Below are 56,877 nucleotides of genomic sequence, written 5' to 3' on the forward strand. Positions count from 1 at the left end.
TGCAGGCCGCTAGGGCGAGTTTCGCGACCGCTTATTTTGATGAGCAACGCAGGAGATAAGCGGAAGCTAGGGTGCATTTCTTTTGGTTACGTTTTCTTTGGGCAAGCAAAGAAAAGTAACTCGCCTAGAGGCGAAATAAAATGCTGAAATAAAGCACAGAACCATCCAAAGAAATACCTATTAAAACCTCACAGCAAGCACATCACTAACCCAACGCGGTCCACCGGTTTTGATAAGCAAAGAAGAGTAACCCGCCTACAGGCGAAAAACATATCCAATCAAAGCGCTTGCTTCCTTGCAGCGATAACAACAAACAAAAGCCCGCCCGTGCGGGTTTTTTTGTATCATCTGACTATGCAATGGACAACACAAGATTTTGAATGGATGACGCAGGCGCTCAGGCAGGCCGGGCGTGGTTTGTATAGCACTGCACCGAACCCGCATGTAGGCTGCGTGATCGTGAAAGACGGCCAGTTAATTGGCGAAGGTGCGCATCTCAAGGCCGGTGAGCCACATGCCGAAGTGCATGCCTTGCGCCAGGCGGGTAGCAATGCCAGGGGCGCTACCGCATACGTGACGCTGGAGCCTTGCAGCCACTATGGGCGCACGCCGCCGTGTGCCCATGCGCTGGTGGAGGCCGGGGTCAGCCGTGTGGTGATCGCCATGCAGGACCCCAATCCACTGGTGGCTGGCAAGGGCATAGCCTATCTGCAGGCGCATGGCATTGAGGTCAGCGCCGGTTTGCTGGAAAGCCAGGCGCAGGCGCTCAACCCCGGCTTTGTGTTGCGTATGATGCAGCAACGGCCTTATGTGCGGCTAAAAGTGGCTGCCAGCCTGGATGGCAGGACAGCGCTGGCCAATGGTGTCAGCCAGTGGATCACTGCAGCGGCAGCACGCCGCGATGTGCATCACTGGCGTGCCCGCAGTTGTGCCATGCTGACCGGGATAGGCACGGTGTTGCAGGACGACCCCTCACTGACAGTGCGCGAGGTGGAAAGCCCCAGGCAACCGTTGCGCGTGATCGTCGATAGCCAGTTGCGTATGCCACTGACGGCAAAAGTGTTGCAGCAAGGCCACGCCCTGGTCGCCTATGCAGCGGTAACCACACAGGCAGCACAAGATAAATTGGCACGATTGCAGGCACTGGGTGTCCAAACAGTGGCGTTGCCGAATGGCGCCGGGCAAGTGGATATGGCTGCCTTGCTGCACACGCTGGCTGAGCAGCAGATCAATGAGGTCATGGTAGAGGCGGGGGCGGTACTCAATGGCGCCTTGCTGCAGACCAGCCAGGTGGATGAATTGCTGCTTTACTATGCGCCCAGGCTGATGGGTAGCGCTGGCCTGGGCATGTTTGCGTTGCCTGAATATACGGCCATGTCGCAATCACTGGCGTTGAACATCGTCGATGTCAGGCATTTTGACCAGGATATACGCATACAGGCCACACTTAACCCTACGATTTAACTTGATGCTTTAACACCATGCTGATCGATACCCATTGCCATCTCGATGCACCTGACTTTGATGCTGATCGCGAAGCGGTCTGGCAGGCCAGTTTGCAGGCAGGGTTGCGCGCGGTGGTGATCCCGGGGGTGACGGCAGAGACGTTTCAACCCATCATGCGCTGGTGTGCAGAGCACCCGCAAGCGGTATTCGCGCTGGGCTGGCACCCCTTGTTTGTAGATCAGGCGCCGCAGACTGCGTTGCAGGACTTGCAGCAGACCATAGAACAGGTGCTGGCAGGGCCGCAGGCACATCAGTTGGTCGCCATCGGTGAGATAGGGCTGGATTTCTATATCACGCGTGACAACGAGGCGCACCAGGTGGCCATGCTGGAAGGCCAGCTACAACTGGCCAAACGCTACCAGTTACCAGTGATCCTGCATGTGCGCAGTTCCATAGACACCATACTCAAGTATCTGCGCAAGCATGATATACACCAGGGGGTCGCCCATGCATTCAATGGCAGTCGCCAGCAAGCCGATGCCATGGCGGCACAGGGGCTGAAAATGGGTTTTGGTGGCGCCATGACCTGGCCGCGTGCCCTGAGGATAAGAAAACTGGCTGCCGAGTTACCGCTGGAACATATCGTTTTGGAGACTGACGCCCCGGATATTCAACCGATCTGGATCGGGCATCAGGGTAGAAATAGCCCGGACCAATTAAAAAGAATAGCTGAAGAAATGGCCTCAATTCGGCGCATTGAAATTTCGCAACTCATTGAAATGACAGGTAAAAATTCTTTGCAAGTTTTTCCTAAATTAGCCCATTTATGCACATGACTTAAAGTGACACATTAAGAATGTGTCGAAAGTGTTTCAATTATAGTGGTGCTAAATAAGTCATTGATTTTAAACGATAAAAAAATAGATTAAAAAATGAACTTTTGGAAAAAACCCTTATAAATTGGTAAGTTACGCTTTTAAGACACAGCAATCCACAAAGTTATCCACAGTTTTTGTGGATGGAAAATTCGGGCTTAGTCATACAAAAAAATGCAAGCGCTTTTACACACATATTTGTAAATAAAAATAAACCATACCGTTTTTTGAATCCATGAAAATCAGCGACCAGCATTACCGTACTATCTGGCGCGATGCGCAGTCCGTGTGCATCATAGACCAGACCCGATTGCCGTTTGCGTTTGCCATAGCACGCCTGCAAACGCATAGTCAGATGTGCCATGCCATCAGCAGCATGCAGGTGCGTGGCGCGCCATTGATAGGCGCCGCTGCTGCCTATGGCATGGTGCTGGGCTGTCAGCAGCAGGCAGATGACCAGACACTGCTAATGGTCGCCGAACAACTGATAGCCACCCGGCCCACGGCCGTCAACCTGGCGTGGGCGGTGCAGCGCATGTTGCAGCAGCTGCGCGCTGTCGCTGTTGCAGGGCGGGCGCAGGCGGCGTGGGCACTGGCCCTCGCCATTGCCGATGAAGATGTGGCGCAGAACCAGGCCATAGGCCAGCATGGCCTGGCGCTGATAGACCCGCTGGCGACGGCTAATCCGCAGCGGGCAGTCAATATCCTCACCCACTGCAATGCCGGCTGGCTGGCCACTGTTGATGGCGGTACCGCGCTGGCCCCGGTTTATGCCGCGCACGATGCCGGGCTCAGGGTGCATGTGTGGGTGGATGAGACGCGACCACGTAACCAGGGCGCGAGTCTCACGGCATGGGAGCTGGCGCAACATGGCGTGCCGCACACTGTCATCACCGATAATGCCGGTGGCCATTTAATGCAGCATGGCCAGGTGGATATGGTGATCGTCGGCGCCGATAGGGTCACTAGTAACGGCGACGTCTGCAACAAGATAGGCACCTACCTGAAAGCGCTGGCGGCCCATGACCAGCAGATCCCTTTCTATGCAGCGGTGCCAACGCCGACCATAGACTGGCAACTGGCGCATGGCACCGGCATAGCCATAGAAATGCGCGATGCAGACGAGGTGGCTTATATGCAGGGGCAGGATGACCAAGGGCAGATCCAGCGGCTGCGGGTGATCCCGCATGAGAGCCCGGCCCTGAATCCGGCTTTTGATGTCACGCCAGCCAGACTGGTCACCGGCTTGATCACCGAGCGCGGCATATTCCAGCCGCAACAATTACACACCCTGGAGGCCAGCCTATGACCACCCCCGCACCGACCACGCAGCTATTGCATGCCGCCCGCGAGCTCACTCGCCTGGGCCTGAATAAAGGCAGCTCGGGTAATGCCGGCATCCGGCTGGCGGATGGTTTTCTGGTGACGCCTTCCGGTGTGCCAGCCGAACAGTTGTCAGAAAACAGCATGGTCTATATGCAGTGGGATGGTACGCCAGAAGCCGGCAAAAAACCTTCCAGCGAGTGGCGCATGCACAGGGATATCTTGCAGGCGCGGCCGGAAGTGAATGCCATTGTGCATTGCCATAGCATGTTTGCGACCACCATTGCCTGCCTGGGCCGTGATGTGCCGCCGTTTCATTACATGATCGCTGCGGTGGGTGGCGACAGTATCCGCTGTGCCCCGTATGCACTGTTTGGCACACAAGCCCTGTCGGATAGCGCGCTGCCAGCCCTGCAGGACCGCAAGGCCTGCCTGCTGGCGCACCATGGCATGCTGGCCCTGGGGCGGGATGTAGCGCAGGCGCTGGCGATCGCCGCGGAAGTGGAAGACCTTTGCCAGCAATACTGGCATTTATTACAGCTGGGTGAACCGCCAGTGCTGAGTGCAGAGCAGATGCAGCAAGTGCAGGCGCAATTCAAAGGCTACGGCCAGTGGCGCCAGTGAGCATGCGGCTGGCGCATGGCTTAAGGTTTGGGGAAAAGCGCCAGCGTGGTCAGACGCAATAATTTGCTAGGGTCGCAGATAAACACATTGCCATGCGGCTGACCGGCTACCGGCGCTGCCAGGATAGCTTCAGGCGGGGCATGGCATTTTAATAACACCCCGCCGGATTCCACCGCGTTCAGCCCTTTGGCATAGCTGCTGGCAGTTTCTTCAGACGGCGTCCAGCAGAAGCCTATGGCATTCTGGTCGAACAGGAACCAGCTCTCGCCTCTATACAGGGTCAAGCCCTGGTCGGCATATCCAGGCAAGGCGGCTTTCAGAACTGCCAGCACCAGTGCGTCGTCTCTGATCTTGGCGCGTATATCCCCGCCATAGGTCAGCCATAGCGCCTGCAGCTTGTCTTTGGCAAACATGGAATCATCATCGACTGCCGCCAGGTAGGCAAATGTCTCGCGCCACAGCGCCGCATCGGTCGTGTTGACATAAATGCCGCTGCAGAATTGTTTGGCGAGTGATCGCGGAGAGTGTTTCAGCATGCGCGAGGCCGGGTGTGAATCGCTAGCAACTTACCTGACCACTTACCTGATCCATAGGCCTTACCTGACCCATAGGCCGTCGACCAGTTTCTCTTGCGGCTGGAACTGCTGCTTGTAAGTCATTTTGTCGCTGTCGGCGATCCAGTAGCCCAGATACAGGTAAGGCAGGGCCAGTTGTTTGGCCCACGCTATCTGCCACAGTATGCTATAGGTGCCATAACTGGCCTTGTCGCTGGTATCGTAAAAGGTATATACGGCAGACAGCCCATCTGCGACCAGGTCTATCACACTCACCATTTTAAGCAACTGTTGTGCATCCCTGAATTCGATCATGATGCTTTCAACATTGGTCTGGCACAAGAACTGCTGGTATTGCGAGGCTTCATCTTCGGGCTCGCCTATATGGTCGGGGCCGTTGCCATGGCGTTGCTTCTGATAGGCGTGATACAAGGCGAAGTGTTCTTCGTGATAGCCGGCTTCAATGATGCTGATCTGCAAGTCTGCATGTTTTTTCAGCGCACGCTGCTGGCTGCGGGTAGGCGTGAATACGTTCACCGGCAAGCGCACCGAAATGCAGGCATTGCACTGCTCGCAATGCGGACGGTAAGCGAATTTGCCACTGCGTCTGAAACCCTGCTGGATCAGTCCGCTGTAGACCTGGGCATCCACCAGGTTCTGCGGCGTGGCGATCAGACTTTGTGCCAGCTTTTTTGGCAGGTAGCCGCACGGGTACGCCGTGGTCACATAAAACTGCAATTTCTGCAGCGAGGCATCGTTAGGCAGCGTCATGGTGAGACCAGTATCATGGGCAAACCAGCATCATGGCGAGACCAGGGTGGAGGCGGGTGTGTGGTGCAGGTCATTCATCGTTTCTATAAAGCGGTCTCTAGTGATTTCATAAGCGCCGAAACTGGCCAGCAAAGGCGTGTGCATCTGGCAATCTATCATACCCACTTGTTGGCTGTTTAGCCATTGCACCATATGCGCAAACGCCACTTTTGAAGCATTGCTGACATGGTGAAACATGCTTTCGCCATAAAACATGCGCCCTATCTTGACGCCATAGCAACCGCCGACCAGAGTATCGTTTTGCCACGCCTCTACGCTATGCGCATAACCGAGCGCATGCAGCGTGCTATAGGCCTGCGCCATTTCTTGGCTGATCCAGGTGCCATCCTGGCCTGGGCGGGCGGTGTTGGCGCATGCCTCTATCACACTGGCGAATGCCGTATCTATGCGGATCTCGAACAGTTGCTGCTGTATGACTTTGCGCAGGGAGCGGCTGATGGTGACTTGCGCCGGAAACAATACCATGCGCGGGTCAGGGCTCCACCACAGGATAGGCTCGCCGGGGCTGAACCATGGGAATATGCCGCGCCTGTAGGCCGCCAGCAAGCGTTGCGCCGTGAGGTCACCGCCGATGGCGATCAGGCCGTTGGGTTCAGTGAGTGCCTGTTGCATAGGCGGGAAGGGCGTTTGCGCGTCCAGGATCAGCACTGGCCCGCCCGGTAACGGGTAATAGCTATCTTGCATAGACGGTATCAAAAAATGCGTTAACAACTGGTACAGCCATTCTACAGCCTTGCGCCCCGGCGTGGCAGGGATATGCAGCGTGCATGCGCGAGTGCTTTTTACCCTGGGCGCGGCAGACCTGTGGCCATCGCAGCCAGCCAGTCGGTTTCTGTCTGTGAAACAGATGGGAGCCAGTCAGGTTTTTTTGAAAAAAATGATTTCAAATCAATCGATTAACGCGTAAAATGCGCAATCCTCAAGCACCCCCGGTCACTCGCGTGGAAACCTACACATCCCTTACTGCCAAACCTGTCAGCAGTTATCGTCCTTATTGGGCCAAACGGTTCGGCACAGCCTCTATGCTGCCTATGAGCCGTGCCGAGATGGATGCGCTGGGCTGGGACAGTTGCGACATCATTCTGGTCAGTGGCGATGCCTATATCGACCACCCCAGTTTTGGCGTGGCCCTGATCGGGCGTCTGCTCGAAGCACAGGGTTTCCGGGTCGGCATCATCGCCCAGCCGGACTGGCAGTCGGCCGCCGCATTCAAGGTTCTGGGTGAGCCCAATCTGTATTTTGGGGTGACGGCCGGCAATATGGATAGTATGGTCAACCGCTATACGGCTGACCGCAAGATCCGCTCTGACGATGCCTATACGCCGAATGCCGCCTCGGACAAGCGTCCAGACCGCGCCGTACTGGTGTATTCACAGCGCTGCAAAGAAGCCTACCCGTCTGCGCCGCTGGTGATAGGCAGTATTGAAGCCAGCCTGCGCCGCATCGCGCATTACGATTACTGGTCGGACAAAGTCCGCCGTTCTATCCTGATCGATTCCAAAGCGGATATATTGCTCTACGGCAATGCCGAGCGCGCCATTATTGAGCTCACACACCGCTTGGCGCGTGGCGAAGATATCAGCGAAGTGCAGGATATCCGCGGCACCGCGTTCATCCGCAAATTTGTGCCTGACGAATTCGTTGAAGTGCCTTCTACACGCCTGGACCGCCCCGGCGTGGTCGACAAGCACGAAGACCCCTATGCCATGAAAATGGGCAAGGCAGACGCCAGTTGTGCCACTGATGACAAGCCAGCAGATGCCGATAGCGCCCCGCCGGTGATCAACCTGCCGCTGCCGCTCAAGGCAGCCAAAGTGCCGCGTGACCGCCAGGTGATCCGTATGCCGTCTTATGAAGAGGTGGTCAGCGACCCGGTGATGTATGCGCATGCTTCACGCGTGCTGCACCTGGAGGCCAACCCCGGCAATGCGCGCTCGCTGGTACAGCGGCATGGCAATCGCGAAGTGTGGCTGAATCCGCCGCCTATCCCGCTCACCACCAAAGAGATGGATTACGTGTATGACCTGCCGTATGCGCGCAAACCGCATCCGTCTTACCAGGGTGCCAATATCCCGGCCTGGGAGATGATACGTTTCTCGGTCAATATCATGCGTGGCTGCTTTGGCGGCTGCACCTTCTGTTCTATCACCGAACACGAGGGCCGCATCATCCAGAGCCGTTCTGAAGAATCCATACTGCGCGAGATCGAAGAGATACGCGATAAAGTCGATGGTTTCACCGGCGTGATCTCGGACCTGGGGGGCCCCACCGCCAATATGTACCGGCTGTCGTGCAAGTCAGAAGAGATAGAGAAGAACTGCCGCAAGCTTTCCTGCGTCTACCCCGGCGTCTGTGAAAACCTGAATACTGACCATAGTGCGCTGATCCAGCTTTACCGCAAGGCGCGTAACCTGCGCGGTGTGAAGAAGATACTGATAGGCTCAGGCTTGCGTTATGACCTGGCGGTGAAATCGCCGGAATACGTGAAAGAACTGGTGCAGCACCACGTTGGTGGCTACCTGAAGATCGCGCCCGAGCACTCTGAAGAAAACGTGCTGAGCAAGATGATGAAGCCAGGCATGGGTGCTTATGACGAATTCAAACGCATGTTTGAGAAATTCAGTGCCGAGGCCGGTAAAAAGCAATACCTGATCCCGTACTTTATTGCCGCCCACCCTGGTTCTACCGACGAGGACGTGCTGAATCTGGCGCTGTGGCTGAAACGTAACGATTTCAGGCTGGACCAGGTGCAGACCTTTACGCCGACGCCGATGGCGATGGCCACTGCCATGTATCACAGCGGCAAAAACCCCTTGCGCAAAGTGACGCCGGATTCAGAAGCGGTGCCGGTGCCCAAGGCAGGCAATGTGCGCAAATTGCATAAAGCCTTTATCCGCTACCATGATCCGCAAAACTGGCCCATGCTGCGCGAGGCGCTCAAGAAAATGGGCAGGGCAGACTTGATAGGCAATGGCAAAAAGCATTTGATCCCGGCCTATCAGCCGGCGGTGCTGACAAAAATCGTGCAGTCCGATGGCAGCCGTTTTGTGCCTAAAGCCATGCCTAAAGGGTTCAACCAGACCAGAAGTTTTGCCAGCCCGAAAAAAGGCACTGGCGGACGCAAGCACTAGTCTTTGCCGCTGGCTGGCCGTGGATGAGCGCTCACGAAAGGTCTACCCTGGCATCGGTCAGGGTGGGCGGGCGGTAATCTGCCTGCGCCCGCCATTTTGCCTGCACTGAAGCATCTACCGTCACGTTCACCGCGGGCACCTTGTCCTGGTTCACCGCATAAGGCCTGTACACCCGGCCATCGCCCTTTTTGAGCAAGCCTTTGAACCAGCCATACAAGCCATAAGCAAAGGCTTTATAAGAATCCGTCGGCTGGCTCAGGTAAGCATCCACCAGCGGCGCATAGGGTTTCAGTTTGAGACCAGCAGCACGCGCTTTATCCAGCATCCAGGCCAGGGCGATGCCAGCCAGCGGGTCTTTGCCATAGCCGCCGCCTACATTGGCATGTGCGCCTATGAACCAGCGTTGCTCCACCATGGTGTTTTCCGGTTTTTTATGGCCGTCTTCGCTGGTCCACATGGCGACGTTGTAGGCTTCGCGGTGTTCATCAAGCGCCATGGCGTGATAGGCATAGGAGACGATCTTGGACAGTTCGGTATCATGCCAGGAATACAGGCTTTTTTCGGAGATCATGGTGCCGGGTATGCCTAGCGCGCCCACGGTGTCCCACACGCCTATAAAATGCACGCCGACTTCGTTACTGTAGCTTTGCCTGAATGCCAGGCATTGCTGGCCGTCTGGTTTGGCCGATTTGTCTCTATACAGCTTCTCGGCGCGTTGTAACAGATCTGGCGTGCTGGTTTTGAGCAGGCCGCATTTCCTGATCAGGCCGACCAGGCTTCTGGCGGTATAAGCGCCACGGCTAAAACCGAATATCCATATCTCGTCACCGGCCTGGTGGCGTTTGACCAGCCAGTCATAGCCCTGCAACAGGTTTTTGCTCAGGCCATAACCAAATATGCCGCCACGCAGTTTGCTGCCGGTAGAAGTGCCTACGCCGGGCTCATAAAAAAACCGCTGCTCAATGTCGCCATCGTCTTCTTCTATCAGGGTCGAAAGCTGAAACACATTGGTGATGTCTTCAGGGTCGTTCCAGGTGCCGTCAAACAGCACGATCAAACGTTGTTTGTTTCTCATACTGCTACTCCCATCAAAAATAGTGTGCTGTGCAGCGCGACGGCGTGCCAGCGGTGTATGCTCACAGCGATTGCGTGATCAAGCCGGGTATCAGTGACTGTATCTGCTCCAGCAGCGCTTTATCCACAGCACCGGCAGGCAGGTTGAGGTTTTGCGCGATATGCTCGCCCAGACGGCGGTAGCTTTCAAACTGTGATTCACTGAAAAACTGGTCTACCGTACTGTGGTGCGGAAAGCTGGGTTCCTGTAACTTGAAATTGATCAGGTCGCTGGGTTCATCGCCGATCAGCGAGCTTTTGACATAGATCAGGTAGCCCATATGTTCGGGGTCGCCATCGCCCAGGTAGTCTATGCTGCCTATGGCAAAGTGGCGTGCGCCGCATTTGAACAGGCCATATTTGCAATCCCTGACTGGCAACAGGTCGCTGATATCCAGTTTGATGGTGATGCCGAAATCCACTTTGCATTTGCGGATGGCATTGCCGAGATCCTCAAACTCATAACAACCATCGGCACCGGCATCCACCGCGACTATCAGTTTGCAGCGACGGCGCACCAGTTCATAAATGCCCAGATTCTCGAAATGGCCGCCATCGGATAAGTACAGATAGCCCGAGGTGGGGCCGGTGGCTGTGATCAGTTCCTTGATCAGGTAAAACAGGTTCCAGAACGGTGACTGGCGCTCAGGCGGGTTGCGCATGCGGTATTTGCAGCCCCATTTGCTCATTAGCCGGTTAAGGTAATTCTCATGCATGGGATTGCCGAACCAGCGGCCCAGGCGCGCGTTGAAGATGGTCATGATAAAACCCATCACCGGGTTGGTGTGGTAGCCCATGTTCGGGCTGGCAGCCGCACCACTGGTCGAGACCAGGCTGCCCAGCTCAGGGCCGCCTTCACCAGTGTAGTGATGTGTGTCATACCAGACTTCGCTGGCCGGTAATTTAAACCCGCAGAAGTAAGGGCTGAACATAAAAGAGGCGGCTTTGCGTTGCTGCCAGGCCAGTTGCGAGCCATCGCTGATATTCAGCGCGGTATTGACGATATGGGTAGGGCGCTGCCCGCGCAAGGCAGACATGGACAGGTCGTCATGGTTATCAAAGCCGGTGAAGCTATTGGGTTTGCGGTCGTTATTGGTCGCACCCAGGTAGCATCTGGTGAGGCGGTTGCGATAAAAGTTGTGCAGCGAAAACACATTGATATCTACCCGCCAGCTGCCGAGTATGACTATGCACAGGGCGCCCAGGAACCAGAAGCCACGCTGCGGGGAAAGATACAGGCTGTAACTCAGGTAGCCGGAAACGATCAGGATCAGGGCGATCACCACATAAGGCAGAAAGTGGGTGAGATTGCCTTTTAAACTATTGGGTGGCTCGGTGCCGGTGACGCGGCTTTTGCCCAAACGCGAGGTCAGAAAAGCCAGTAGCCATGAGCCCAGCCCGGTCATGCTTTTCCCGGTGGAGTCCATATCGCCCAACCAGGCATGAATGTAATAGGGCAGGTACAAAGCCACCGTGAATAAGGCCAGCCAGATCACACAAAAACCAATATTGATGCCACCTATGCGATGCCACCACTCGCGGGTACTGACATTGATCTCGCGGCCCCCTATGCCCATCAGGGCGACCAGGGCGACCGAGATCAGTAATGAAATCACCGGCACGCCCAGCCCTATCCAGTAGTTTGGTATGACATGGCTGCCATGGCCCTGCGTATCATAGGTGATGAAGATCTGCTGCCAGCTTTGCAGTGGTACGGCTGATAACAATACGGCAAACCCTGCCACGCCACATAAAAAGGCGGCGACGGGGTAGAGTGCGTGGGCGGCGCTCAGGCAACTTTGGCGGCTGAGGTAAAGCGAAGCAAGTAAACTGATAGCCGCCAGGCTGCTGCCGAATCTGCCTATGCCGGTCTGCCATGCATTCACAAACAGATCCAGTAGCACGCCGCTATCTAGCGCGAAGGCCGGTAACAAACTACCCTGCATATCCGAATGGCTGAGAAAGATCACACTCATCATGAGGGTGACCAGCAGGCACAGCAGCACTACCTGGTTGAGCAAGGTATTGGCCATCCACTGTGCGATCGCTGACAGGGTATCAGCAGTGAATAAGCCGGTTTTGGGTGTCAGGTAATTACTGTAACTGCGCAGCCAGAGGATGGCTTTTTCGGTAGCCGTGAGCTGGCGCGATTCAGGCACATGCGGTCGTGTGGATAACACCAGTTCAGCTTGCACGGTATTGATATGGTTGCTGTGCCTGATCAGGCTGCTGAGCCAGGCACCTATATAACCGCCGCCGGACACCGTGGACAGGTAATCGAATCTGTTGAGCAGACCTTTTTTGGCAAAGCCCTGCAAAATCCCCAGGTTCAGCGTGGCACTGCGTATGCCACCGCCCGAAAAAGCCAGTCCTATGAGATTGTTACGCCGGATATCGTTGCGCAATGGCAACATGCCCTGAATCTCGGCATCCAGCACATGATCAAATGTATCTGTGGTATGCGGCAGCTGATCACTGGCTTGGGTCATGGCAGTCTCCCCGATTTTTATATGTATAGTATGTCAACGCATGTTAGCGCTGTAACAGCAGAGTGACAACCCTGCGAATATGGGGGCAGATGATTCAGAACCTGCCAGACAAATGCCGCTTCGCGATCAGGGGTGTTGTATGAGAGCATGCTGACTGGCATCAGGCCAGGCTCATTGTGCTGGCCGGGTCATGAATTTAAATCAATATGGAGTCCAATAGGGAGTGATAGATGCGCTTTATCTGCTTGTTCATCAGCCTGTGTCTGCTCTGCAGCAGTCAGTTGCAGGCAGCCGAAAAAAGCCTGTTCTGGCAACTTGAGTCGCCTGCCGGGCAAGTCAGTTATTTATTCGGCACCATGCATACCGATGATAACCGGGTGACCGATTTTTCGCCTGCGGTGCTCAAAGCCCTGAAAAGCGTAGATAGTTTTATGCTGGAAGTGGCTGAAACGCCCAAGGCCGAACTGTTGCGTATGCCGCAGGGTGATTTAAAGCAGGTGCTGTCCGAGACTGAACTGGATCAGGTGGCGGTGCTGGCAGATAAACATGTGATGCCATTGTCTACCGTGTTGCAGATGAAGCCCTGGTTATTGGCAGTGATATTTGATCTGCCCAGACCACAAACGCCGTTTGCGCAGGATTTTTTGCTCAAGGCCAAAGCGGAAGAGCTGGATAAGAATATCCTGGGCCTGGAAACGCCGCAGGCACATTTTGCCGTGATGGATAGCCTGAGCCTGGATGAACAGTTGTTGATGTTGCGCGCAGTACTGAAACGTAGCGAGACGCAAAAGGAAAAGGATTTTGAGCGGCTGATGCGCGCTTATCTGTCAGGCGATGCCGAACGCGTGGCGCATATTGATGATGCACTCACCGGCGGTATACTGCCGCCTGCCCTGTGGCAACGCCTGCGCGTGAAATTACTGGATGAACGCAATGTGGGCATGGCGGCGCGAGGCATTGCCCAGGCGCAGCAGGAAAAAGTGTTTATTGCGGTGGGGGCGGCCCATCTGGCCGGGCCGACCGGCTTGCTGCAGGCATTTAAACAGGCGGGTTTCAAACTCACGGCTATCAGGAAATAGCCAGGCAGTCGACTCAGGCAGGTTGTTTTTTGGGCTCAAGCTCGCGCGCGATGTTGCTGATATGCGCCACAAAATCGGCATCTTCGCCGACCAGTAAGCGGGGCAGGTGCTGGCGAAAATCTTCGCGACCGCACCACTCACGCATATAGTCTTCCCATGACATCCAGCGGCGCAGGGCTTTGCCGCGCATATCCTGGTCGTAAGCCAGCAGGTAAGCGCGTTCAAACAGGGAGATCAGGATCTCGAACAGCACCAGTTTTCGCTCTTCCTGTTCACCGGACATGGCTTTGGATTGTGACAGGGAACGTAGTTGCAGGTCAGGGTTGGCCATCACCAGTTTGAGAAAGTCAGTGTAGTTATCGGCCAGCAGCTGATAGACCTCTTCGTCCTCATTCTCACGTTCTTTACGCTGTTCCAGCATAAAGGTCAGGATAGCCAGCGGCAGGCCGACCACCGTGACTATGTAACTGAGCATTTCCCAGGTTTGAATATCCATATGCGTCACACAGCTAGAAAGTGCGTGTGTTTTAGTTAGGTACGCCTGCGCGTTGCTGTATCACTTCCATGCACTCATCGAACTGCAATGATTTATCAAAGAAGTATTCCACACCCATATCCCGCGCCAGGTTGCGGTAGTAGCCATTACCATGATTGGTGAGCATGACGATATCGGGCACTTTAAACGGGAAATCCTGCTGCTGGGTATGGCGCACCACGTCAAAACCGGTGCCTTTGGCTAATTCTATATCCAGCACCACCATGTCGTATTCGCCGGTGTTGAGGAAATCGATGGCTTCGTCACTGGTGGTGGCGATATTCTCTATCGCCAGCTGTTCACAGTCGTGCAGCATCTCGACGATGACATCGCGGATCAGAGCAGAATCTTCAACTAACAATAATTTATACATGAGCATTAGCCAATCACAACCCCGTAAGCATTGTATGGAATTTCATTCTGTTTGGCTGTAAGTCGCATGCCTACAGGTTCTGACGTGATCACAGTGTGCACAGAACCACAGTGGTCACTAGTTGAGTAGACCATACTTGATCGCATAGTAGGTTAAGTCAGCGTTAGACTTCATGGCCATTTTTTCCAGGATACGGCTGCGATAAGTGCTGACAGTTTTAATGCTGATGAATAACTCGTCGGCGATCGCAGTCGGGGTCTGGCCGGCAGCCAGTTTCACAAATACCTGGAACTCGCGGTCAGATAAAGTCTCATGCAATTGCTTTTCGGAAGGGTGGCTGAGTTCGTTGGTCATCAGTTCAGCCAGTTCGGCTGAAATATAACGTTTGCCCGCCGCCACCGTGCGTATCGCCTGGATGATCTCGTCAGAATCGGCATTTTTGGAGAGGTAACCTTTACAGCCGTTGCGCATCAGGTTCAGCGCATACTGGTCTTCGGCATAACCGCTGAGTACCAGCACCGGCAGGGTAGGGGATACATGCTTGAGTTCATGCAGGGTGTCGACGCCGTTCTTGTCTGGCATGGAGATATCCAGCACCATGGCGTCAAACTCTTTTTCACGCACTAATTGTATTGCCTCTGCCCCTGAGCTGGCTTCGCCAGTCACTTGCAGATCAGATTCCAGTTCAATCAGATTACGTAGACCATCGCGTACGATACTATGGTCATCCACCAGAAGAATTCTTTTCATTATAATTTTCTCGTTATCGGGTTGCAGAGCTTACAGCATCAGCATGGTCTGCTGGTGCAGGTTGGTCCACTTGTGGCTGATCATCTGCCAATTCTGTTCTAAACAGTTTCCAGTCACTACTGATCAATGAAATCGAACTCGCGAACAGCGTTTTCTTCTGCCAGACCTTGCGCACGGCAAAGTAGGCAATGACGCCTATCAGGGCAGGTATCGACATTGCGACCGCCAGGATCAGGGTGCGGTTCGGATGTTCCCATAATAGCGAGAACAACCACATCAATCCCAGTAATCCGGTAAAAATAAACATGGAGAATACCACCAGTATACCGATAATACTGGTGGCTAACCGTTCGGTTTCCCCCTGAAAATCCTGCTTGATCTGTTTTGCACGCTCTTCGGTATAGTCTGCCACTTGATGGCGCAGGTGCAACAGATTATCTGTCATCGATGTTATTTTGCGGTTGAAAAATAACATGGTTGCAAATTTAAGGAGGTTAACCCACATACTTTTCCTTACTTAATCACGACGTTTGTTGCCCAACAGGTATCCTAGCAGCAAACCTACACCTGCGGCTACCAGCACAGTACCTAGCGGGTGGTCATGCACTGTATCAGCAGTGCGGTCTTTCAGGCTGTTATATGTGTCAGTGAACTCTTCCTGCACATGGTCTTTCACACGGCTGGCGCCTGAGCTGATCTTGGAAGCGATAGTAGAAGCGCTTTCCTCGTTGGTCAGACGGTCTATATTGGTTTTCAGGGTGCGGATCAGCTCTTTGGCTTTATCCTGGGTGGTGTCGGCAGTGTCTTGCACCGCTTCCAGCAAGTCATTGGCAGTGGTTTTCACCTGTGCTGCGATATCCTCAATGGCCTGGTCAGACTGTTGTGCCAAACGATCAGTAGTCTGTTCTACATTGTCTTTTGAAAAATTAAACATTATGGACTCCTCTAAATTGTGATTACGAATCAAAGAAAACACCCGGTTAATCTGGCCAGCGTTTCGCTAAAGCTTGAATAACACTACCAGTTAGAAAGCCATGCGTACACAAGGTTTCATTCATCTGCTCGCTGTGTTTTCTACATGGAGCCATGTTACGCATTGGCCGCCGCACCCCCTATCAGCTGGTGACCGATATGCAAGTCAGAATCGTCTGACAAAGCGCATACATGCTAGCGGCTTGTATCTATGCATTGCTGATATAGGCTAACACCGTTATGATGCACTCAATAGTTTATTAACCACTGCAACATAAAAAAACAGGTGTCCGTATTGCTGATTTAACACATCCAGCATCAAATAATTGCCATGCAAAATATTAGAGTTTATCTTATCGCGCTGCTAGATCGGATGGAAAAGGTCGGTGAGACCTTCGGCGGGAACACTGTGGCATTATTAACCGTCAGCCTGGTACTGGCTGCCGCCATGCTGGTGTTCAATGACAGGTTGATCGTCAACACCAGTGAGAAGACCGATGCCTTGACCACGCTGGATAGACTGATCACCGAGACCTGGCAGACGCGCGCCAACCTGGCGATCGCCGAGAGTGCGCAACGCGGCTACCTGCTGACGCGTTCCGACGCCTATTTCCGTCCTTATGATGAAGCCACCGGCCAGATCACCGCGCATATCCACAATATCAACAAGCTGCTGGGCCGCACCAATCTGACCAGACACCCTGCCATCCAAAGTCTGATGACCGAGCTGGTCAATAGCATAGCCAAAAAGTCGGCCGAGATGAGTGTGACCATAGATTTAGCCAAGAAACGCCAGTTTGACAAGGCGCTGGCGGTGGTCAAGCTGGATTCAGGCATGAAGGAGAGCCGCAATATACAGATGTTGTCGCGGCAGTTTGAAAAACAGGTCCTGAACTACCGGGCCGAGCTGGCCGATACGCGCAATAACACCCGGCGTATGATGCGCTGGTTCGTCATGGCATGTCCGCTGATCTTTGTCTCGCTGGTGGTACTGGTGATCAAGCGTTTATTGCGCGAGCTGGCAGAAAAAGCCAAGTTGCACGAGCGGCTCACCAATGAGAACACCGAATACGAGCGCAATATCCAAAGCCTGCGTACCAAGCTGCAGGGCGAGGCCTTACAGGCGCAAACCAATGTCGAGCGCGAGCGCTTCCAGTTATCCAGAGAGCTGCACGACGAACTGGGTTCTTTGCTGACCGCTATTAAAATGGATGTTTCCTGGGCGATCAAGCATCTGAAAGATGAATTGCCGCAAGTCACCGAGAAACTGAAAAAGACCAATCAGTATCTGGACCGCAGTATCAATTTCAAACGCGAGATCGTGCAGAACCTGCATCCTTCCATGATCAAGACCTTCGGCCTGAATGCCTCGCTGCAGAACCTGCTCGATGAAGCCAGCGGCCGCAACCAATGGCAAATGGATGTCATCATGCCCGAGCGTGAACTGCTGATCAACGAGACCCTGAGCCTGATCATCTACCGCGTGGTGCAAGAGAGCCTGAACAATTGCAGCAAATATGCCAAGGCGACCAAGGTAGCCGTGCATTTGCTGCATGATGACCAATATATCAAAGTCGAGATCGTCGATAACGGCGTAGGCTTTGACACCAGCCACCTGAATAATACCTCTACTGGTATTAACGGCCTACGCAACCGCGTCGAATCTATCGGTGGTCATTACGAGATATTCAGCTCGCCGCAACAGGGTGCAAGCACACGCGTGCTATTGCCTTACCTCAAAGAAGGAACTTCTTATTAACGTTTGTTTACATTTGGTCCGTGTAGTCGTATTCTGACACTGATTTCAGTCATTTGACGACTGACCGGCTTTTCCCTCCTCTTTATCATGGCAACACATGACACCACATATGAATGTGGGCAATTGAAAAAGAAGAGTAAAAGGAGACCTCATGTTAATTACAACATTCAAGCAAGCGACTATTTTTGGTGGCTTGTTAGCAGCAACGATCACTTTGAACGCTTTCGCATTTGACCTTAATGAAGTTCAAAACGGCGATAAACCATATCTGGAGCAGTTCAATTCTCTGGACAAGAATGCCAACGAGACCCTGAACTGGTCTGAAGCAAAAGCTGACAAAGGCGTCAAACAAAAAGACTTTAAAACCTTTGATACTGACAATGATGGCAGCCTGACCTATGACGAATATGCCGAGTTAAAAACCAAGACCGGCCAGAAAGTCATTAAAACAGCGATGTCTGATAGCTGGATCACGACTAAAGTGAAAGCGCGCCTGCTGGAAGAAGAGGCCTTGAAATCACTGAAGATCAGCGTAGAAACGCATAAAGGTGAAGTATTGCTGAGCGGTTTTGTCGCAGACTCATCGCTTAAATCAAAAGCTGAAGAACTGGTTTCCAGCGTTGAAGGTGTGAAATCTGTGAAAAACGCTATCGTAGTCAAAGGTTAACGAAACACCCTTTGCAAGCTACGTACCTCTCCCAAAGAAGTAGCTTGCTCTTTTTTTTCGGTGGGCTGTCCAAAGAAACACATGTGTTGACGATTCATCCTCGACGACCTGGACAGTCTGCCATCTAACCAAAGGAAGCATCATGAAAAATACTAAATTTTATATGACAGCTGGTGCACTTGTTTCACTGTTATTGACTGCGAATGTGAACGCATTGCCTGCAGGCGAACCCATGTACAAGTTCTTGCCTAGCGATACCGTGGTTGAAAACGTGAAAACCAATCTGCAAAGCCACGGCATAGACACTGCAAAACTGCAGGTCGATTCAGATGCCAAAGGCGTGGTGCAATTGTCCGGCCTGGTCGCTTCTAAACAGGATGCCGAAGTAGCTACCCAGATCGCCAAACAGTCCGACGGTGTATATGCCGTACTTGGCCAGTGGCGCTATGAGCTGGCACCAGTGCCGGTAGATTCAGATGCTGCCCAGGAAAAAACCTCGGCTGTCAGCGATGACACGGCAGCACCAGCTGAAACACAATGAACAGATCGGGAGGGGCAGCCCTCCCGGGGTTCTTCCAAGCAGGAACTGATGCTTTTGGAACACCATATGTCAACCGGGTTTGTGCTCGACCTGGTTGACCTGTCTGATAAAAAGTAATTGCTCTGTTGCAAAGCCCAGCTGCTTTGCCTGCGCCACTAATCGCGCTTTGACCGCATCTTCCAGCTGTGGCGTACGTGACAATATCCAAAGATACTGGCTTCCGCTACTCACCAGTGCATAGCGGTAATCAGCTTTCCCCATCTCATGCCTGTCCGCTTCTTCCTCCCCGTCTAGTGCCAGAATATTGTATTCGCCATAAAACGGCCTGAAAAACGATACTTTCAGTTTGCCGCTGCGCTTGCCATCTGCCTGTGCGGCATCTATGAATTTAGCGGTGCCGACCGCTTCATGCCAGGCTTTTTCCTGAGTATCAAAACCACGGTTTACCACCTTGATGCTGCCGTCCGCTTGCAGGCTGTAATGCGCGCTGACTTGTTGCAGCCCTTTTTCAAAAGAGTTATCCAGCCTGGCGATCTCATACCATTTGCCCAGATACAGCTCGGGGTTGAAACTGCGGATGATGGCCTGCTCTGCCTGGGGCGGCATGGGTTCTGAACAGCCTGCCAGGTTCAGCATCAGCAGTAAAATAACCGCGCTATTTCTCAAGGCCGACAGCTGTTGAATATTCATAAATTAATTTAATAATAAATATTGGTCTAGCGTTTAAAATAACACCATTTTCAACACAACGGTTTAATTAAGAAATGAATCAATATTTGAATATGTGCGTATTCGCTGGCGTGCTGGCTGTGCTTTCAACACCGGCCTTGGCAGATAACCTGGAAACCGGGCTGGGCGGTGGACTGGGCGCAGCTGCGGGGACCGCAGTCGGTGGTGTACTGGGCGGCAGTACCGGTGAGATCGTCGGTGGCGCAGTCGGTGGCGGTTTAGGCGGTGCGGTCACCACCGGGCGCGCCGGAAAGACCGGTGCGATTATTGGTGGCGCGGCAGGTGGTGCGACCGGCGCGGCTGTAGGCCGCAAAGTCAGCGGCACCACCGCAGGTGCTGTGATAGGCGCTGGGGTAGGCGGTGCCGGTGGTGCGGTGATAGGCAAAGAGATCGATGAGCCTGACCCGTATGTCAAACGCTATAGGGGTAAAAAAGGCAAGAAGCATGGGCACGGCCATGGCCGTGGGCATCACAAGCACGACTAAGCCTATTTGCATGTAGCCTGCATCAAAACAGGGCTAAAGACATTGACGCTGGATAACTGGATGTTAAGCTCTGCTTTTACAACAGCAGGGCGCTGGCATCAGCCAGGCGAGGCCAGTTTCAGGCCTATGATACCGGCGATGATCAGTAGCAGGCTGATGATACGCAATGGCGATACTGGTTCGTTGAACAGCCAGATACCTAAAATCACGGTGCCTACCGCGCCTATGCCTACCCAAATGGCATAGGCGGTGCCTACCGGCAGGGTTTTGACGCTCAGGCCTAGCAACCAGACACTGATCACCATCGCCGCAATGGTCCAGAACGAGGGCCAAAAGCGGCTGAAGCCATCGGTATATTTCAAGCCTATGGCCCAGGCGGTTTCAAACAAACCGGCAATCACCAATATCAGCCAGGTCATAACTTTCCCTTTTTTAAAATGTAGCTCTAAAATGTAGTTCTAAAATGTATCTGATTTAATGCGCTATCGCATTGACAGGCCGCGAGTAGGAATCAGGGTTTGAGCGCCGCCAGGTCGTGCTCTGATAACCAGCGCCATTCACCCGGCTGTAGATCTTCAGGCAGCGCCAGACGGCCGATTTTAATGCGCTTCAGGCACTCTACGCGGTTGCCCATGGCCGCGATCATGCGTTTGACCTGGTGGTATTTACCTTCTGCCAGCGTCATGTGGATCACGTTTTCTGAAACACGGCTGACCTCCAGCGCGGCGATGGTCTGTTCTTCATCTATCAGTTTTACGCCTGCCAGCAGTGTTTGCAGGTCGCTGTCGCTCACCGCATGTTTGCAGGTGACGGCATAGATTTTTGGCACATGGTGTTTGGGGGAGCTGACCTTATGAATAAACTGGCCATCATCTGATAACAGGATAAGCCCGGTAGTGTCTTCGTCCAGCCTGCCTATGCATTGAATATCGCGTTCCACCAGTGGTGGCGGTAACAGCGAGTATATGGTCGGGTGAAACTGGGTTTTATGCGAGCACTCGTAATGTGCCGGTTTATGCATCATCAGGTAGCTGTGTTCGCGATATTCCCAGGCGACACCATCAATAGTGAAGTGCAGGTTCTCAAGCGCGAAAAGTGCGTCGGGGTCGTTGCACAGCTCGCCATTGACGGTGACTTGTTCGTTGATGATGAGGATACGACACATTTTGCGTGTGCCAAAGCCTTGCCGTTGCAATATACGTTCTAGATCGAGTTTTTTAGCCATGGCCGGAATTATACGCGAATCCTGCTGCTGGCTCGCTGTGCCTGGCTTTAGCATTGGCCAGTTTGGCGGTGTATGGCTGTCATGCTGGCCGCTACTCACGTACAATGCCGGCATGGCTTTCAAACACATCACCTCCCGCGATAATCCCGTCTACAAACACTTGCGCAAGCTGGCCGACAATGCACGTGAGCGCAAAAAGAGCGGGCTGACCCTGCTGGAAGGCGTGCACCTGATTGAAGCCTACGTGCAGACACAGGGCGAGCCGCAGCTGATGATCATTCCCGAGGGCAAAAGCAGCCTGGAAGCGACTGACCTCATGCAGCATCTGGTGGACGTAGATACCATCATGCTACCCACGCTGATGTTTGCCGATCTGGCGCCAGTCACCAGCAGTAGCGGCATCATGGCTCTGGTGCCGGTGCCGGAGATCGCTTTGCCGGCGACTGTGGATTTTGCCCTGCTGATAGAGGATATACAGGACCCGGGTAATCTGGGCAGCATGTTGCGCACTGCTGCGGCTGCCGGGGTGCAGGTGGCCTACCTGACCCAGGGCTGTACCGATGCCTGGTCACCCAAGGCGTTGCGTGGTGGTCAGGGCGCGCAGCTGATATTGCCGCTGGTGGAAAATGTAGTTGCGCGGGAAGTGGTGCAACAGTTCGCCGGACTGACGCTGGCATTGACCATGCAGGGCGACAGCCTGTTTGCACAACCATTGCGCGAGCCGGTGCTGTTTGCCGTCGGTAACGAAGGTGCCGGCATTTCGGCTGCACTGCAACATGCAGTACAAAGCTGTGTCAGCATCCCGATGGCGCATCAGGGGGTGTTGGCACTGGAATCACTCAATGCTGCCGCGGCCACCGCGGTCGCCCTGTTTGAGTGCAGGCGCCAGCGTACAGCAGCTTAAATCCGGCCAGTACTGAAAGTGTGTCGGCCTGATGCCAGCCCGGCCTATTTCAGCCAGCCGGCAATGTCAGCCGGCTCAGTGGGTGATTTCGTGGTCATCGTTGCCATCGAATATCGCCAGCGCTTCCTGTTCATCCACCACATACTGCTTGTGACAGAAATCACACTGGATCTGCACGCTGCCTTGTTCTGCGATGATGCTGCGTACTTCAGCCTGGCCCAGCATTTGCAGCATATTGGTCACCGTGGTTTGCGAACAGCTGCAAAAGGCGCGCACCGGGCGGCCTTCAAACAGGCGTAGATCTTCCTCGACAAACAGGCGCTGTAACAGTGTTTCAGTGTCCAGGTCCAGCAACTCTCTGTCGGTGATAGTCGCGGCCAGATGCTGGATACGGTTCCAGCAATCGAGGTCAGACTCTTGCTGCTGCGGTAATTTTTGCACCAGCAGGCCGGCAGCGCGGTCACCCTCAGCCGCCAGCCATAACTTGGTGTCTATCTGCTGCGAGCGCAGCATATAGTTCTCCAGCATGCTGGCAATGCTGTCGCCTTCCAGAGGCACTATGCCCTGGTAGGGTTCGCCATCTTCCGGCATCAGCGTGATCACCAGCTGGCCTTGCTCCAGCCACTGGCTCAGGTGGTCGCCATGCAATTCTTCATGTATTTTAGCCGTGGCACGGATATCCATTTCCGAAGTGCATTCAACCACCAGCAATTGCAATGCGCCTTTGCTTTGCAGTTGCAAAATCAGTTTGCCCTGCATCTTGAGGGTAGAAGTCAGCAGCACACTGGCAGCAGTGAATTCGCCTATCACTTTTTTCAGGGCAGGCGGTAAGGGCTGGTGCTCAAGCGCGGTGTACAGGCTTTGATCCAGGTGTACACAGTTACCGCGTACTGCGGACTGTTCGAAAATAAACTGGTGTAGCTGGTCTTGCGATGGGTGTAGTGTCATGCAGGTATTTTACCATTGATGGCAAAGCTTAGCTGTGCTGCGCTGCTGTGATGTGTGGCAATTGCCAGTGTGACAGGGCCCATTGCCAGATGCCATCCACAGAATATGTATGTATAGCATCCGGCAGCGGCTGCTGCAAAAATGCCAGCGCAGCGATCAAGGTGGCTTTGATATTGTCGCTAGGCAAGGCCTGCGCCAGTGTCTGCTTGCTGAGTTTCTGGCCGTCGCGATTGATGACCACGGGAATATGCGCATATAGCGGTGTGGGGTAGCCCAGCAACTGTTGCAGGTAGATCTGGCGGGTGGTCGAGTTCAATAGATCCGCGCCACGCACGATATGAGTCACCCCTTGCAAGGCATCATCCACCACCACTGCCAGCTGGTAGCTGAATACGCCATCTGCCCGTTTGAGCACAAAGTCACCAATGGCGGATGCCAGTGCATGTTGCTGGTGGCCCTGTATCAGATCGGTAAAGCTGATAGGCGCCGCCTGCGTTTTTAAGCGCCAGGCGGCCGCGGTGTCTGTCGCAACAGCATGTGTACGGCAGGTGCCAGGATAAATAGCGCCTTCTATACCCTGCATGGTGCTGGAATCAGCGATCTCTTTGCGTGAGCAGGTGCAGGCATACACCAGCGCTCGTGCCTGCAGTTGTTCCAGCATCTGCTGGTAAAGCGCACTGCGCTGGCTCTGGTACACCACCTCGCCATCCCAGGCAAAACCATAGGCGGCCAGTGTGCGTATGATATCGTCACTGGCACCTTTGATACTGCGGGTGCTGTCTACATCTTCTATGCGCAACAGCCACTGGCCGCCACGTTGTCTGGCGTCGCAATAGCTGGCGACGGCCGCCACCAGCGAGCCAAAGTGCAAGGGCCCGGTGGGTGAGGGGGCAAAGCGGCCTATCGTCATTTATTGGGTGGCGTAGGGCGGGATATGCCAGGACAGCAGTTGCCCGCCACGCAATTGCAAATGGCAGGCCATGCGTTCCAGGCCCTGGCTGGAGACATCAAAGGTGTAGGTGCGCAGTAATTGCATGCGGCCATTGCCATCCCTGGCAAAGCCCACGCGCGAACAGGCGACTGTTTCATCAAGAAACTGCAACTGCCAGCGCTCGGCGAGTTGCCGCCCCAGCTTGAGCGCGATCTCGCGCTTGGAAACCGAGTCTATCCAGAACCAGGCGCCAGCGACCATCAGTGCCAGTAATGCCCATTCAGCCATTTGCTCTCTCCTGTAAACCGGAGCCGCTTTTCAGTGTATGATGCAAGTGAGTCAGTGCCAAAATCTCATTCCTTATTTTCAATTCAGTACAGTGTGCCATGAGTTCATCACGCGAAACAGACGCAATCCAGGCTTATTATAATTTATTGCATGGCAAGGGTGCGGATGACGCCATTATGGCGGAACGCGATGCCGTACTAAGTGAATTGTGCCCAATGCTGGAAAATCAAGAGTGCAGCAGCGCAGTTTATCGCAAGGCGGTCGATGATTGCCTGGAAGACAAACCGGCACAACGCTGGCCAGAGCTGCTGACCATTATCCGCGAGTTTTATCCTTTCTGGCGTGGCGATGTCAAAGCCATCATGCAATATGCCGACACGGTAGGTTTTGAATTACACCTGATAGGCTGGCAACCGGCAGTGATAGATCTGCAATCAGTCTGGCCCGCATTGCAGGCCGAAAAATTCGCTACTTCTGAACTATGGGCCTTGAACGGTTATGTCAAAGCGCTGAAATCCATGGAGCAGAAACCTGAAATGGATATAGAAGTACGCACACGCATGGCCAAGCTGATGCTGCTGCGTATGCGCGACGCCCCGCTGACCGAGAAGAACGCTTACCGTATCACTGCCGATGCGACATTGCCTTTATTCAACCTCAAACACACCCGGCATATCTTCCTCAATGCCGTGCGTGAGTTTTATTATTTCTGGGCAGCACACCCCGAAGCAGAACTGATGTTCAAACAATTGCAGCCTTCAGAGATCATGTGATCCGCGATATTCTGCAATCTGCACCAAAAAAGTGCAATGCACTTTTATGAGTTCAATTTTGGTGCATTTTGTGGCCTGGTCAAAAACTAATTCCTTTTAAATCAATCATATAATAATGGTCTGATAATTGCTTATCCTCTGCGAATTTTAGAAAAAAGGCGCGCCTGCGGGCAAAGCGCCATTCGTTAAAATATTATTCGGAGAGCGAAAATGGAAGCATTAGTGTCAGCTAATGACGTCTTGTTTGTATTGCTGGGGGCCATCATGGTACTGGCGATGCATGCCGGTTTTGCATTTTTGGAAGTCGGCACCGTGCGTCAAAAAAACCAGGTCAACGCCCTGGTCAAAATCATGGTGGATTTTTGTGTGTCTACCATCGCCTATTTTTTCATTGGTTACAGCATCGCCTACGGCATCAACTTTTTCAGCGGTGCCGATGTGCTGGCCGCTAAAAGTGGCTACGAGCTGGTGAAATTCTTTTTCCTGCTGACTTTTGCCGCGGCTATCCCCGCCATCGTCTCCGGCGGCATTGCCGAGCGCGCCAAGTTCAATCCGCAAATGGCGGCTACTTTCCTTATCGTGGGTTTCGTCTATCCGTTTTTTGAAGGCATCGCCTGGAATAACCATTTCGGTTTTCAGGATTGGTTAAAGGCCAGCTTTGGCGCCGGTTTCCATGACTTTGCCGGTTCCATCGTCGTGCATGCCATGGGTGGCTGGATCGCGCTCGCTGCCGTTATTCTGTTAGGCGCCCGCAGTGGCCGCTACACCAAAGAGGGTCGCTTGCATGCCTACCCGCCTTCCAATATCCCTTTCCTGGCATTGGGTGCCTGGATACTCACGGTCGGCTGGTTCGGTTTTAACGTCATGTCGGCGCAGTCCATACAGAATATTTCCGGCCTGGTAGCCGTCAACTCGCTGATGGCATTGGCCGGTGGCACCCTGGCGGCATTGATCCTGGGCAAGAACGACCCCGGCTTTGTACACAACGGCCCGCTGGCAGGCCTGGTTGCCGTCTGTGCCGGTTCAGATGTGATGCACCCATTAGGCGCACTGGTCACCGGCGGCGTGGCAGGGGTCATCTTTGTCTGGGCCTTCACCATGACGCAGAACCGTCTGAAGATCGATGACGTGCTGGGCGTGTGGCCGCTGCACGGCTTGTGCGGCGCCTGGGGTGGTATCGCCGCAGGCATCTTCGGCAGCGCCAGCCTGGGTGGTATGGGCGGCGTCAGCCTGGTCAGCCAGTTGCTGGGCACACTGGCAGGTATCAGCATCGCCGTGGTCGGCGGTGGTCTGGTCTATGGTTTGCTGAAGGCGCTGGTAGGCATACGCCTGGATGCAGAATCAGAGTTTGATGGCGCCGACCTGAGCATACATAAGATACCATCAGTGTCGGGTGATTAGAGATACCGTCAGTGTCGGGGGATTAGAGATACCGTCAGTGTCGGGGGATTAGCGCTTAAGCCTGTCACCGCCGCCAACAAAAAGCCCTCTATGCAAATTGAGGGCTTTTTGCTTGATTGTGACGCAAGCCGTTGGGTGAGCATGTGCTGCCGTCAAAAGACTCTCCTGACTATCGCCTGCGTCAGGTATCATCAACACATCATAAACGGTGCAGACGGCTGATTGATGGAAACTCCGGCAAAAAAACTGATACAACTGGACCCCCACACCGCACAGCCTATTCATCTGCAGATCTATCACCGTTTTAAAGCCGCCATTGAAAGCAACCTGCTGAAAGATGGCGATCGTATTCCTTCTACCCGTACCCTTGCCAGTGAGCTGGATGTGGCCAGGGGCACGGTGGAAAGTGCCTATGCCATGCTGCTGGGTGAAGGGGTGTTTGAATCCAGGGGGCAGTCTGGTACTTATGTCTGCAGTCAGCTGCGCAAAGCGGCGACCAAGCAACTGCGGACCATGGCTACGCCGGCCCCTGAGCGTGCCAGCCAGCCTGCCAATCTTGAATTGGCGCCATCTATTTCGCATGTCTATCTGCCCGGCTGCCCGGCATTTGATGCTTTCCCGAGGAAAGTCTGGGCGCGCCTGAGCGGGCACAGGATGCGCAGCCTGTCAGCCGAAGAGATGCGCCTCAAGGAACCGCAAGGCTATACGCCGCTCAGGCAATCGATCGCCGCTTATCTGCGGCTGGCGCGCGGGGTGGTGTGTGAGCCAGAGCAGATCTTTATTACCAACGGTTACCAGGGCGCGCTGGATTTCTTAAGCAAAGTCCTGAAATTCCAGGGTGAAAGTATCTGGATGGAAGACCCCGGTTTTTTGCTGGCAGCGATGCTGCTCAAAGACCTGGGCGCGAATATCGTGCATGTGCCTATCGATGAGGAAGGCCTGATCGTCAGTGCCGGTATAGCGCAATGCCCGCAGGCCAAACTGGCAATCGTGACGCCCTCGCATCACAGCCCGCTGGGGCTGACACTGTCGGCCGCGCGGCGCATGCAATTGCTGGAATGGGCCAGCCAGCACGATGCCTGGGTGATTGAGGACGACTACGATGGCGAGTTCCGCTATTCCGGCTATCCGCTGCCTTCGCTGAAAAGCCTGGATCAGTACGACAGGGTGATTTATGCCGGCAGTTTCAGCAAAACCATTTTTCCTTCCCTGAAGATCGGTTATATCGTGGTGCCGCCCGGTCTGGTCGATGCCTGCCAGGAGAAAGCGTTTATCTACCAGCGCGGGTTCTCAATCACCACGCAGATGGTGGTGAATGACTTTATCACTGAAGGGCATTTTTCCCGCCACCTGAAAAAGATGCGTGATCTATATGCGCACCGGCGCGAGCTGACCAGCCAGGCGCTGGTGGATGTGCTGGAACCGCATATCCAGGTCAGCTCGCACAAAAATGGCATGCACTTTGTGGCTGCGCTGGATAAGCAATATGCAGATACGCAGGTGTGCGCCGGTTTCAACCAGCTGGGTTATGGCATACACCCGATCTCAACCTGGAGCGTAGGCGCGGCGCATAATGGCCTGATCATAGGCTTTACCAATGTGGCGAACAGGAAAGTCGCTGAAGAAACTGCGCTCAAGCTCAAACACAGTTTTCTGGCGGCTTAAATGCCAGCCAGTGTCCTGGCGGTTCAAATATCGGCCAGCCAGCGTCTGGCAAGTGCATCCAGGGTCTGGCGGGCCTGGGCCAGCAGTTGCGTGCTGGCAACACTGTCATTAGTTTCCAGCGGCTGCACATCAACGAATACCGGGTCATCGGCGCCCATAAATGCAAAGGCGGCCTGCAAGGCCGGACGCAGTGCATCCATCTTTTGCCACGGGCTGCCAGGCCGCAGATCAGCGCCTCTGGTGGTGATAAACAATATTTTGTGCTGCGCCAGCTTGCCGGTGGTGCTGCCGTCTGCATGCAGGGTATAGGTCAGGTTGACACGCACCAGCTGATCTATCAATGCCTTGAAACTGGCAGGCATGCAGAAGTTGTACATAGGCATGGCGCATACCAGCATATCCGCCATCAGGGCGCGTGCGCAAAGATTATCCGAGTACGACAGCGCCTGCTTCATGGCCGGGCTGCGATCAGCGGCCTTGGTATATATCGCCTCGATAAACGTGGCGCTCAGCGGTGGCGGGCTGTCTGCTGCCGTGTCTATATAATCCAGCGCCAGGTCGGGCATACCTAGTCTGAGCCGTGCTATAAAATAGGCCGACAGCATTTTAGAACTGGAATGCGCGCGTTTCGCGCTGGCATCGATCTGCAACACTCTCATTGTTTGCCCCCGTTCATTCTGGCTGAAAGCAATGGGCCGGATGCATTCCGTGATCGCATCCGGCAGTGATGAGCGCTTAGTCTACAGGCATCACTGGTGGTTTGTTTTTGTCTTTCAGCAGCAACACCACGAACTTTGCCGGCTTGGTTTTGCTGGCGTTACGGCCTATGGTGTGTATGTCTTGCGGGCCTTCATAAAAACTTTGCCCTGGGCCCAGATGCTGCTCCTTGCCGCCCTTGACCGCCATCACGATATTGCCTTGCAGCACATACACAAAACAATGCGCTTCGTGCTTGTGCGGTACTTCAACCTCGCCAGGTTTGTAATCTACGGTGAGCATGATGACTTCCTTGCCCGGAATATCCCCCAGGTCTTTGTTCATCAGCATGGTCAGGGCCGGGTGGTCGTGGCCGCCCTCATGCGCCATCACGGCGCTGCTGGAGAACGAAGCCAGGGTGGATAAAGCCAGTGTGACGAATAATGTTTTCAGCATGTGCATGATCTAACTCCTTTTCAATGGTGGGTATATAGCGGCTTACTTGAACGTTCTGGCCGGGTCAGCCAGCCATGCCTGCAGGCGGGTAGTGCCAAGCAAGGTGTGGTATTCGGGCGTGAGGGTAGTGTCATCTATCTTGAAGGTCTGCACATACAGTGCCTCCTCATCCGTGATCGATTCACGCCTATCGTTCTGCGCGACCAGGGCGCTGCGGGCGAACTCGCTGAGGGCGATCTTTTCTGGCCCGGCGATATCGACGATGCCGTTGTAAGGGCTGCCGCTGGCGATGCCGGCGATGGCGATTGCCACATCAATGGCTGCGATCGGTTGCAGTTTTGCCGAAGGCAGGCGCACCTGGTTGCCTGTGGTCGCCGCCTGGGCGATCAGCAGCACGAACTCATAGAACTGCGTGGCACGCGCAATGGTGTAAGGGATGCCGGAAGCTTTGATCAGGGCCTCCTGCTTCAGCTTGCCCTGAAAATAGCCCGAGTTCTGCAGCTTGTGGGTGCCGACCACAGACAGCGCGATATAGTGTTTGATGCCGCTGTCTTTCGCCGCCGCGATGATATTGCCAGTGGCCGTTTCAAAGAAGCTACGCGCGGCGTCATCCTCAAAGCTAGGCGCGTCCGTGGTGTCGATCACGATCTCTGCATCGTGCAACACGGCAGCCAGACCCTCAGCCGTGACTACATCTACACCCTGCTTACGCGTCGCGGCGACGACCGTGTGCCCTTGTGCCTGCAGCACGGCTACGACTTTGCTGCCTATCAATCCTGAACCGCCAAATACGACTACTCTCATGTGTCTCTCCTATAATTTATTTGAATAAATAAAACTTCACGACAGCAGCCATGGTAAAGAACTGCAGGGCGCGGCTACAGAGCCATCATTTGCATAAATGTATGGGCCATGTTGTGTAGCCGGCGCTTATGGCTAGCACTGCTAGCCTGCGAGGCAGGCGCTGATGCAGCCCCAGGTCAGGCCACATATGAAAAAACCTGCCGGGTGGCAGGTTTTTTACTGGGAGGTTAACAGCCGGATCAGGCTTCAGTCGGGCTTCTATATCTGGCCAGCCAGTGCGCATATGGCGCAGGCAAGACCCAGGCCGGGTTGTCCTGTTGCAGCTGTTTGGCAGCGTAGTAGGGCCAGTGCGGGTTTTCCAGGTGGGCGCGACCTATCATGGCTAGATCCAGCTCTTCATTACGGATAGCGTTGTCTGCCAGTGCTGGCGAGCCGAACCCCCAGGCGGATGAAACCGGGATGCCGGCCTCGTTGCGTACGCGTTGTGCGACGGGTGCCAGAAAGGCAGGGCCCCAGGGGATATTCGTTTCCGGGATGGTAAAGCCTACGCTGACACTCAGCATATCCAGCCCACGCTGTTTCCAGGCCTGCACTAATTGTATGGATTCGCTCAGGGTCTGTTCGTCATTGCCATCATATTCAATGACGCCGAATCGCGCGGTCAGCGGCAGGTTCTCCGGCCACACTGCACGTATCGCTTCCAGCGTCTCTATGGTGAAGCGCGAGCGGTTCTCAAAGCTGCCGCCGTAAATATCGGTGCGCTGGTTGGAGTGGGCAGAGGTGAAACTTTGCCCCAGGTAACCATGCGCAAAATGGATCTCCAGCCATTCAAAGCCTGCATCCAGCGCACGTTGGGCGGCGGCGGCAAAGTCATTCTTTACCCTGGCGATGTCTTCTATGCTCATTTGCTTGGGCACACGCGGCAGATCACCGCCAAACGCCAGCGCGGAAGGCGCGATGGTTTGCCAGGCGCGCGCGTCGGTTTCAGGGATATGGTCATCGCCCTGCCACGGTTTGTTGGCGCTGGCTTTGCGGCCTGCATGCGCGATCTGGATACCGGGCACTGCACCTGCGGCTTTGATGGCGGCGGCGATCTCGCGCAGTTTTTCTGCCTGTGCATCGTTCCATATGCCTAGGCAGCCGGGGGTGATACGGCCTTCAGGCGCAACGCCGGTGGCTTCTACGATCACCAGGCCACTGCCGCCACGCGCCAGGCTGGTGTAATGCGCGAGATGCCAGTCATTGACTACGCCATCTTCGGCCATATATTGGCACATGGGCGGGATAGCGATGCGGTTTCTGAGAGTGACGTCTTTTAATCGGTAGCTAGAAAACAAGTCAGCCATAGGGGGTCCTTTTGTGTGAGTTTTTAAATTGTATTGGAGCTGGCGGCGGGTTTGCCTGAAACTAACTGCATCTCTATCACCGCCAACAGCAGCCCGACAGCGACGATGCTGGCGGCTATCCAGCCTATGGCGGTCAGTCCCAGGCCATGCGAGATCACCAGGCCGCCTACCCAGGCACCGGCGGCATTGCCGATATTGAATGCGCCTATATTCATGGCGGAGGCGAGGGTAGGAGCGCCGCTGGCTTTTTCCAGTATCTTGATCTGCAATGAAGGCACGGCAGCAAAACCGGCGATACCAAGCAAGCCGACCAGGCTGACCACCGCGATCTGGTTATGTGCGAATAACGAGAACGAGGCCAGGATGGCGATGATGAACACCAAAGCGCCTATCAGCGTGTTATCCAGATGGATATCGGCGAGTTTGGCACCTATGATATTGCCTATCACCATGCCTACGCCGAATAACAGGAACACCGGCGAGATGGCCGTGGCTGAAAAGTGCGAGACATCGGTCAATATCGGGGCCAGATAAGTGAGTACGGCGAACAGGCCGGTATCGGCGATGATGGTCAGCAGCAAGCCTGCCATCACCTGCGGTTGCAGCAAAGTGCGTATCTCTGAACGCACCTGCACTTTTTCGCCATGCTGGTCTTTAGGCAGCAGCAAATACAGCGCCGCCAGGGCGACCGGGCCTATCATGGTCACTGCCCAGAAAGTAGCGCGCCAGCCCAGCATCTGGCCTAACCAGGTACCCGCAGGCACGCCTATCACATTCGCCACCGTCAGCCCGGTGAACATGAGGGCGATCGCCAGGGCACGTTTTTCTTTAGCCACCAGGCTGGTCGCCACCACGGCACCTATGCCAAAAAATGTACCATGTGCAAACGAGGTCACCACCCTGGCTATCATCAGCGTAGTGTAATCCGGCGCGATGGCAGAGATAAGATTGCCTGCGGTGAATATGCCCATTAACCAGAGCAGGGAGTTCTTGCGTGAAAATTTCGCCATCAAAATAGACATGACCGGCGCACCTACGGCCACGCCCAGCGCATAGCCGGTGATCAGCAAGCCAGCCATGGGGATGCTGACCTGCAGATCGCGACTGACTTCCGGCAATAGGCCCATGATGACGAATTCGGTGGTGCCTATGCCGAACGCACCGGCCATCAGCGCGTAGAGTGCCAGCGGGATACCTGGCGTAGAGTTTGTTTTTTTCATCATGCCTGCTTGAAAACACTTAGATTAAATTCCATAGTTCGAATATAATCGAACTATGGAATAATATCAAGCATTGTGATAGATTTTAAACATGCGGCAAATTAAACACCCCAGCCTGGACCAGGTAGAACTGACAGACATCATGTATGCGCTGTCGGACCCGACGCGCCTTGAGATCGTAGGGCGGCTGGCCAATGCCGGCCGCAAGATGACCTGCGGCGAATTCGACCTCAACCGGCCTAAGTCCAGTATGTCGCATCACTTCAAGATACTGCGCGCTGCCGGCCTGGTAGAGACCCTGATCGAAGGCACCGAGCACCTGAATGCGCTACGGGTAGAAGAGATAGAACAGAAATTCCCCGGCGTGCTGCACGCAGTGCTGCGCTCGCTCAACCCGGCGCAGTAAGCCTTTAGCCCCTATCCGCATCACACGATTCTATTTTTAAACGTCTTAATGAATACAAGCTGCTTTGTTGGCAGACCTGCTATCTGGATAAAACACTCTCGAGAAAAGTAATGGGCAATCTTAAAACCTACTTGATGGCAACCATGGCGGCCGTATTCTGGGGCGCCAATTTCAATCTGGCCAGGCCGGTACTCGCCGAAATGAGCCCGTATATCGCCGGCGCCAGCCGCTATCTACTGGCGGCTGCGGTCATGGTATTGATCGCACAGTTCAGAAAACAGGCTTTTTCATTGCGTCACTGGCAGGCCTACCTGACCCTGGGCGTAGTCGGCGTGTTCGGTTTTAACCTGTTTTTCTTTCTCGGCATGGAAACCTCGTCTGCCATCAACGGCGCCCTGATCATGGCCTTGAACCCCTTGCTCACCGCAGTGCTGGGCTATGTGATCCTCGGTGACAGGCCGACCAACCGGCAACTGATCGCATTCCCGGTCGGCATCGCCGGGGTGGTGATCGTGGTGTTGGGTGCAGGCGCACAGCTGACGGTTTCGACTGGCGATATATACATTCTGATCGCCACGCTCAATTGGGCGCTGTACAACGTGCTGGTGAAAAAAATGATGCCCAAAAATGTCAGCGGTATCACCAACACTGCCGGCATCATGACCGTGGGCGCGCTGGCCTTGAGCATGGCTGCTTTATGGCATGGTGATCATTTTGTGCAGCCCAGCCTGCATGGCGCGGCTGCCTTGTTGACCATGTCGCTGGGTGGCGGGGTACTGGCCTATCTGTTCTGGAATGCCAGCATCTCGCATCTGGGTCCATCCAAAGCCGCTATCTTTATGAACCTGGTGCCAGTCACCACCATGGTGATCGCCGCATTCGAGCATATGCCGCCCACGCATGCGCAATTGTTCGGGGCTGCCCTGGTCATCAGCGCTGTGACCTTCAGTTCATTTTCTCTGGCTAAAACCGGGTAAAGCGTTTGGCCTGGGTTAAGGTTTAGACCAGGCTTTAGTAAACATCACGCACATAGCGCTTTTCCTGCGCCATATTTGATACATAGTCAGCAGCGGCTTCCGCGCTCATATTACCGTGCGTCTGAACAATGGTTTTCAGCGCCGCATCCACATCTTTGGCCATACGGCTGGCATCGCCGCAGACACAGAAGTGCGCGCCTTGCTGCAACCAGTGCCAGAGTTGTTCACCTTGCTCCAGCATGCGCTGCTGCACATAGATCTTTTCAGCCTGGTCGCGCGAGAAGGCCGTATCCAGCCTGGTCAACACACCTGCCTGTTGCAGCGCTGCCAGTTGTTCGCGGTAATAAAAATCTGTCGCTGCATGCTGTTCGCCAAAGAATAGCCAGTTGCTGCCTTTGGCGGCGGTGGCCTGCCTTTCCTGCAAAAAGGCGATAAAGGGGGCGATGCCAGTGCCGGGGCCGACCATGATCAGCGGCGCATCAGGGTTTTTAGGCGGGCGGAAGTGGGCCGAGCGTTGCAAAAAGATAGCTACTTCGGTCTCTTTGGCCCGGTCTGCCATAAAGGTCGAGCAGACGCCGCCACGGGCCAGTGCCTCGCCATAACGTACCGTGGAAACGGTCAGATGCACCTGGTCCGGGTGGACTTTGGGGCTGGACGAGATCGAATACAAACGTGGTTGCAAACGCTTTAATACTGCCAGCCAGTCGCTGGCTTCGACCTTGAACGGGAAAGCCAGTAACAGGTCTATCAGCTGTTTGCCCCATAGCCAGTCTTTCAGCCGCGTCTCATCTTCCATCAACACTGCGAGTGCCGGGCTGGCGCTGCGTTTCTGTACGAATTTCAATATATCCGGCGTGATGCGTGCGATCTCGTAGTGATGCAGCAAGGCGTCACCGAGTGCCAGCTGGCCGTGGTCTTTGACTGTGACTATGCTGGAAGCGGAAAGCTTGAGTGCACGCAGCATCTCGCCCACCAGTTCAGGGCAGTTGGTCGGCCATACGCCCAGGGCGTCACCCGCTTCATACTGGAAACCGCTGCCAGTCAGATCAAAACCAAACTGGCGTATCTCTTTTTCTGAGCCATCGGCGTTCAGGCGCTGGTTGATGACCAGTTTGCTGCGCAGCGGGTGCTGGCGGGTATACGCAGGCGCTGCTGGCGTACTGGCCAGCGCACTGGCCGCTGCATCTACCTGCTCAGCCATGGCCAGCACTGGCTGGCTGACAGTCGCAGACACTTGTGCCAGCGCTGCCACTGCTTTATCCAGCCAGGCATGGGCCGCTTCTTCATAATCCGGTTCACAGTCGACCCGCTCCAGCAGGCGTTGTGCGCCCAGTGCTTGCAGCCGTGCGTCCAGTTTGCGGCCAAAGCTGCAGAACTGGTCATAGCTGGAGTCGCCAAAGGCCAGCACGGCAAAACGGGTATTTGCCAGTGACGGCAGGTCATCTGCTTGCAGCCTGCTCCAGAACTGGCCGGCATTGTCTGGCGGGTCACCGTCACCAAAGGTGCTGGTCAGCAGCAGCACCTGGCTGTATTTGGCCAGCTCGGCCATAGTGACAGCATCCATGGCCAGCACCGAGGTTTGCAGGCCGTTGCTTTTGATCTGCTGTGCACACTTTTCGGCAAAGCCTTCGGCATTGCCGGTCTGCGATGCCCACAGGATAGCCACGCTGGCGCCAGCCGATAAGGAGCTGGCCGAAAAATCAGGCAAGCCTGCAGGCAACTGCTCGCCATGCGGTAACCAGCTGCGGGCGAATAATCCGGCCAGCATGCCGTTGACCAGCACATGTTTGGCCGGTGCCAGCGGTGCGCCTTCCGGCAGCATGGGCACGCCACCGATCTTGCGTGACTCTTCGCTGCGCAAGCCACTGATAAAACCTTGCAGATAAAGTTGTTCCTGCGCTTCGAGGACGATCTCAGGTGCGGTCTCCAGGCCGAGTAGCCTGGCTAAAGCATCAATATCTTTCATGTCGATTTCCTTTTTGTGGCTGCTTGCCCCGCCGCTTGCGACGAGGGCCAGCTCGTCTGCCTGCTCAGGTTGCGGGGCCGGCGCGCTTGCGACGCGTGTCATGGTCACGGCGCAAAACTTGAATTCGGGTTGTTGCGAGATGGGGTCTATGGCGTCGCTGGTCACGGCATTGATGGTCAGGTCTTCGCCATACACATCATTCCAGTGAAACGGCGCGAAGCAGTTGCCGGCACGCACACGGTCGGTGACCACAGCGGGCAACACTGCCCGGCCACGGCGCGAGCGGATCTCGACCTGGTCTTTATCCTGTATGGACAGCGCGGCGGCATCTTCAGGGTGCAGTTCTACGAACGGCCCCGGGTTGAGTTTGTTCAGGGTGGCGATCTTGCCGGTCTTGGTCATGGTGTGCCATTGGTGTTGCAGGCGGCCGGTGTTGAGCACAAACGGGTAATCAGGGTCTGGCAGTTCGGCCGGATCCATATGCGGACGGGCGAAAAACACTGCTTTGCCACTGGCGGTCGCAAACGCGATGCGCGGGGTATGGCCGTCGTCATGCAGTTTGAGGGTCTGGCTGATGCCGTCATTGAGGTAGCGTATCGGATGCCGGTCTGCCTGACTGTCGGGCGGGCACGGCCATTGCAGCGAGATTTCGCGCAACTTGTCGTGGCTGACGCCACGGATATCATAGCCGGTGTTCAGGTTAGAGCTGCGTGTGATCTCTGCAAACACTTCGGCGCTACTGTTGTAGCTGAAACCGTCACTAAAACCCATCTCGCAGGCGACCCTGGCGATGATCTGCCAGTCAGCCATGGCTTCGCCCGGGGCAGGCACCGCCTGCTGAGTGAGCGTCATATTGCGTTCGGAGTTGATCATCACGCCTTCGGCTTCGGCCCATAAGGCGCCTGGCAGCAGGATGTCGGCATAGCGGTTGGTTTCGGTATCCAGGAAGGCATCCTGGGCGATCACCAGCTCGGCTTTCTCTAAAGCGGCGATCACGTTTTTGCGGTTGGCCATGCTGGCGACCGGGTTGGTACAGATCACCCAGCAGGCTTTGATCTTGCCGGCCATCATCTGCTCGAACATGGCAACGGTGCCGCCACCCAGGCGGGTGTGCAGGGTGCCTTCCGGCACTTGCCACAGCTTTTCTATGAAGTGGCGGTCTTGCTCCACTAATACTGAACGTTGTCCAGGCAAGCCCGGGCCCATATAGCCCATTTCGCGGCCACCCATGGCATTGGGCTGCCCGGTCAGCGAGAACGGGCCACTACCGGGGCGGCAGATCGCGCCCGTCGCCAGGTGCAGGTTACAGATGGCGTTGGTGCTCCAGGTGCCGTGCGTGCTCTGGTTCAGGCCCATGGTCCAGCAGCTGATCCAGTTTTTGCTGGTGCCTATCCAGTCTGCGGCCTGGCGGATAGCACTGACATTGAGGCCGGTGATGGCGGCGACTTTTTCCGGGGTGTAGTCCTGCAGAAAGTCCGGCATCACCTCCCAGCCTTCGGTGAATTCGGCAATAAACGCGGCATCGGTATGGCCGTTGCTGACCAGCAGGTGCAGCAGGCCATTGAGTAAAGCCAGGTCAGTGCCAGGCTTGATCTGCATAAACAGGTCGGCTTTGTCGGCCGTGGTGTTGCGGCGCGGATCGACTACTATTAATTTGGCACCGGCTTTCACTCTATCCATCATGCGCAGGTACAGGATAGGGTGGCAATCGGCCATATTGGCGCCGATGACAAAGAACAGGTCGGTCTGGTCAAAATCCTGGTAAGAGCCCGGTGGGCCATCGGCGCCTAGCGACAATTTATAGCCACTGCCGGCGCTGGCCATGCACAGGCGGGAGTTGGACTCTATATTGTTGCTGCCCAGGTAGCCCTTGACCAGTTTGTTGGCCAGGTACTGTGATTCTATGGACATCTGGCCAGAGACATATAAAGCGATCGCATCCGGGCCATGCTGGTCAAGAATGGCGCGTAAACGGCGCGCGGTCTCCTTGATGGCGGCATCTATGCCGGTGCGTACCGATTCCTGCCCGCGCTGCTGGCGTACATAGGCGTATTCCAGCCGGCCTGAGTCAGCGATGGCTTGTATGCAGGTACTGCCCTTGGTGCACAGGCGGCCAAAATTGGTCGGATGCTGTTTGTCACCATAGACCTTGATCACCTGCCGGTCCTTGACCTCCATGACGATGCCGCAGCCTACACCGCAATAAGGACAGACTGATTTAACTTTAGTCGTCATGCTAGTCCTGGTCTCGCGCTCAGGTTAAACCTGCACCCAGACCGCGCTATCGCGCAGTTCCACCGCATAGGTGTGCAAGCGGATATCTGCGTCTTCCACGCAGATGCCGGTACTTAGCTGGTAGTGGTGTTTGTAGATGGGCGAGGCAACGACGCGTTCTCCGCCTAGGTCACCGACGATGCCGCGTGACATGACGTTGGCATCGCTGTGCGGATCGTAGTTGTCTATGGCATATAGCAGGTCGTCCTGCAAACGGAAGATCGCCACCTGGCGGCCTTCTACCAGGGCGCATACGCCGGTGTTGGGCCAGATGTCCTCCAATGCGCACACTGCATGCCATGTGCCTGTATTCGTGTGGGAGATCGCCGCCGGAGTGGCAGTGTTTTCAGACACAGCTGCTTGTTGCAATTGACTCATAGTATTACTCCATTCATTACTCGGTAGTTGCCAGGATAGGGATGACCTTAGCCTGCTTCTTTTCTTCTACCGTCGCCGGGCGCATCTGGTCGCGCTCCTTGACGAAGACGATATTGTTGTCACCCGCCACGCTGTTGACAAAGCTGCGGAAACGCTTGCGCACCTCAGGGTCGTTGACGGCGGTCTTCCATTCATCCTGGTAGTTATCCACCACATGTTGCATCTGTGCTTCCAGCTCGGCACCCAGTTCAAGTGAGTCGTTGATCACCACTTGCTTGAGGTAATCCAGGCCACCTTCGAGGTTGTCGCGCCAGGTGCTGGTGCGTTGCAGACGGTCGGCAGTGCGGATATAGAACATCAGGAAGCGGTCTATCATGCGGATGGCATCTTCTTTACTGAGGTCGCTTGCCAGCAACTCTGCATGGCGCGGTTTCATGCCGCCGTTACCGCACACATACAGGTTCCAGCCACTTTCGGTAGCGATCAGGCCCACATCTTTGCCCTGTGCTTCGGCGCATTCACGTGTGCAACCCGATACACCGAACTTGATCTTGTGCGGCGCGCGCAGGCCTTTATAACGGTTCTCCAGTTGTACAGCCAGGCCTACACTGTCGTCCACGCCATAACGGCACCAGGTAGAACCGACGCAGCTTTTCACGGTACGCAATGATTTGCCGTAGGCGTGGCCGGATTCAAACCCGGCGGCGATCAGCTCTTCCCAGATATTCGGCAACTGTTCGACGCGGGCACCGAACATATCCACACGCGCACCGCCGGTCACTTTGGTATACAGCTTGTATTTTTTGGCGATCTGGCCGATGGCGATCAGGCCATCAGGCGTGACTTCACCACCTGGCATCCTTGGCACCACTGAATAGCTGCCATCTTTCTGGATATTGCCCAGAAAGTAATCGTTGGAGTCCTGCAGCGAAGCCAGGTCTTTCTTCAGGATAAAGTCGTTCCAGACTGAAGCCAGCACACTGGCAGCGGTGGGTTTGCAGATATCGCAGCCCAGGCCTTTGCCATGCTTGTGCAACAGTTCATCAAAAGTCCTGATCTGTTCCACGCGTACCAGGTGGTAAAGCTCCTGGCGTGAGTAGGGGAAGTGTTCGCACAGGTGATTGTTGACGGTCATGCCCAGCTTGACCATTTGTGCTTTCATCACCTGCGTCACCAGCGGCACGCAGCCACCGCAGGCAGTGCCTGCCTTGGTGCAAGACTTGATGGCCCCTATACTGCAATTACCGGCAGCCACCGCTTCGCCTATGGCACCTTTGCTGACGTTGTTACAAGAACACAGCACTGCTGTATCGGGTAACGCATCCACGCCCAGGCCAGGTTTTTCCTTGCCATCGCTGGCAGGCAGGATCAGGAATTCAGGGTTTTCCGGCAGCGCCATATCGTTGACTGTCATTTGCTGCAAGGTGCCGTATTCATCGGCATTGCCGATCAGCACCGCGCCCAGCAGTTTCTTGCCATCTTCGCTGACGACGATCTTTTTGTAGATATTGCGAACTTCATCTGTGTACTGGTAGCTGCGGCAGCCGTGGGTCTTGCCATGCGCATCACCGACGCTGGCTACATCCACGCCCATCAGTTTGAGCTTGGTGCTCATATCCGCGCCCTGGAAAGTAGCAGCGGTTTCGCCTGCCATATGTGCGCAAGCGGTGCGCGCCATGTCATAGCCGGGTGCCACCAGGCCGAACATCTCGTCGTTCCAGCTGGCACATTCGCCTATGGCGTAAATATCGTGGTCGCTGGAGCGCGAGAAATCATCAATGGCGATACCGCCACGCGCGCCTATGGCCAGGCCGGCGTCGCGCGCCAGTTCATCACGTGGTCGGATACCGGCCGAAAACACTATCATGTCGGTTTCCAGCCAGGTCTCATCAAAGAACACCATGCGGTGGCGCGCAGTCGCGCCATCGACGATAGCGGTGGTGTTGCGGCTGGTGTGTACGTGTACGCCCAGATTCTCGATCTGGCTGCGCAGCACGCGGCCACCGGCCTCGTCGACCTGTACTGCCATCAGGCGCGGTGCGAACTCCACCACATGGGTATCCAGGCCCATGTCGCGCAAGGCCTTGGCGCATTCCAGGCCCAGCAGGCCACCACCGACTACGACGCCGCTGTTGGCGGTCTTGCCTGCCGCGGTCATGGCTTCGAGGTCTTCTATGGTGCGGTAAACAAAGCAGTTCTCGCGGTCACGCCCGGCGACCGATGGCACGAAAGGCACAGAGCCGGTCGCCAGTACCAGTTTGTCGTAAGGCAGCAGTGTGCCGTCTGTCAGGGTGACCGTATGCTGATGTCTATCGATATGGCTCACACGCGCATTCAGGCGCAATTCCAGTCCGGCGCGGTCATAAAAACCAGGCTCTACCAGTGACAGGTCTTCAGCCGTGCTGCCGGAGAAAAAACTGGAAAGGTGTACCCTGTCATAAGCAGGTCGTGGTTCCTCGCCCAGAACCGTGACTTGCAGGTTGGCGGCGGCCAGGTCAGGGTGGCGTTTCACCAGTTCCTGCATAAAATAATGTCCCACCATGCCGTTACCGACGACTACTATGCGGGTGTGTTGATTCATCGTATGTTCCCCATCTGATGCAGGCTAGTGCTTGTGTGACGCTGGTTTGCCACGCACTGGGCCTTGCTGTTTACCAAGCTTAAAAACGAAAAAAGACGTCCATAGCTTATTCCGCAACTGCCTGATGCAATGCTGCGTAAAAAAGCTATGGACGCCGTTGTCCATCAAGGGATCTCCTGACCCGGAAACCCCTTTTTGTTAAAAAATACTCATTGTTTTGCAACGAGATTTACTAGCAGATAAGCAATCGATATGCCAAGACTAGGCTATGCCGGTTTGGAGCATCGCATAAATGGCATAACTGATTGTTTTGTATAAATTAATTTTGAGGGGTGGTAGCGGGTCTGCCGCGCTGGAATGGTGCAGACAGGGGCGCGCGCATGGAGCGTCGCGCACGCTTATGATGCAGAATAAAGCGCTTGCACCAGAATAGGTCTTAGCCGCTAAAGCCGCACTTTGCGCTGCAGCCACTGCGCCTGGTTCAGGAAATAAACAGCAGGTAGATCAGGATAAAGTTGGCAAACAGCGAGCAGATCGCCAGCCACTGCCATTTGACCAGCCTGGCGCGTGCGATCAGTGGCGTGCGTGGAATGACCACAGGTTTCAATTCACCATGTTCCAGCGCCAGCAGCATTTCTTCTGCGGTCTCAAAGCGGTCCTCAACTTTTCTGGCGATGGCCTTGAGAATGAGGTTTTCCAGCCAGGCCGGGATCTCGGGCCGGTAACGGCTGGGCTTGATAGGCTCGCCGAAACGCGGTGACTGGAAAGGCTCTATCTCGCCATAAGGGTATTTGCGCGTGAGCAGGTGATACAGCGTGACGCCAGCGGCATAGATATCCGCCTGGCGGTCGGCCACCTGGCCAGCAAACAGTTCAGGCGCCATAAAACTGGGCGTGCCCGGGTTTTCCATCTGTTCGGGCATGGGCAGGGTAGGGTTGAGCGCCACGCCCAGATCTAGGATACGCAGGCGGGTATCGCTGCCGATATGGATATTGGCCGGCTTGATATCGCGGTGCACGATATTCAGGCGGTGCAGCATGCTCAGGCCGCGCAACAGGTCCTGGCCGATATTGGCGACGCCATTCATGGTGAAATGGTGGCCGGCATCCAGCCGCTGTTGCAGGGTAGAGCCTTCATGCCAGGTCATCACATAATACAGCGCGCTGCGCTGATCCAGTGTCAGCGGCAGTATCTGCGGCACGCATTGCGAAACCACGCGCTTGGCCAGCCATTCTTCATTCAACAGGGCTTCGCAGCTTTGCTTGTCATCGGCGCGCGAAGGTTGCAGGGTCTTTAATACAAACAGTTGCCCGGCGCTATTTTTCACCTGGTACAAGATACTCAGGCGCGAATCATGTATCACGCGGGTGACGGTAAAGCCGTCCACCTGGCTGCCGACCGCGAGCCTGGGCGGCAATGGCAGGCTGAGCGCATCAGCCAGCATATCGGTCAGATGGTCCTGGCCTACACTTTCAATATTGACGATGACGGCAGAGGCATTATCCTGGCCGCCTTTTTCCACCGCCAGTGCGGTCAGGTATTCGGCCACCATCTGCGGCGAGTGATACAGCATCAGCGCGCGGTGGATCTCGGCGTCGCCCAGCGCCGCCCACACGCCATCGCTGACGATGGCATACACATCACCGGGTTGCAGCAGGCCTTCGGCATAATCTACCGTCAGCTGGTCATCCAGCCCGACCGCGCGTTTGAGCACATGCCGCATATCCGGCCTGTCCCAGACATGGTCTGTGGTCAGGCATTGCAATGACTGTTCACGCAGGCGGTAGATACGCGTGTCGCCCACATGCGCCAGCACATAACGCTGGCCGCGTAACACCAGCATGGACAAGGTGGTGGCCATACCCGCCATCTTGCTGTCCTTGCGTGCCTGCGACAACACCCACAGGTTGGCCGCCTGCACTACCTTGTCCAGTGCATGCTGTATGGTCCAGGTCTCCGGCGTGGCGTAGTAATCAGCCGAGATACTCCTGGCGGTCATTTCTGACGCTTCGGCACCGCCGGCGCCGCCGCTGACGCCATCGGCGACCAGCATCAGCGCGCCCTTGATCGCCTGTTGTGATTCAGACGGCGTGACCACGGTGACATAGTCCTCGTTACGCGGCCTGGGGCCGATCACGCTATGTTCACCTACTTTAAACACAAGACTCATAAGCCGGCTATTTTAATGGTTAAAAGATTGAATATGATAGATGGTCTGTTCAAGGTCAAGTCAGTTGCGTGACTTAAACCTTGGCCGCAGTCACACTCGCTGCGCCCCAGGTCGTGCGCCAGCGGTTCTTCACGCCAGTCAGGCCTATCAGTGCCAGGATAGCTAAGCCGGCAAAAATGATCAGGCCCAGCTGGTAGCTGCCGGTGATCTGCTTGGAGTAACCCAGGCTGGAAGCCAGGTAAAAACCACCTATGCCACCGGCCATGCCGACCAGGCCGGTCATTACGCCTATCTCTTTACGAAAGCGCTGCGGCACCAATTGGAACACCGCGCCGTTACCCATGCCCAGAGCAGCCATGGCCAGCACCACCACGCCCAGCCCGGCGATCTGGGTCGTGATGCCAAAACTCAGTATGAACAGGAAGATGGCAGCCAGTACATACATGGTGCTCAGGGTGCGTATGCCGCCGATACGGTCAGCCAGCAGGCCACCGAACGGGCGCACCAGTGAACCGGCAAATACGCAGGCGGCCGTGAAGTAACCGGCATGCACAGGGTCCAGGCCATACTGGTCGTGGAAATAGATAGTCAGCGAAGAAGCCATACCGACAAAACCGCCGAAGGTCACGCAATAGAACAGCATGAACCACCAGGCATCCTTGTCTTTCAATACCGCCATATACTGCGACAATGATTTAGGTGCCGGGGTATCCGGCGCATCTTTGGCAAACGCGGTGTAGACGATCAATGCCAGCAGCAAGGGGATCAGTGCCAGGCCGAATACGTTGTTCCAGCCGAATGCTACTGCCAGGCCAGGCGCAAACAGGGCCGCCAGTGCCGTGCCCGAGTTACCCGCGCCAGCGATGCCCAGCGCCGTACCCTGGTGCTCAGGTGGATACCAGCGCGAAGCCAGCGGCAGTGCCACGGCGAATGCGGCACCGGCAAAGCCGAGAAACACGCCCAGCAGCAAGGCTTGCTGGTAAGTGTGCACGCCATGCAACCAGGCAGTGAGCAGGGCCGCCAGCACGATCACCTGGCCGATCAGGCCGGCTTTTTTAGGTTTGAGCTGGTCTACCAGCACGCCCATCACTATGCGCAACAGTGCGCCTGTGAGTACCGGCGTGGCGACCATCAGGCCTTTTTGCGCCGGGTTCAGTTGCAGGTCGGCCGCGATCTGTACCGCCAGTGGCCCCAGCATGACCCACACCATAAAACTCAGGTCAAAATAAAAGAAGGCTGAAAACAGCGTAGGCTTGTGGCCTACCTCCCAAAAACTCTTTTTCATGTTTATCTCCGGTTGATTCAAAATAGCATATCTGTCACTGCCAGCTGCGCTTATTCAGTGAAATAGCATTCAGCGCATATACAGTGGCTTGTTGTTTTAATTGGCATTCACTGCCTGTAAATACTCCAGCTGGGTCAGCACGCCCTGCTGTTCCAGCGTCTGCAGGGTCCTGGCGCTATTCGCCAGCCTGACCACTTCGCCCACTACTATCATGGCCGGGCTTTGCATCTGGTGGCGGTGGCTATGCATGGGCATGGCGGCCAGCGAGCTGACCAATGCACGTTCATCTGCGCGAGTGGCATTTTCAACCACCATGCATGGCATATCTGCAGCCATGCCGGCGGCGATCAGTTCGCGGCTGATATCGGCCAGGTGCTGCATGCCCATATAGATCACCAGCGTGGTATTGCTGGCCACCAGTGCCTGCCAGGGCAGGGGGCCGCCATCCTGGGTATGCCCGGTCACCAGGGTCACGCCATGGTTCAGGCCTCTATGGGTGGCCGGTACCTCCATGCTGGCGCAGGCGCTAAGGCCGCTGGTCATGCCGGGGATCACCTCATAGGCCACGCCGGCTGCGCGTAAAGCCAGCATCTCTTCACCGCCACGACCGAACACGAACGGGTCGCCGCCCTTGAGGCGTACTACGATCTGCCCTTGTTCGGCCAGCGCGATCAGCATGCGATTGATAAATGGTTGCGGGGTAGACTTGCAGCCGCCGCGCTTGCCTACGTGCACTATGCGTGCCTGCGGACAATGTGCGAGCAGTTCGGGGTTGACCAGGTCATCCACCAGTACCACCTCGGCCTGCTGCAAGGCCTTGATCGCCTTGAGCGTGATGAGGTCTGGGTCACCGGGTCCGGCACCGACTAAAAAAACTTTTCCGGCTGTAGTCATGGTTGCTTCCTTACATTCAAACAATTAAAAGGTATACATGGCGGTCAGCCATAATTTTTCGGTATCGTGATAACGGCCACGGGTACCGGCGGCATTGCCGGTGGTGTTGGCGGTGGCGGCAAACTGGTCACTTTCGCTGTATTTGCCATATTCGAACTTGGTCATCCAGTGTTTATCCACGTTCCAGGTCACTGCGGCGTTCCACTCGGTGCCATAACGGTTGCCGCTGCGGCTGGTGCCGCCATTGACGGTGAAAAAGTCTTCATCGGAGTCCAGCAGGTGGTAATCGGCGAAAAACATAAAGTCACCGTAACGGTAAGTCGCCGTCACAAAGCTGTCCCTGATCCCGGCGCGCGGCGTGACCAGGAATTTGTCCACCCAGCCCTGAAACAGGTGGTTGGTGCCAAACGGTGTCTGGAAAGCATAAGTATTGTTGTTGCTGGACAGCAGTTCCTGATCCACGCGCAGGTTGAAGTTATCTACGCCAAAGCCGCCACCCAGTTTGTAATAGTGCGCGTCTATGCGGCTATCACCGTCTTTGTAGTCCGACTGTTTGGCGTATTCGGCGGTGTAATGCGCACGGTAGTTAGGCGTGAAGATATGCGTGCCATCCAGGCGCAGGCCTATGGTCTTGTTCGACTGGTCGGCCTGCAGGTTGGCATTGCCGGCGCCGAACCAGGCATTGCCCAGGCCCAGGTTCTCAAAGTTGCTGAAATAGCCATAGCCGACCAGGAACTCGGTAGGCGAGATGCGGTAACGCGCATTCACCACTTCGAGGTTGCCGCTGCGCTCGGAAGTGAAGATCTGGTTCACTTTGTCAAAGTGCGCGACAAACAGCTCGGTGTCGGGGATGGTTTTATTAAACACGGAAACGCCGTCAAATACCTGCATCACCTGGCGGAAAGCGATGTCACCGATAAAACGCACGTTATCCAGGTTGACCTGCTGGCGGCCGGCGCGTACACGGGTATTCTTGATGCCGGTCCAGTCCACATACAGCTGGTTGATATCGGTATGGTCGGGGTCTACCACTTTGGCGTACTCTATCTTGCCATTGTTGTTAGAGGCGCCATTGATACGGTAGCTATTCGTGCCATCGTTAAAGTCATCCGTCAGCTGGCTGACATTGATCAGCTGTGCGGCAAAGCTCCAGTTATGGTAAGGGGCGGTCTGCCAGCCTATCAGGCTGCGCAGGGTCAGGGCGTTGGCATCCCTGAGTTCGCGGGTAGCACCTGGGTTAGGCGTGTTGGCAGCATTGCTGAAATTACCTGGCTGCAAGCCATCCTGGTCGACAAACTCATAACGTAATCTGAAACTGGTCATATTTTTGCCGGTTTTAATGGCATCCATAAAGGTGTATTCGGGCAAGATCTCTTCTTCAGCCACCACTTGCATGCTCAATGCCGCCATTAATACTGCCACAGAGGCTTGACGCAATCGTTGGTAAGAGTTAGCTTTCATGTTGTTGCTCCTTTGCTTAAGTGGGTAACCATACTTCGATGAGGTATGCGGTGCTGATGGGTTGCCGCCCATCAGCACCAACTTTACTTTGTGACGCCTTTCTGGCGTGGTTATGCCGCCTTTTTGGCGTGTCTTTCATATAAAAACTTCAATACTTCACTGCGCAGATGCGTATAGGCCGGGTCTTCGACCAGCTGCAGACGATTGCGCGGACGCGGCAGGTCTACGTTGAGTATCTCGCCTATGGTCGCTGCCGGGCCGTTGGTCATCATGACGATACGGTCAGACAGCAATACCGCTTCATCCACATCGTGCGTGACCATGACCGCGGTACAGCCGGAACGCGCCATGATGTTCATCAGCTCGTCCTGCAACCCGGCGCGGGTGAGTGCATCCAGTGCGCCAAACGGTTCATCCAGCAACAGTACCTTGGGTTCCATAGACAGGGCACGGGCGATACCAACACGCTGTTTCATGCCGCCGGAGATCTCATTCGGGCGTTTGTCTATGGCATGACTCAAGCCGACCAGTTCCAGTGCGGCGGTAGTACGTTCAGCCAGTTGTGATTTACTTTCATGCTCGCCAAACACACGTTCCACCGCCAGGTACACGTTCTCAAAACAGGTCAGCCACGGCAGCAGCGAGTGGTTCTGAAACACGACTGCACGCTCGGGGCCGGGTTTGGCGATCTCGCGTCCGGCGCAGAACAGGTAGCCATCAGTCGGTTGCAATAATCCAGCGATCAGGTTGAGTACGGTGGATTTGCCGCAACCTGAGTGGCCTATGATGGAGATGAATTCACCTTCGCGGATATCGAGGTTGATATCTTTCAGGGCCTGGAAACTGCCTTTTTTGGTTTGAAACGTCATATTGACGTTTTCGATCAGGACATAACGGTCTTGCAATACGGTGGTCATGGTGAGTTCCCTTATGGCTTATTCGTAGCTGTAGCGTTTTGCGACCAGCACCAGCAACTGTTCCAGCAGCAGGCCGACGATGCCGACGATAAAAATGGCGATGATGATATGTTCCACATTCAGGTTGTTCCATTCATCCCATACCCAGAAGCCTATGCCCATGCCGCCGGTCAGCATCTCGGCCGCCACGATCACCAGCCAGGCTGCCCCTATGGACAGGCGCACACCTGTCATCATGTATGGCATCACATACGGCAACAGTATCCTGGTCACGACTTTCCATTCCGACAGGTTGAGCACTTTGGCCACGTTCATATAATCCTGCGGCACTTTGCTGACGCCGACCGCGGTGTTGATGATCATGGGCCACACTGCGGTGATGAAGATCACCCAGATCGCTGCCGGGTCAGCCGCCTTGAACACCAGCAGGCCTATAGGCAACCAGGCCAGCGGTGACACCGGCTTGAGCAGGCTGATGATAGGCGCCGCCATGCGTGACATAAAGGCGTAACGGCCTATGACAAAACCCATGGGGATACCGACGATGGCTGCCAGTGCAAACCCGGTCGCCACGCGTTTGAGCGAGCTGAGGATGTTCCAGCCTATGCCCATGTCGTTAGGGTTGTTGATGTAAAACGGGTCACTGAACAGCTCCACCGCCGATTGCCAGGTTTTCAGCGGGCCAGGCAGGCCCTGGGTCAACGCTGCCACGGTGGCCCAGATGGCGCCGAATACCAGCAAGCCGATCACAGGCGGCAACAACCATTCAAACACGCGTCTGGCGGTTGCCGCCCATGGGCTCCGTCGCTGCAACGACGGAGTGGCTGCTGCAACTGTGGTCGAGAGAGGGATAACCACAGTAACAACGGGTTGTGCAGGCGTTGCGCTCACAGCGGACTCAACGGCGTGCACATTTTTTTCTTTATTCAAGCTGACAACAGACATGCTGACTCTCCTTTAAAGATCAGGCTTTCACCTTGAAACTGTTGGCATAGGCTTTAGGGTCTTTGCCATCCCAGACCACGCCATCGATCAGCTTGCTGCTGCGCATAGGGTCTGCCGGTACGCTGATGCCCAGCGCCTTGGCCGCTTCGGTATAGATATCGATGCGGTTGACCTTTTTGGCCACGGCCAGGTAGTCGGGGTCAGACTTGAGCAAGCCCCAGCGTTTGTGCTGGGTCAGGAACCACATGCCGTCTGACAGGTAAGGGAAATTGACCTTGCCGTCGTTAAAGAACTTCATGTAGTTGGGGTCTTCCCATTTTTTACCTATGCCATTGTCGTAATGGCCGAGGAAACGGCCTTCTATCACTTCTTCCGGCGCATTGACATACGCCTTGCCGGCGATCAGTTTGGCCACTTCAGGGCGGTTCTTGGTCGCGTCTATATAGCGGCAGGCCTCAAGGATGGCTTTGGTCAGTGCCAGCGCGGTATTCGGGTTCTTGGCGATAAAGTCGGCGCTGGTGCCCAGCACTTTTTCCGGGTGGTCGGTCCAGATATCCTGACTGGTGGCCACGGTATAGCCTATCTTGTCGTAGATGGCACGTGCGTTCCATGGCTCACCGACACAGTAGCCATCCATATTGCCTATACGCATATTCGCCACCATTTGTGGCGGTGGCACCACTATGGTTTTCACGTCTTTCATCGGGTTGATGCCGTAGTTGGCCAGCCAGTAATACAGCCACATGGCATGGGTGCCGGTAGGGAAAGTCTGTGCAAAAGTGAAATCGCGGTTCTCGTTATCCAGCAGGCGTTTCAGGGTGCCGCCACTGGTCACGCCTTTTTCTTTCAACTGGTTGGCGAGTGTGATGCCCTGGCCGTTATGGTTGAGGGTCATCAGGATATTCATGTCTTTTTGCTGGCCGCCTATGCCCAGCTGCACGCCATAGATCAGGCCGTACAGCACATGGGCGGCATGCAGCTCGCCGTTCACCAGCTTGTCGCGCACACCGGCCCACGAGGCTTCCTTGGATGGCACGATCTTGATGCCATATTTTTTATCGAAGCCCATTTGTGCGGCCACCACGATAGGGGCACAGTCGGTGAGCGGGATAAATCCGACTTTCACTTCGGTGATCTCGGGTGCATCTGAACCAGCCGCCCAGGCCTGGCAACGGATGGCAGCAGGCACCATATTCATCATGGCGGCAGCACCAAATGCGCCGGCCAGTGTATGCATAAAGAAATGACGGCGCTGGCTATCCACTGATTCGGGCTGAAGCGGTGTTGCGGGTTGTACCAGATCTTTTTTATCGGAACTGCTCATTTCTGCTCCCTAGAAAATAAATGAATGTGGAAAATGAAAAACAAAAAAGGCGTCCTGATGGCAGTGCTTGCGCAATACCATCAGGACGCCTTTGTCCTGGAGATCCATTCATCCGCTGCTACCGGGTCACATACTTCAGCCATTATCGCCGTTGACAATGGCACCTGTTTCCGTGGTGCTTAAGTGTCATATAGCAAGCGGTATGCCAACTGCAAAAATAATGAAAAAGGGCGGGTTTCAGATAGAAAAGCCCGCTGCAAGGGCGGTAGAAGGCCGTTTCAGGCGATAGGCATCGCACTTATTCAGTGCGCATGCACCATCAAATAGAGCAATCAGGAGGGGAGTTTTTGCTGGGTGAGTATGTTTTCAGCGACATCGATGATCTTGCGTTTTTGCTCCATGGCCAGGTTGCGCAAAGTCTTGTAGGCTTCCATCTCATCTATGCCCAGCTTGCTCATGAGCAGGCCTTTGGCACGTTCTATCTGCTTGCGTTCTGACAGCGCTTTACGCGTATCGGATAGCTCGCTTTCCATATCGGCGATCTGGCGTGATTGCTGTTGCAGCAAGCTGATCATGGACGCCATAGGATAAGCTTGTGCGCTGTCATGCGCCTGAAAGCTGAGCGCACTTTCGACCGGGATGGACAGATTAAAGAACGTGCCATCCAGGGTGGTGCTGGGCGTTGCTTTGGCGCTGATCGCCCGCAAGTATTCCTGGGTATATTCCAGGTCATGCCTGGCCTTGTGGGTCAAGACTTCCAGCATGTCATGCATCTTCTGGATCAGCGCGCACTGCAGTTGCCAGATGCCGGTCTGCTTCTGCGTGCATAAGTCGAACCAGATGTCGGCATCACTGGGTTTCAGCGGCTGGTGGTCTTTGGCGCTGGTGAGCCTGGCACGCAGTTGCTGGTGCTGCCGGTAGGGGGCTGAGGCCTGCAGACTATCCCACGCCGTACGTAATTCTTCATTGCCGAACTGGCAGAATAATTCGATATGGCGGTCTTGCTGGTCTATCAGTTCCAGCAGGCGTTGCTGGTGCGCCAGCTGCACACTGCCTGAACCATAGATATAAGAACCCACAGCGCGCTCCTGGCCGGCAAACTCCTTGGTTTGCACCAGGTTATACAGAGTGAGCAGGCAGGTGGAGATCTTGCTGTTGACCGAGCTGTCCGAGATCTCAAAGATCAGCGCGATCAGGCTGCTGATCAGGCGGCTATAGGCCTCTATGCAGTCGGCAAACGAGATCTTCTGCAAGGTGACCTGGTGGCGCAGCGAGACCAGCTGGTCCAAGCCTAGCAATATCCACGAGATCAATGTCAGCTGCCTGGCATCGGTCAACAGGTCCAGGTGCAGATGCTGCTGCAAGGCTTGCCTGAAGCCTGCTTCTGTCGCCTGGTTGTGGCTGATGATATCGGCACGCTCAGGCGCAAAACGTTTGCCGGCCGAAGCCAGGTATAAACAGCTGGCGCCACGCTCGGCCTGCACCTGATGGATGATCTGGCCTATGCTTTCGACAAACTGAATGCAGGTATCCAGGCGTTCAAGCTCTTCGATATGCCTGATTTTTGCCAGGACTATGGTCTGTTCGGGGGAGATATCTGTATTCATCACTAAAATACCAAGCAAAAAATGTGCACGTTTCTGGCACACACTTCAGCTGGCTTAAAAACGGGTTATGCGGGCTGGTGTCAGGTCCCTGTGGCTGATGCTGGCGCTGGTGTGACTGGCAGGGCGAAAACTACTGCCAGCCGCCGCCCACCACTTTGTATAAAGTCAGCTGGCTGGCAGCATCGTTTAACTGCAGGGTGATCAGGGATTGCTCGGCAGTATAAAGGGTTCTTTGCGCATCGAGTACTACCAGGTAGCTATCGACGCCGTTTTTAAAGCGCGCATCCGCCAGCTGGAAAGCGGCGCTGGCGGCTGCTGTCAGTGATCGCTGCGCCTCTATCTGCGCTTGCAGACCCTCGCGTTGCACCAGCACGTCGGCCACTTCCCTGAACGCGGTCTGTACGGTTTTTTCATATTGCGCCAGCAGTATCTGCTGGTTTTGTTCGCCTATGGTCAGGTTGGCGCGGTTACGGCCGGCATTAAAGATAGGCAGGGTGATCTGCGGCACAAACGTCCAGATACGCGAGCCGGTCTGAAACAGGCCATTCAGCTCGGTGCTGGCCGTGCCTATGGTGGTCGTCAGGCTGATGGTGGGAAAGAACGCCGCGCGCAACGCACCTATATTGGCATTGGCGCCTTCGAGCAGATGCTCGGCGGCACGCACATCCGGCCGCTGCTGCAAGGTTTTGGAAGTCACGCCGCGTGGCAGGGCGGTGGTCAGTGCCACGCTGGCCAGTGAACTATCCGGCAACCAGGCCACCGGCACTATACTGCCAGCCAGCAGATTAAGGGCATTGCTGTCCTGCTGTATCTGACTATTGTAAGTTGCCACGGCGACACGCGCATTGTCCACGCTGGTTTGCAGTTGCTTGAGGGTCAGCGCGTTGGCCACACCCAGGTCAAACATCTTCTGGTTGATCTGATAAGTGTTTTGCTGGCTTTTCAAGGTCTGCTGTGCGATCTGCAGCCGCTTCTTATCTGCGGCCAGCGTCAGCCAGGCGGTGGCGACTTCAGCCACCAGGCTGATCTGCGTGCTTTTGCGGTTTTCCTGCTCGGCATAAAATGCCTGCAAGGCCTGTGCGTTCAGGTTACGCACGCGGCCGAACAGGTCCAGCTCATAAGCGCTGAACCCTAGCGTGGCACGGTAGACATGCGATACATTGCCGCTGCTGTTATTGCTCGCTGCCACAGTGCCGGCTGACACATTGCCGTTATTGCCTACATTCGACATGCCTTTGGAGGCGGTTTCAGACAGGGCAGCGTTCACGGTAGGAAAAAGGTCGGCACGTTGCACCTGGTACTGCGCCCTGGCCCGCTCTATGTTCAGGGTCGCCACGCGCAAGTCACGGTTGTTCTTCAGGGCCAGGTCCAGCACCTGCTGCAGGCGTTTATCGGTGATAAAGGATTGCCAGCTGACTTCAGTCAGTGGTTGCTGCTCAGTGGTCAGCGTGCCCAGGCTGGCAGGCACTGGCGCTTCCGGCTGGCTGTAAAACGGCGCCAGGTTGATACAGGCGCTGAGTGCCAGCGGGCCTGTCATCCACAGCAGGGTTTTGAGAGTCGGCATAAGGTTCAGTCTGGTCAGCTTCATGTGGTGGCTTCCGGGTGCCCGGCTTCGGCCTGGTAAGGAAAAAGCGTGCGTATCAACACATAAAACAAGGGAACAAAGAATACACCGAGGAAAGTGGCGCTCAGCATGCCACCGAGTACGCCGGTGCCTATCGCCTGGCGACTGACGGCACCGGCACCATGACTAAAGGCCAGCGGGATCACACCAAACACAAACGCCAGTGATGTCATCAGTATGGGCCGCAGGCGCAGCTTGACTGCTTCAAGCGTCGCTTCCAGCAGTGGTTTGCCACGTTCTTGCAGGTGTTTGGCGAACTCAACGATCAGGATGGCGTTTTTAGCCGACAGACCTATGGTGGTGAGCAGGCCGACCTGGAAGTAAACGTCTGCCGTCATGCCGCGCAGGCTGGTGGCCAGCACCGCGCCCAGTATGCCTAGCGGCACCACCATGATGACAGAGAACGGCACCGCCCAGCTTTCGTATAGCGCAGCCAGGCACAGAAACACAAACACCACAGACACCGCATACAGCAATGGCGCTTGCGAGCCGGATAGTCTTTCCTGATAGGATTGCGCGCTCCACTCGTAGCCTATGCCTGGCGGTAATTGCTTGATGATCCCTTCGACGATACGCATGGCTTCGCCGGTACTGGTACCCTTGGCCGCTTCACCGACGATCTCCATCGAAGAGATACCGTTGAAGCGCTCCAGCAAGGGCGCGCCCGACACCCATTTGCTGCTGGAAAAAGCCGAGAATGGCACCATGTCGTTGCTGCTGTTACGCACATACCATTGCTGTATATCGTCGGGTTGCATGCGGTAGGGCGCATCGCCTTGCAGGTAGACCTTTTTCACGCGGCCCTTGTTGATAAAGTCATTGACATAGGTGCCGCCCATGGCGATAGACAAGGTGCTGTTGATATTGGCGGTGGTCAGGTTGTAAATGCCGGTTTTCTGGTCGTCGATATTCAGGCGGAACATGGGGGTATCATCCAGCCCGCTGGCACGCACGCGATTGAGCTTGGGATTTTCTGCCGCCGTGGCGATAAAGTTGTTTCTGGCGTCCAGCAGGGCCTGGTGTCCCAGGCTGCCTACATCTTTTAACTCCAGCGTAAAGCCCGAGCCCTGGCCCAGCCCGCGTACCGGAGAAGGCTGGTTGACAAACAGTTTGGCATCACGGATCTTGGACAAGGCCTTGGTCATCTGGTCAGCCAGGCTGGCGGCGTCCTGGCCTTCGCCGCGCAGTTCCCAGTCTTTCAGGCGGATAAATCCGCGCCCGCTATTCTGGCTGCCACCGCCGCCCTGGCCGAGGCCGGCGATGGTCAGGTATTCGGCAACCACTTCAGACTGGCTATCCAGGTAATGTTCTATCTGGCGCATGACACTCTGCATGCGATTATCGGTGGCACCCACCGGCAACTGTATCTGCGCCATCAGCAGGCCCTGATCCTCGGTCGGCAGGAAAGAGCTGGGCAGGCGCATAAACAGCACGGTCAGCAACAGCAGAATGCCGCTATACAGCAGCATGGTGAAGGCTTTTCTGTTGAGTATCTTCTCGACGATGGCCTGATAGCCGTCGGCAAACGCCTGGAAGGCCGGGTTGAACCAGCGGAAGAACCAGGCAAACAGGCCGCCGCTGCTGGCATGACCCTGGTGTGCCGGTTTCAGCATGGTGGCACACAGCGCAGGGGTGAGGGTGAGCGCCACCACTACGGACAGCAGCATGGCAGACACGATGGTGATGGAGAACTGGCGGTAGATCACACCGGTGGCACCGCCAAAGAACGCCATAGGGATAAACACCGCAGACAATACCAGCGAGATACCGATCAGGGCGCTGGTGATCTCGCGCATGGACTTCTGCGTCGCTTCCTTGGGGGCCAGCCCTTCTTCGCGCATCACACGCTCTACGTTCTCTACCACGACGATGGCATCATCGACCAGCAGGCCTATCGCCAGCACCAGACCAAACATGGTCAGGGTGTTGATGGAGAAACCAAAGGCAGCCAGCACGCCAAAAGTACCCAGCAAGACCACAGGCACCGCGATCGCCGGGATCAGCGTGGCGCGCAGGTTTTGCAGAAACACATACATGATGATGACGACCAGCAGGATAGCCTCTATCAGCGACTTGACCACCTCCTTGATAGAAAGGCGCACAAACGGGGTGGAGTCATACGGGATATGTACACTGAGTTTCAACTCGGGCGGAAAGTAGGGCTTCAGTGACTCCAGCTTGTCTTTGACCGCTTGTGCGGTCGCCAGCGCATTGGCGCCGGAAGCCAGTTTGACGCCGAATGCTGCCGAAGTCTTGCCGTTGAGCTTGGCCACCGGCGTGTAACTCTCGGCGCCCAGCTCTACCCGCGCCACATCTGACAAACGCACCACATAGCCATCTGCGCCGGACTTGACGATGATCTGCTTGAACTGGTCTACGGTCTGCAATTTGCTGCGCGCGGTGATGGTCGCATTCAGTGACTGGCCCTTGACGGCAGGCAGCGCGCCCAGCTGGCCGGAAGACACTTCGGTGTTTTGTGCCTGTATGGCGGCTGAAATATCAGCCGGAATCAGCGTGTATTTCTGCAGCTTGGTGGGGTCCAGCCAGATACGCATGGCATAGCCTGCACTCAGGGTCTGTACATCACCCACGCCATCCAGGCGGCTGATCTGGTCTATCAGGTTGCTGGAGATGTAGTCACCGATATCGATGGCGCGCACCGTGGGGCTGTCCGACATCAGCGAGATCATCATCAGGAAATCTATGCCGGTCTTGGCGACCGTCACGCCCTGGCTTTGCACGATCTGCGGCAGGCGCGGCATGGCTTGTTGCAGTTTGTTCTGCACCTGCATCTGCGCCACATCGGGGTTGGTGCCGGCATCAAAGGTCAGGTTGATATTGGCGGTGCCGGAAGAAGTGCTGCTGGCCGACATATAGGTCAGGTTATCTATGCCCTTCATATATTGCTCTATCACCTGGGTGACAGAGTTTTCTATGGTGTCGGCGGCGGCACCTGTGTAAGTCGCGCTGATAGAAACACGTGGCGGGGCGATATCCGGGTATTGCTCCAGTGGCAGCCATTCGATCGCACCTATACCTGCCAGCATGATGACGATGGCGATCACCCAGGCAAATATCGGTCGTTGTATAAAAAAAGCAGCCATGTATGAATTCTTTTAGTGTGGAGTAAGCACG

Annotated in this window: 51 protein-coding genes; 17 read left to right on the top strand and 34 right to left on the bottom strand. The window is 55.4% G+C overall.

The genetic code is table 11. The annotated features are described in order from the left end of the window. The first annotated feature begins 354 nt into the window (after window positions 1-354). The 4 genes from ribD to ACT6RZ_RS03395 all read left to right on the top strand — a co-directional run bounded on the left by ribD (window position 355) and on the right by ACT6RZ_RS03395 (window position 4,268). Window positions 355-1,464 carry a bifunctional diaminohydroxyphosphoribosylaminopyrimidine deaminase/5-amino-6-(5-phosphoribosylamino)uracil reductase RibD gene (ribD, locus tag ACT6RZ_RS03380; protein ID WP_444700781.1) on the top strand — a complete coding sequence of 370 codons (1,110 nt, stop codon included), beginning with the start codon at window positions 355-357 and terminating at the stop codon, window positions 1,462-1,464. A 17-nt stretch (window positions 1,465-1,481) separates the two neighbouring features. Continuing rightward, a complete protein-coding gene (locus ACT6RZ_RS03385; RefSeq protein ID WP_444700782.1) occupies window positions 1,482-2,282 on the top strand; it encodes a TatD family hydrolase in 801 nt (266 codons plus the stop codon). A 274-nt stretch (window positions 2,283-2,556) separates the two neighbouring features. Beyond that, window positions 2,557-3,630: an S-methyl-5-thioribose-1-phosphate isomerase gene (gene mtnA, locus ACT6RZ_RS03390; protein ID WP_444700783.1), complete on the top strand. Its 1,074-nt coding sequence runs from the start codon at window positions 2,557-2,559 to the stop codon at window positions 3,628-3,630. Then, on the top strand, window positions 3,627-4,268 hold the full coding sequence (locus tag ACT6RZ_RS03395) for a class II aldolase/adducin family protein (RefSeq protein ID WP_444700784.1): 642 nt from the start codon (window positions 3,627-3,629) through the stop codon (window positions 4,266-4,268). The genes mtnA and ACT6RZ_RS03395 overlap by 4 nt, the downstream gene beginning before the upstream one ends. 20 nt (window positions 4,269-4,288) lie before the next feature. Here ACT6RZ_RS03395 and ACT6RZ_RS03400 read toward each other — a convergent pair whose 3' ends face one another. The 3 genes from ACT6RZ_RS03400 to aat are packed head-to-tail and all read right to left on the bottom strand — an operon-like array spanning window position 4,289 to window position 6,337. Further along, window positions 4,289-4,804, bottom strand: a complete 516-nt coding sequence (locus ACT6RZ_RS03400; RefSeq protein ID WP_444700785.1) for a hypothetical protein — start codon at window positions 4,802-4,804, stop codon at window positions 4,289-4,291. A gap of 60 nt (window positions 4,805-4,864) precedes the next feature. Next, window positions 4,865-5,593, bottom strand: coding sequence for an arginyltransferase (locus ACT6RZ_RS03405; protein ID WP_444700786.1), 729 nt, complete (start codon window positions 5,591-5,593; stop codon window positions 4,865-4,867). A gap of 30 nt (window positions 5,594-5,623) precedes the next feature. Then, a complete protein-coding gene (gene aat / locus ACT6RZ_RS03410; protein ID WP_444700787.1) occupies window positions 5,624-6,337 on the bottom strand; it encodes a leucyl/phenylalanyl-tRNA--protein transferase in 714 nt (237 codons plus the stop codon). 224 nt (window positions 6,338-6,561) lie between these two features. On the opposite strand from aat, the gene ACT6RZ_RS03415 reads away from it, so the two are divergent. Then, on the top strand, window positions 6,562-8,784 hold the full coding sequence (locus ACT6RZ_RS03415; protein WP_444700788.1) for a YgiQ family radical SAM protein: 2,223 nt from the start codon (window positions 6,562-6,564) through the stop codon (window positions 8,782-8,784). Window positions 8,785-8,815: 31 nt separating this feature from the next. Here the strand turns inward: ACT6RZ_RS03415 and ACT6RZ_RS03420 are convergent, their stop codons facing one another. Beyond that, window positions 8,816-9,859 carry a DUF2235 domain-containing protein gene (locus tag ACT6RZ_RS03420; protein ID WP_444700789.1) on the bottom strand — a complete coding sequence of 348 codons (1,044 nt, stop codon included), beginning with the start codon at window positions 9,857-9,859 and terminating at the stop codon, window positions 8,816-8,818. Window positions 9,860-9,920: 61 nt separating this feature from the next. After that, a complete protein-coding gene (locus ACT6RZ_RS03425; RefSeq protein WP_444700790.1) occupies window positions 9,921-12,386 on the bottom strand; it encodes a patatin-like phospholipase family protein in 2,466 nt (821 codons plus the stop codon). 230 nt (window positions 12,387-12,616) lie between these two features. Here ACT6RZ_RS03425 and ACT6RZ_RS03430 point away from each other — a divergent pair, with 230 nt between their 5' ends. Continuing rightward, window positions 12,617-13,465: a TraB/GumN family protein gene (locus ACT6RZ_RS03430; protein WP_444700791.1), complete on the top strand. Its 849-nt coding sequence runs from the start codon at window positions 12,617-12,619 to the stop codon at window positions 13,463-13,465. A 13-nt stretch (window positions 13,466-13,478) separates the two neighbouring features. Here ACT6RZ_RS03430 and ACT6RZ_RS03435 read toward each other — a convergent pair whose 3' ends face one another. The 5 genes from ACT6RZ_RS03435 to ACT6RZ_RS03455 form a co-directional block, all read right to left on the bottom strand. Beyond that, the gene (locus tag ACT6RZ_RS03435) at window positions 13,479-13,961 is read right to left on the bottom strand and encodes a hypothetical protein (RefSeq protein WP_444700792.1); all 483 of its coding nucleotides are present in this window, start codon (window positions 13,959-13,961) and stop codon (window positions 13,479-13,481) included. A 31-nt stretch (window positions 13,962-13,992) separates the two neighbouring features. Then, on the bottom strand, window positions 13,993-14,373 hold the full coding sequence (locus ACT6RZ_RS03440) for a response regulator (protein WP_444700793.1): 381 nt from the start codon (window positions 14,371-14,373) through the stop codon (window positions 13,993-13,995). Between the two features lie 117 nt (window positions 14,374-14,490). Then, window positions 14,491-15,123, bottom strand: coding sequence for a response regulator transcription factor (locus ACT6RZ_RS03445; RefSeq protein WP_325238889.1), 633 nt, complete (start codon window positions 15,121-15,123; stop codon window positions 14,491-14,493). A 13-nt stretch (window positions 15,124-15,136) separates the two neighbouring features. After that, window positions 15,137-15,598, bottom strand: coding sequence for a phage holin family protein (locus ACT6RZ_RS03450; protein WP_444700794.1), 462 nt, complete (start codon window positions 15,596-15,598; stop codon window positions 15,137-15,139). 42 nt (window positions 15,599-15,640) lie between these two features. Continuing rightward, window positions 15,641-16,057 (bottom strand): glycine zipper domain-containing protein, encoded by a 417-nt coding sequence (locus ACT6RZ_RS03455; RefSeq protein ID WP_444700795.1) that lies wholly within the window; start codon window positions 16,055-16,057, stop codon window positions 15,641-15,643. Between the two features lie 369 nt (window positions 16,058-16,426). Between ACT6RZ_RS03455 and ACT6RZ_RS03460 the strand changes: the two genes are divergently transcribed. From ACT6RZ_RS03460 to ACT6RZ_RS03470, 3 genes are all read left to right on the top strand, one after another. After that, window positions 16,427-17,854 (top strand): CHASE3 domain-containing protein, encoded by a 1,428-nt coding sequence (locus ACT6RZ_RS03460; RefSeq protein ID WP_444700796.1) that lies wholly within the window; start codon window positions 16,427-16,429, stop codon window positions 17,852-17,854. 151 nt (window positions 17,855-18,005) lie between these two features. Next, window positions 18,006-18,521, top strand: a complete 516-nt coding sequence (locus tag ACT6RZ_RS03465) for a BON domain-containing protein (protein WP_444700797.1) — start codon at window positions 18,006-18,008, stop codon at window positions 18,519-18,521. 142 nt (window positions 18,522-18,663) lie between these two features. Then, window positions 18,664-19,062: a BON domain-containing protein gene (locus tag ACT6RZ_RS03470; protein WP_444700798.1), complete on the top strand. Its 399-nt coding sequence runs from the start codon at window positions 18,664-18,666 to the stop codon at window positions 19,060-19,062. Between the two features lie 69 nt (window positions 19,063-19,131). Here ACT6RZ_RS03470 and ACT6RZ_RS03475 read toward each other — a convergent pair whose 3' ends face one another. Further along, the gene (locus ACT6RZ_RS03475) at window positions 19,132-19,752 is read right to left on the bottom strand and encodes a lipocalin family protein (RefSeq protein WP_444700799.1); all 621 of its coding nucleotides are present in this window, start codon (window positions 19,750-19,752) and stop codon (window positions 19,132-19,134) included. A 74-nt stretch (window positions 19,753-19,826) separates the two neighbouring features. On the opposite strand from ACT6RZ_RS03475, the gene ACT6RZ_RS03480 reads away from it, so the two are divergent. Further along, a complete protein-coding gene (locus ACT6RZ_RS03480) occupies window positions 19,827-20,276 on the top strand; it encodes a glycine zipper domain-containing protein (protein ID WP_444700800.1) in 450 nt (149 codons plus the stop codon). A 98-nt stretch (window positions 20,277-20,374) separates the two neighbouring features. Here ACT6RZ_RS03480 and sugE read toward each other — a convergent pair whose 3' ends face one another. Further along, a complete protein-coding gene (gene sugE, locus ACT6RZ_RS03485; RefSeq protein ID WP_444700801.1) occupies window positions 20,375-20,695 on the bottom strand; it encodes a quaternary ammonium compound efflux SMR transporter SugE in 321 nt (106 codons plus the stop codon). Window positions 20,696-20,787: 92 nt separating this feature from the next. After that, the gene (locus tag ACT6RZ_RS03490) at window positions 20,788-21,501 is read right to left on the bottom strand and encodes a pseudouridine synthase (RefSeq protein WP_444700802.1); all 714 of its coding nucleotides are present in this window, start codon (window positions 21,499-21,501) and stop codon (window positions 20,788-20,790) included. A gap of 112 nt (window positions 21,502-21,613) precedes the next feature. Here ACT6RZ_RS03490 and ACT6RZ_RS03495 point away from each other — a divergent pair, with 112 nt between their 5' ends. Next, window positions 21,614-22,405, top strand: a complete 792-nt coding sequence (locus ACT6RZ_RS03495; RefSeq protein WP_444700803.1) for a TrmH family RNA methyltransferase — start codon at window positions 21,614-21,616, stop codon at window positions 22,403-22,405. Between the two features lie 75 nt (window positions 22,406-22,480). Here ACT6RZ_RS03495 and hslO read toward each other — a convergent pair whose 3' ends face one another. From hslO to ACT6RZ_RS03510, 3 genes are read right to left on the bottom strand one after another with little or no spacing between them, the layout of a single operon-like run. After that, window positions 22,481-23,353, bottom strand: a complete 873-nt coding sequence (gene hslO, locus ACT6RZ_RS03500; RefSeq protein WP_444700804.1) for an Hsp33 family molecular chaperone HslO — start codon at window positions 23,351-23,353, stop codon at window positions 22,481-22,483. 28 nt (window positions 23,354-23,381) lie between these two features. Then, window positions 23,382-24,263, bottom strand: a complete 882-nt coding sequence (gene gluQRS / locus ACT6RZ_RS03505; RefSeq protein WP_444700805.1) for a tRNA glutamyl-Q(34) synthetase GluQRS — start codon at window positions 24,261-24,263, stop codon at window positions 23,382-23,384. After that, window positions 24,264-24,572 carry a DUF3301 domain-containing protein gene (locus ACT6RZ_RS03510; RefSeq protein WP_444700806.1) on the bottom strand — a complete coding sequence of 103 codons (309 nt, stop codon included), beginning with the start codon at window positions 24,570-24,572 and terminating at the stop codon, window positions 24,264-24,266. A 98-nt stretch (window positions 24,573-24,670) separates the two neighbouring features. Between ACT6RZ_RS03510 and ACT6RZ_RS03515 the strand changes: the two genes are divergently transcribed. The 3 genes from ACT6RZ_RS03515 (at window position 24,671) to pdxR (ending at window position 28,411) form a co-directional block, all read left to right on the top strand. Then, window positions 24,671-25,345 carry a hypothetical protein gene (locus ACT6RZ_RS03515; protein ID WP_444700807.1) on the top strand — a complete coding sequence of 225 codons (675 nt, stop codon included), beginning with the start codon at window positions 24,671-24,673 and terminating at the stop codon, window positions 25,343-25,345. A gap of 210 nt (window positions 25,346-25,555) precedes the next feature. Next, complete coding sequence (locus ACT6RZ_RS03520) at window positions 25,556-26,746, top strand: ammonium transporter (RefSeq protein WP_444700808.1); 1,191 nt, start codon at window positions 25,556-25,558, stop codon at window positions 26,744-26,746. A gap of 225 nt (window positions 26,747-26,971) precedes the next feature. Beyond that, window positions 26,972-28,411, top strand: coding sequence for a MocR-like pyridoxine biosynthesis transcription factor PdxR (gene pdxR / locus ACT6RZ_RS03525; RefSeq protein ID WP_444700809.1), 1,440 nt, complete (start codon window positions 26,972-26,974; stop codon window positions 28,409-28,411). Window positions 28,412-28,434: 23 nt separating this feature from the next. Here the strand turns inward: pdxR and ACT6RZ_RS03530 are convergent, their stop codons facing one another. From ACT6RZ_RS03530 to ACT6RZ_RS03550, 5 genes are all read right to left on the bottom strand, one after another. Beyond that, the gene (locus ACT6RZ_RS03530; RefSeq protein ID WP_444700810.1) at window positions 28,435-29,070 is read right to left on the bottom strand and encodes an FMN-dependent NADH-azoreductase; all 636 of its coding nucleotides are present in this window, start codon (window positions 29,068-29,070) and stop codon (window positions 28,435-28,437) included. Between the two features lie 76 nt (window positions 29,071-29,146). Then, complete coding sequence (locus ACT6RZ_RS03535) at window positions 29,147-29,569, bottom strand: cupin domain-containing protein (protein WP_444700811.1); 423 nt, start codon at window positions 29,567-29,569, stop codon at window positions 29,147-29,149. A gap of 36 nt (window positions 29,570-29,605) precedes the next feature. Next, window positions 29,606-30,367, bottom strand: a complete 762-nt coding sequence (locus tag ACT6RZ_RS03540; RefSeq protein ID WP_444700812.1) for an SDR family oxidoreductase — start codon at window positions 30,365-30,367, stop codon at window positions 29,606-29,608. 239 nt (window positions 30,368-30,606) lie between these two features. Continuing rightward, window positions 30,607-31,713, bottom strand: coding sequence for an NADH:flavin oxidoreductase/NADH oxidase (locus tag ACT6RZ_RS03545; RefSeq protein WP_444700813.1), 1,107 nt, complete (start codon window positions 31,711-31,713; stop codon window positions 30,607-30,609). Window positions 31,714-31,736: 23 nt separating this feature from the next. Beyond that, on the bottom strand, window positions 31,737-32,933 hold the full coding sequence (locus tag ACT6RZ_RS03550; protein WP_444700814.1) for an MFS transporter: 1,197 nt from the start codon (window positions 32,931-32,933) through the stop codon (window positions 31,737-31,739). 91 nt (window positions 32,934-33,024) lie between these two features. On the opposite strand from ACT6RZ_RS03550, the gene ACT6RZ_RS03555 reads away from it, so the two are divergent. Beyond that, window positions 33,025-33,339, top strand: coding sequence for an ArsR/SmtB family transcription factor (locus ACT6RZ_RS03555; protein WP_444700815.1), 315 nt, complete (start codon window positions 33,025-33,027; stop codon window positions 33,337-33,339). Window positions 33,340-33,449: 110 nt separating this feature from the next. Further along, the gene (locus ACT6RZ_RS03560; protein ID WP_444700816.1) at window positions 33,450-34,316 is read left to right on the top strand and encodes a DMT family transporter; all 867 of its coding nucleotides are present in this window, start codon (window positions 33,450-33,452) and stop codon (window positions 34,314-34,316) included. Window positions 34,317-34,350: 34 nt separating this feature from the next. Here the strand turns inward: ACT6RZ_RS03560 and ACT6RZ_RS03565 are convergent, their stop codons facing one another. The 10 genes from ACT6RZ_RS03565 to ACT6RZ_RS03610 form a co-directional block, all read right to left on the bottom strand. After that, on the bottom strand, window positions 34,351-38,517 hold the full coding sequence (locus ACT6RZ_RS03565) for a molybdopterin-dependent oxidoreductase (RefSeq protein WP_444700817.1): 4,167 nt from the start codon (window positions 38,515-38,517) through the stop codon (window positions 34,351-34,353). 24 nt (window positions 38,518-38,541) lie between these two features. After that, on the bottom strand, window positions 38,542-38,934 hold the full coding sequence (gene nirD, locus ACT6RZ_RS03570; RefSeq protein WP_444700818.1) for a nitrite reductase small subunit NirD: 393 nt from the start codon (window positions 38,932-38,934) through the stop codon (window positions 38,542-38,544). Window positions 38,935-38,950: 16 nt separating this feature from the next. Next, entirely contained in the window at window positions 38,951-41,515 is a 2,565-nt protein-coding gene (nirB, locus tag ACT6RZ_RS03575) for a nitrite reductase large subunit NirB (RefSeq protein WP_444700819.1), read from the bottom strand. A 481-nt stretch (window positions 41,516-41,996) separates the two neighbouring features. Continuing rightward, window positions 41,997-43,685, bottom strand: a complete 1,689-nt coding sequence (locus ACT6RZ_RS03580; RefSeq protein ID WP_444700820.1) for a protein kinase domain-containing protein — start codon at window positions 43,683-43,685, stop codon at window positions 41,997-41,999. A 73-nt stretch (window positions 43,686-43,758) separates the two neighbouring features. After that, on the bottom strand, window positions 43,759-44,970 hold the full coding sequence (locus ACT6RZ_RS03585) for a nitrate/nitrite transporter (protein ID WP_444700821.1): 1,212 nt from the start codon (window positions 44,968-44,970) through the stop codon (window positions 43,759-43,761). 96 nt (window positions 44,971-45,066) lie between these two features. Then, window positions 45,067-45,864, bottom strand: coding sequence for a uroporphyrinogen-III C-methyltransferase (gene cobA / locus ACT6RZ_RS03590; RefSeq protein WP_444700822.1), 798 nt, complete (start codon window positions 45,862-45,864; stop codon window positions 45,067-45,069). A 24-nt stretch (window positions 45,865-45,888) separates the two neighbouring features. After that, on the bottom strand, window positions 45,889-47,325 hold the full coding sequence (locus ACT6RZ_RS03595; protein WP_444700823.1) for an alginate export family protein: 1,437 nt from the start codon (window positions 47,323-47,325) through the stop codon (window positions 45,889-45,891). Between the two features lie 110 nt (window positions 47,326-47,435). Beyond that, the gene (locus ACT6RZ_RS03600; protein WP_444700824.1) at window positions 47,436-48,242 is read right to left on the bottom strand and encodes an ABC transporter ATP-binding protein; all 807 of its coding nucleotides are present in this window, start codon (window positions 48,240-48,242) and stop codon (window positions 47,436-47,438) included. A gap of 18 nt (window positions 48,243-48,260) precedes the next feature. Next, on the bottom strand, window positions 48,261-49,187 hold the full coding sequence (gene ntrB, locus ACT6RZ_RS03605) for a nitrate ABC transporter permease (RefSeq protein ID WP_444700825.1): 927 nt from the start codon (window positions 49,185-49,187) through the stop codon (window positions 48,261-48,263). A gap of 19 nt (window positions 49,188-49,206) precedes the next feature. Next, window positions 49,207-50,511: a CmpA/NrtA family ABC transporter substrate-binding protein gene (locus tag ACT6RZ_RS03610; protein ID WP_444700826.1), complete on the bottom strand. Its 1,305-nt coding sequence runs from the start codon at window positions 50,509-50,511 to the stop codon at window positions 49,207-49,209. Window positions 50,512-50,544: 33 nt separating this feature from the next. On the opposite strand from ACT6RZ_RS03610, the gene ACT6RZ_RS03615 reads away from it, so the two are divergent. Next, window positions 50,545-50,694, top strand: coding sequence for a hypothetical protein (locus tag ACT6RZ_RS03615; RefSeq protein ID WP_444700827.1), 150 nt, complete (start codon window positions 50,545-50,547; stop codon window positions 50,692-50,694). Between the two features lie 149 nt (window positions 50,695-50,843). Here ACT6RZ_RS03615 and ACT6RZ_RS03620 read toward each other — a convergent pair whose 3' ends face one another. From ACT6RZ_RS03620 to ACT6RZ_RS03630, 3 genes are all read right to left on the bottom strand, one after another. Beyond that, window positions 50,844-52,118, bottom strand: coding sequence for a nitrate- and nitrite sensing domain-containing protein (locus ACT6RZ_RS03620; RefSeq protein WP_444700828.1), 1,275 nt, complete (start codon window positions 52,116-52,118; stop codon window positions 50,844-50,846). Between the two features lie 130 nt (window positions 52,119-52,248). Continuing rightward, window positions 52,249-53,706, bottom strand: coding sequence for an efflux transporter outer membrane subunit (locus ACT6RZ_RS03625; RefSeq protein WP_444700829.1), 1,458 nt, complete (start codon window positions 53,704-53,706; stop codon window positions 52,249-52,251). Next, complete coding sequence (locus ACT6RZ_RS03630; RefSeq protein WP_444700830.1) at window positions 53,703-56,846, bottom strand: efflux RND transporter permease subunit; 3,144 nt, start codon at window positions 56,844-56,846, stop codon at window positions 53,703-53,705. Before ACT6RZ_RS03630 ends, ACT6RZ_RS03625 begins: the two co-directional genes overlap by 4 nt. Window positions 56,847-56,877: the final 31 nt, after the last annotated feature.

It is taken from the genome of Methylophilus sp., assembly GCF_052437885.1.
Lineage (GTDB): Bacteria > Pseudomonadota > Gammaproteobacteria > Burkholderiales > Methylophilaceae > Methylophilus.

What these genes read in the sequence shown, in the direction of transcription:
- ACT6RZ_RS03490 (WP_444700802.1), bottom strand. Translation starts at nt 21,501, where the DNA reads ATGGCTAAAAAACTCGATCTAGAACGTATATTGCAACGGCAAGGCTTT.
- ACT6RZ_RS03565 (WP_444700817.1), bottom strand. Translation starts at nt 38,517, where the DNA reads ATGACGACTAAAGTTAAATCAGTCTGTCCTTATTGCGGTGTAGGCTGC.
- ACT6RZ_RS03470 (WP_444700798.1), top strand. Translation starts at nt 18,664, where the DNA reads ATGAAAAATACTAAATTTTATATGACAGCTGGTGCACTTGTTTCACTG.
- ACT6RZ_RS03555 (WP_444700815.1), top strand. Translation starts at nt 33,025, where the DNA reads ATGCGGCAAATTAAACACCCCAGCCTGGACCAGGTAGAACTGACAGAC.
- ACT6RZ_RS03620 (WP_444700828.1), bottom strand. Translation starts at nt 52,118, where the DNA reads ATGAATACAGATATCTCCCCCGAACAGACCATAGTCCTGGCAAAAATC.
- ACT6RZ_RS03405 (WP_444700786.1), bottom strand. Translation starts at nt 5,593, where the DNA reads ATGACGCTGCCTAACGATGCCTCGCTGCAGAAATTGCAGTTTTATGTG.
- ACT6RZ_RS03615 (WP_444700827.1), top strand. Translation starts at nt 50,545, where the DNA reads ATGAAAAACAAAAAAGGCGTCCTGATGGCAGTGCTTGCGCAATACCAT.
- cobA (WP_444700822.1), bottom strand. Translation starts at nt 45,864, where the DNA reads ATGACTACAGCCGGAAAAGTTTTTTTAGTCGGTGCCGGACCCGGTGAC.
- ACT6RZ_RS03510 (WP_444700806.1), bottom strand. Translation starts at nt 24,572, where the DNA reads ATGGCTGAATGGGCATTACTGGCACTGATGGTCGCTGGCGCCTGGTTC.
- ACT6RZ_RS03455 (WP_444700795.1), bottom strand. Translation starts at nt 16,057, where the DNA reads ATGTTTAATTTTTCAAAAGACAATGTAGAACAGACTACTGATCGTTTG.
- ACT6RZ_RS03580 (WP_444700820.1), bottom strand. Translation starts at nt 43,685, where the DNA reads ATGAGTCTTGTGTTTAAAGTAGGTGAACATAGCGTGATCGGCCCCAGG.
- ACT6RZ_RS03395 (WP_444700784.1), top strand. Translation starts at nt 3,627, where the DNA reads ATGACCACCCCCGCACCGACCACGCAGCTATTGCATGCCGCCCGCGAG.
- ACT6RZ_RS03540 (WP_444700812.1), bottom strand. Translation starts at nt 30,367, where the DNA reads ATGAGAGTAGTCGTATTTGGCGGTTCAGGATTGATAGGCAGCAAAGTC.
- ACT6RZ_RS03440 (WP_444700793.1), bottom strand. Translation starts at nt 14,373, where the DNA reads ATGTATAAATTATTGTTAGTTGAAGATTCTGCTCTGATCCGCGATGTC.
- sugE (WP_444700801.1), bottom strand. Translation starts at nt 20,695, where the DNA reads ATGACCTGGCTGATATTGGTGATTGCCGGTTTGTTTGAAACCGCCTGG.
- ACT6RZ_RS03560 (WP_444700816.1), top strand. Translation starts at nt 33,450, where the DNA reads ATGGGCAATCTTAAAACCTACTTGATGGCAACCATGGCGGCCGTATTC.
- gluQRS (WP_444700805.1), bottom strand. Translation starts at nt 24,263, where the DNA reads ATGACGATAGGCCGCTTTGCCCCCTCACCCACCGGGCCCTTGCACTTT.
- nirB (WP_444700819.1), bottom strand. Translation starts at nt 41,515, where the DNA reads ATGAATCAACACACCCGCATAGTAGTCGTCGGTAACGGCATGGTGGGA.
- hslO (WP_444700804.1), bottom strand. Translation starts at nt 23,353, where the DNA reads ATGACACTACACCCATCGCAAGACCAGCTACACCAGTTTATTTTCGAA.
- ACT6RZ_RS03475 (WP_444700799.1), bottom strand. Translation starts at nt 19,752, where the DNA reads ATGAATATTCAACAGCTGTCGGCCTTGAGAAATAGCGCGGTTATTTTA.
- ACT6RZ_RS03460 (WP_444700796.1), top strand. Translation starts at nt 16,427, where the DNA reads ATGCAAAATATTAGAGTTTATCTTATCGCGCTGCTAGATCGGATGGAA.
- ACT6RZ_RS03585 (WP_444700821.1), bottom strand. Translation starts at nt 44,970, where the DNA reads ATGAAAAAGAGTTTTTGGGAGGTAGGCCACAAGCCTACGCTGTTTTCA.
- ACT6RZ_RS03535 (WP_444700811.1), bottom strand. Translation starts at nt 29,569, where the DNA reads ATGCACATGCTGAAAACATTATTCGTCACACTGGCTTTATCCACCCTG.
- ACT6RZ_RS03430 (WP_444700791.1), top strand. Translation starts at nt 12,617, where the DNA reads ATGCGCTTTATCTGCTTGTTCATCAGCCTGTGTCTGCTCTGCAGCAGT.
- ACT6RZ_RS03425 (WP_444700790.1), bottom strand. Translation starts at nt 12,386, where the DNA reads ATGACCCAAGCCAGTGATCAGCTGCCGCATACCACAGATACATTTGAT.
- ACT6RZ_RS03515 (WP_444700807.1), top strand. Translation starts at nt 24,671, where the DNA reads ATGAGTTCATCACGCGAAACAGACGCAATCCAGGCTTATTATAATTTA.
- ACT6RZ_RS03595 (WP_444700823.1), bottom strand. Translation starts at nt 47,325, where the DNA reads ATGAAAGCTAACTCTTACCAACGATTGCGTCAAGCCTCTGTGGCAGTA.
- ribD (WP_444700781.1), top strand. Translation starts at nt 355, where the DNA reads ATGCAATGGACAACACAAGATTTTGAATGGATGACGCAGGCGCTCAGG.
- ACT6RZ_RS03545 (WP_444700813.1), bottom strand. Translation starts at nt 31,713, where the DNA reads ATGGCTGACTTGTTTTCTAGCTACCGATTAAAAGACGTCACTCTCAGA.
- ACT6RZ_RS03450 (WP_444700794.1), bottom strand. Translation starts at nt 15,598, where the DNA reads ATGTTATTTTTCAACCGCAAAATAACATCGATGACAGATAATCTGTTG.
- ACT6RZ_RS03495 (WP_444700803.1), top strand. Translation starts at nt 21,614, where the DNA reads ATGGCTTTCAAACACATCACCTCCCGCGATAATCCCGTCTACAAACAC.
- ACT6RZ_RS03550 (WP_444700814.1), bottom strand. Translation starts at nt 32,933, where the DNA reads ATGAAAAAAACAAACTCTACGCCAGGTATCCCGCTGGCACTCTACGCG.
- mtnA (WP_444700783.1), top strand. Translation starts at nt 2,557, where the DNA reads ATGAAAATCAGCGACCAGCATTACCGTACTATCTGGCGCGATGCGCAG.
- ACT6RZ_RS03465 (WP_444700797.1), top strand. Translation starts at nt 18,006, where the DNA reads ATGTTAATTACAACATTCAAGCAAGCGACTATTTTTGGTGGCTTGTTA.
- ACT6RZ_RS03415 (WP_444700788.1), top strand. Translation starts at nt 6,562, where the DNA reads ATGCGCAATCCTCAAGCACCCCCGGTCACTCGCGTGGAAACCTACACA.
- ntrB (WP_444700825.1), bottom strand. Translation starts at nt 49,187, where the DNA reads ATGTCTGTTGTCAGCTTGAATAAAGAAAAAAATGTGCACGCCGTTGAG.
- ACT6RZ_RS03420 (WP_444700789.1), bottom strand. Translation starts at nt 9,859, where the DNA reads ATGAGAAACAAACAACGTTTGATCGTGCTGTTTGACGGCACCTGGAAC.
- pdxR (WP_444700809.1), top strand. Translation starts at nt 26,972, where the DNA reads ATGGAAACTCCGGCAAAAAAACTGATACAACTGGACCCCCACACCGCA.
- ACT6RZ_RS03385 (WP_444700782.1), top strand. Translation starts at nt 1,482, where the DNA reads ATGCTGATCGATACCCATTGCCATCTCGATGCACCTGACTTTGATGCT.
- ACT6RZ_RS03480 (WP_444700800.1), top strand. Translation starts at nt 19,827, where the DNA reads ATGAATCAATATTTGAATATGTGCGTATTCGCTGGCGTGCTGGCTGTG.
- ACT6RZ_RS03600 (WP_444700824.1), bottom strand. Translation starts at nt 48,242, where the DNA reads ATGACCACCGTATTGCAAGACCGTTATGTCCTGATCGAAAACGTCAAT.
- ACT6RZ_RS03435 (WP_444700792.1), bottom strand. Translation starts at nt 13,961, where the DNA reads ATGGATATTCAAACCTGGGAAATGCTCAGTTACATAGTCACGGTGGTC.
- nirD (WP_444700818.1), bottom strand. Translation starts at nt 38,934, where the DNA reads ATGAGTCAATTGCAACAAGCAGCTGTGTCTGAAAACACTGCCACTCCG.
- aat (WP_444700787.1), bottom strand. Translation starts at nt 6,337, where the DNA reads ATGCAAGATAGCTATTACCCGTTACCGGGCGGGCCAGTGCTGATCCTG.
- ACT6RZ_RS03530 (WP_444700810.1), bottom strand. Translation starts at nt 29,070, where the DNA reads ATGAGAGTGTTGCAGATCGATGCCAGCGCGAAACGCGCGCATTCCAGT.
- ACT6RZ_RS03610 (WP_444700826.1), bottom strand. Translation starts at nt 50,511, where the DNA reads ATGAGCAGTTCCGATAAAAAAGATCTGGTACAACCCGCAACACCGCTT.
- ACT6RZ_RS03445 (WP_325238889.1), bottom strand. Translation starts at nt 15,123, where the DNA reads ATGAAAAGAATTCTTCTGGTGGATGACCATAGTATCGTACGCGATGGT.
- ACT6RZ_RS03630 (WP_444700830.1), bottom strand. Translation starts at nt 56,846, where the DNA reads ATGGCTGCTTTTTTTATACAACGACCGATATTTGCCTGGGTGATCGCC.
- ACT6RZ_RS03520 (WP_444700808.1), top strand. Translation starts at nt 25,556, where the DNA reads ATGGAAGCATTAGTGTCAGCTAATGACGTCTTGTTTGTATTGCTGGGG.
- ACT6RZ_RS03625 (WP_444700829.1), bottom strand. Translation starts at nt 53,706, where the DNA reads ATGAAGCTGACCAGACTGAACCTTATGCCGACTCTCAAAACCCTGCTG.
- ACT6RZ_RS03400 (WP_444700785.1), bottom strand. Translation starts at nt 4,804, where the DNA reads ATGCTGAAACACTCTCCGCGATCACTCGCCAAACAATTCTGCAGCGGC.